54 protein-coding genes and 3 tRNA genes (2 of these 57 cut by a window edge) are annotated in these 57,671 nt (G+C 52.2%); 29 read left to right on the top strand and 28 right to left on the bottom strand.

Features of this window, described 5'->3' with window-relative positions; all coding sequences use genetic code 11:
- Positions 1-742: the 5' portion of a hypothetical protein gene (locus tag ACJJIR_RS03620; RefSeq protein WP_444907372.1), read on the bottom strand. 470 nt of this gene lie to the left of the window's left edge; the window shows 742 of its 1,212 coding nt (coding positions 1-742); the start codon lies at positions 740-742; its stop codon lies beyond the left edge, outside the window.
- An 810-nt stretch (positions 743-1,552) separates the two neighbouring features.
- Between ACJJIR_RS03620 and ACJJIR_RS03625 the strand changes: the two genes are divergently transcribed.
- The gene (locus ACJJIR_RS03625) at positions 1,553-2,713 is read left to right on the top strand and encodes an NnrS family protein (protein ID WP_444907373.1); all 1,161 of its coding nucleotides are present in this window, start codon (positions 1,553-1,555) and stop codon (positions 2,711-2,713) included.
- An 82-nt stretch (positions 2,714-2,795) separates the two neighbouring features.
- Here the strand turns inward: ACJJIR_RS03625 and ACJJIR_RS03630 are convergent, their stop codons facing one another.
- Together ACJJIR_RS03630 and ACJJIR_RS03635 are read right to left on the bottom strand one after the other, a co-directional pair.
- The gene (locus tag ACJJIR_RS03630) at positions 2,796-3,218 is read right to left on the bottom strand and encodes a GFA family protein (RefSeq protein ID WP_444896197.1); all 423 of its coding nucleotides are present in this window, start codon (positions 3,216-3,218) and stop codon (positions 2,796-2,798) included.
- 82 nt (positions 3,219-3,300) lie between these two features.
- Entirely contained in the window at positions 3,301-4,092 is a 792-nt protein-coding gene (locus tag ACJJIR_RS03635) for a PhzF family protein (RefSeq protein WP_444907374.1), read from the bottom strand.
- A 194-nt stretch (positions 4,093-4,286) separates the two neighbouring features.
- On the opposite strand from ACJJIR_RS03635, the gene ubiM reads away from it, so the two are divergent.
- The 14 genes from ubiM (at position 4,287) to ACJJIR_RS03705 (ending at position 17,582) form a co-directional block, all read left to right on the top strand.
- The gene (gene ubiM, locus ACJJIR_RS03640; RefSeq protein WP_444907375.1) at positions 4,287-5,453 is read left to right on the top strand and encodes a 5-demethoxyubiquinol-8 5-hydroxylase UbiM; all 1,167 of its coding nucleotides are present in this window, start codon (positions 4,287-4,289) and stop codon (positions 5,451-5,453) included.
- Positions 5,454-5,741: 288 nt separating this feature from the next.
- Positions 5,742-5,818: transfer RNA gene (locus ACJJIR_RS03645), tRNA-Met, on the top strand.
- A 41-nt stretch (positions 5,819-5,859) separates the two neighbouring features.
- Positions 5,860-5,936 (top strand) — tRNA-Met (locus ACJJIR_RS03650).
- A 37-nt stretch (positions 5,937-5,973) separates the two neighbouring features.
- Positions 5,974-6,050: transfer RNA gene (locus ACJJIR_RS03655), tRNA-Met, on the top strand.
- A 136-nt stretch (positions 6,051-6,186) separates the two neighbouring features.
- Positions 6,187-6,651, top strand: coding sequence for a ribosome maturation factor RimP (gene rimP, locus ACJJIR_RS03660; RefSeq protein ID WP_108734364.1), 465 nt, complete (start codon positions 6,187-6,189; stop codon positions 6,649-6,651).
- Between the two features lie 42 nt (positions 6,652-6,693).
- Complete coding sequence (gene nusA, locus ACJJIR_RS03665; protein WP_413663186.1) at positions 6,694-8,196, top strand: transcription termination factor NusA; 1,503 nt, start codon at positions 6,694-6,696, stop codon at positions 8,194-8,196.
- Between the two features lie 64 nt (positions 8,197-8,260).
- On the top strand, positions 8,261-11,164 hold the full coding sequence (infB, locus tag ACJJIR_RS03670) for a translation initiation factor IF-2 (RefSeq protein WP_444907376.1): 2,904 nt from the start codon (positions 8,261-8,263) through the stop codon (positions 11,162-11,164).
- An 89-nt stretch (positions 11,165-11,253) separates the two neighbouring features.
- Positions 11,254-11,652: a 30S ribosome-binding factor RbfA gene (gene rbfA / locus ACJJIR_RS03675; RefSeq protein WP_108734361.1), complete on the top strand. Its 399-nt coding sequence runs from the start codon at positions 11,254-11,256 to the stop codon at positions 11,650-11,652.
- A 3-nt stretch (positions 11,653-11,655) separates the two neighbouring features.
- Positions 11,656-12,597, top strand: coding sequence for a tRNA pseudouridine(55) synthase TruB (gene truB / locus ACJJIR_RS03680; protein ID WP_444907377.1), 942 nt, complete (start codon positions 11,656-11,658; stop codon positions 12,595-12,597).
- A 146-nt stretch (positions 12,598-12,743) separates the two neighbouring features.
- Positions 12,744-13,013 (top strand): 30S ribosomal protein S15, encoded by a 270-nt coding sequence (gene rpsO / locus ACJJIR_RS03685; RefSeq protein ID WP_252083174.1) that lies wholly within the window; start codon positions 12,744-12,746, stop codon positions 13,011-13,013.
- Between the two features lie 263 nt (positions 13,014-13,276).
- Entirely contained in the window at positions 13,277-15,400 is a 2,124-nt protein-coding gene (gene pnp / locus ACJJIR_RS03690; RefSeq protein ID WP_444907378.1) for a polyribonucleotide nucleotidyltransferase, read from the top strand.
- Positions 15,401-15,514: 114 nt separating this feature from the next.
- A complete protein-coding gene (locus ACJJIR_RS03695) occupies positions 15,515-16,165 on the top strand; it encodes a hypothetical protein (protein WP_413663183.1) in 651 nt (216 codons plus the stop codon).
- Positions 16,158-16,562 (top strand): GFA family protein, encoded by a 405-nt coding sequence (locus tag ACJJIR_RS03700; protein WP_444907379.1) that lies wholly within the window; start codon positions 16,158-16,160, stop codon positions 16,560-16,562. Before ACJJIR_RS03695 ends, ACJJIR_RS03700 begins: the two co-directional genes overlap by 8 nt.
- 51 nt (positions 16,563-16,613) lie before the next feature.
- On the top strand, positions 16,614-17,582 hold the full coding sequence (locus tag ACJJIR_RS03705; RefSeq protein ID WP_444896204.1) for a zinc transporter ZntB: 969 nt from the start codon (positions 16,614-16,616) through the stop codon (positions 17,580-17,582).
- Between the two features lie 55 nt (positions 17,583-17,637).
- Here ACJJIR_RS03705 and ACJJIR_RS03710 read toward each other — a convergent pair whose 3' ends face one another.
- From ACJJIR_RS03710 to pcnB, 7 genes are all read right to left on the bottom strand, one after another.
- Positions 17,638-19,200: a hypothetical protein gene (locus ACJJIR_RS03710; RefSeq protein WP_444907380.1), complete on the bottom strand. Its 1,563-nt coding sequence runs from the start codon at positions 19,198-19,200 to the stop codon at positions 17,638-17,640.
- 164 nt (positions 19,201-19,364) lie between these two features.
- Complete coding sequence (locus ACJJIR_RS03715; RefSeq protein WP_444907381.1) at positions 19,365-20,402, bottom strand: endonuclease/exonuclease/phosphatase family protein; 1,038 nt, start codon at positions 20,400-20,402, stop codon at positions 19,365-19,367.
- 398 nt (positions 20,403-20,800) lie between these two features.
- A complete protein-coding gene (locus ACJJIR_RS03720; protein WP_444907382.1) occupies positions 20,801-21,592 on the bottom strand; it encodes an acyl-CoA thioesterase in 792 nt (263 codons plus the stop codon).
- 78 nt (positions 21,593-21,670) lie between these two features.
- A complete protein-coding gene (panB, locus tag ACJJIR_RS03725) occupies positions 21,671-22,483 on the bottom strand; it encodes a 3-methyl-2-oxobutanoate hydroxymethyltransferase (protein ID WP_413663177.1) in 813 nt (270 codons plus the stop codon).
- A gap of 5 nt (positions 22,484-22,488) precedes the next feature.
- Positions 22,489-23,175 (bottom strand): deoxynucleoside kinase, encoded by a 687-nt coding sequence (locus ACJJIR_RS03730; RefSeq protein ID WP_444907383.1) that lies wholly within the window; start codon positions 23,173-23,175, stop codon positions 22,489-22,491.
- A 101-nt stretch (positions 23,176-23,276) separates the two neighbouring features.
- Positions 23,277-23,753: a 2-amino-4-hydroxy-6-hydroxymethyldihydropteridine diphosphokinase gene (gene folK, locus ACJJIR_RS03735; protein ID WP_282931421.1), complete on the bottom strand. Its 477-nt coding sequence runs from the start codon at positions 23,751-23,753 to the stop codon at positions 23,277-23,279.
- A gap of 2 nt (positions 23,754-23,755) precedes the next feature.
- On the bottom strand, positions 23,756-25,129 hold the full coding sequence (gene pcnB, locus ACJJIR_RS03740; RefSeq protein ID WP_444907384.1) for a polynucleotide adenylyltransferase PcnB: 1,374 nt from the start codon (positions 25,127-25,129) through the stop codon (positions 23,756-23,758).
- Positions 25,130-25,135: 6 nt separating this feature from the next.
- Here pcnB and ACJJIR_RS03745 point away from each other — a divergent pair, with 6 nt between their 5' ends.
- A complete protein-coding gene (locus ACJJIR_RS03745) occupies positions 25,136-25,759 on the top strand; it encodes a hypothetical protein (protein WP_444907385.1) in 624 nt (207 codons plus the stop codon).
- A 182-nt stretch (positions 25,760-25,941) separates the two neighbouring features.
- Here the strand turns inward: ACJJIR_RS03745 and ACJJIR_RS03750 are convergent, their stop codons facing one another.
- The 5 genes from ACJJIR_RS03750 to dksA form a co-directional block, all read right to left on the bottom strand.
- Positions 25,942-27,333 (bottom strand): sigma-54-dependent transcriptional regulator, encoded by a 1,392-nt coding sequence (locus ACJJIR_RS03750; protein WP_444907386.1) that lies wholly within the window; start codon positions 27,331-27,333, stop codon positions 25,942-25,944.
- A 129-nt stretch (positions 27,334-27,462) separates the two neighbouring features.
- On the bottom strand, positions 27,463-30,426 hold the full coding sequence (locus tag ACJJIR_RS03755) for an ATP-binding protein (RefSeq protein ID WP_444907387.1): 2,964 nt from the start codon (positions 30,424-30,426) through the stop codon (positions 27,463-27,465).
- A complete protein-coding gene (locus tag ACJJIR_RS03760; RefSeq protein ID WP_169337099.1) occupies positions 30,416-30,592 on the bottom strand; it encodes a hypothetical protein in 177 nt (58 codons plus the stop codon). Before ACJJIR_RS03760 ends, ACJJIR_RS03755 begins: the two co-directional genes overlap by 11 nt.
- 142 nt (positions 30,593-30,734) lie before the next feature.
- Complete coding sequence (gene gluQRS / locus ACJJIR_RS03765; RefSeq protein ID WP_444907388.1) at positions 30,735-31,658, bottom strand: tRNA glutamyl-Q(34) synthetase GluQRS; 924 nt, start codon at positions 31,656-31,658, stop codon at positions 30,735-30,737.
- Positions 31,659-31,687: 29 nt separating this feature from the next.
- Positions 31,688-32,125, bottom strand: coding sequence for an RNA polymerase-binding protein DksA (gene dksA, locus ACJJIR_RS03770; protein ID WP_108734345.1), 438 nt, complete (start codon positions 32,123-32,125; stop codon positions 31,688-31,690).
- A 258-nt stretch (positions 32,126-32,383) separates the two neighbouring features.
- Between dksA and sfsA the strand changes: the two genes are divergently transcribed.
- On the top strand, positions 32,384-33,085 hold the full coding sequence (sfsA, locus tag ACJJIR_RS03775) for a DNA/RNA nuclease SfsA (RefSeq protein WP_444907389.1): 702 nt from the start codon (positions 32,384-32,386) through the stop codon (positions 33,083-33,085).
- A gap of 18 nt (positions 33,086-33,103) precedes the next feature.
- On the opposite strand, the gene ACJJIR_RS03780 is transcribed toward sfsA, so the two are convergent.
- From ACJJIR_RS03780 to ACJJIR_RS03805, 6 genes are all read right to left on the bottom strand, one after another.
- A complete protein-coding gene (locus ACJJIR_RS03780) occupies positions 33,104-33,448 on the bottom strand; it encodes a Rieske (2Fe-2S) protein (protein ID WP_108734344.1) in 345 nt (114 codons plus the stop codon).
- Positions 33,449-33,496: 48 nt separating this feature from the next.
- A complete protein-coding gene (locus ACJJIR_RS03785) occupies positions 33,497-34,552 on the bottom strand; it encodes a S1C family serine protease (RefSeq protein WP_444907390.1) in 1,056 nt (351 codons plus the stop codon).
- Between the two features lie 285 nt (positions 34,553-34,837).
- Positions 34,838-35,227: a hypothetical protein gene (locus ACJJIR_RS03790; protein ID WP_444907391.1), complete on the bottom strand. Its 390-nt coding sequence runs from the start codon at positions 35,225-35,227 to the stop codon at positions 34,838-34,840.
- Between the two features lie 144 nt (positions 35,228-35,371).
- A complete protein-coding gene (locus ACJJIR_RS03795) occupies positions 35,372-35,734 on the bottom strand; it encodes a hypothetical protein (protein ID WP_444907392.1) in 363 nt (120 codons plus the stop codon).
- A gap of 108 nt (positions 35,735-35,842) precedes the next feature.
- Entirely contained in the window at positions 35,843-36,727 is an 885-nt protein-coding gene (gene htpX, locus ACJJIR_RS03800; protein ID WP_282931439.1) for a protease HtpX, read from the bottom strand.
- Positions 36,728-36,901: 174 nt separating this feature from the next.
- Positions 36,902-37,186 (bottom strand): TfoX/Sxy family protein, encoded by a 285-nt coding sequence (locus ACJJIR_RS03805; protein ID WP_108735343.1) that lies wholly within the window; start codon positions 37,184-37,186, stop codon positions 36,902-36,904.
- Positions 37,187-37,432: 246 nt separating this feature from the next.
- Here ACJJIR_RS03805 and ACJJIR_RS03810 point away from each other — a divergent pair, with 246 nt between their 5' ends.
- From ACJJIR_RS03810 to ACJJIR_RS03820, 3 genes are all read left to right on the top strand, one after another.
- Entirely contained in the window at positions 37,433-38,152 is a 720-nt protein-coding gene (locus ACJJIR_RS03810) for a M15 family metallopeptidase (protein ID WP_444907393.1), read from the top strand.
- A 156-nt stretch (positions 38,153-38,308) separates the two neighbouring features.
- Entirely contained in the window at positions 38,309-39,115 is an 807-nt protein-coding gene (cysE, locus tag ACJJIR_RS03815; RefSeq protein ID WP_282931441.1) for a serine O-acetyltransferase, read from the top strand.
- A gap of 18 nt (positions 39,116-39,133) precedes the next feature.
- On the top strand, positions 39,134-39,610 hold the full coding sequence (locus ACJJIR_RS03820; protein ID WP_444907394.1) for a hypothetical protein: 477 nt from the start codon (positions 39,134-39,136) through the stop codon (positions 39,608-39,610).
- Positions 39,611-39,693: 83 nt separating this feature from the next.
- On the opposite strand, the gene ppa is transcribed toward ACJJIR_RS03820, so the two are convergent.
- A complete protein-coding gene (gene ppa, locus ACJJIR_RS03825; RefSeq protein ID WP_282931443.1) occupies positions 39,694-40,230 on the bottom strand; it encodes an inorganic diphosphatase in 537 nt (178 codons plus the stop codon).
- A 162-nt stretch (positions 40,231-40,392) separates the two neighbouring features.
- Between ppa and ACJJIR_RS03830 the strand changes: the two genes are divergently transcribed.
- From ACJJIR_RS03830 to ACJJIR_RS03850, 5 genes are all read left to right on the top strand, one after another.
- Entirely contained in the window at positions 40,393-41,766 is a 1,374-nt protein-coding gene (locus tag ACJJIR_RS03830) for a glutamine synthetase family protein (RefSeq protein ID WP_444907395.1), read from the top strand.
- A gap of 18 nt (positions 41,767-41,784) precedes the next feature.
- On the top strand, positions 41,785-43,191 hold the full coding sequence (locus tag ACJJIR_RS03835) for an aldehyde dehydrogenase family protein (RefSeq protein WP_444907396.1): 1,407 nt from the start codon (positions 41,785-41,787) through the stop codon (positions 43,189-43,191).
- Positions 43,192-43,296: 105 nt separating this feature from the next.
- Entirely contained in the window at positions 43,297-44,481 is a 1,185-nt protein-coding gene (locus ACJJIR_RS03840; protein WP_444907397.1) for an iron-containing alcohol dehydrogenase, read from the top strand.
- Positions 44,482-44,543: 62 nt separating this feature from the next.
- Entirely contained in the window at positions 44,544-45,137 is a 594-nt protein-coding gene (gene msrA / locus ACJJIR_RS03845) for a peptide-methionine (S)-S-oxide reductase MsrA (protein ID WP_282931447.1), read from the top strand.
- A gap of 25 nt (positions 45,138-45,162) precedes the next feature.
- Entirely contained in the window at positions 45,163-46,206 is a 1,044-nt protein-coding gene (locus tag ACJJIR_RS03850; RefSeq protein WP_444907398.1) for an alpha/beta fold hydrolase, read from the top strand.
- 178 nt (positions 46,207-46,384) lie between these two features.
- Here the strand turns inward: ACJJIR_RS03850 and ACJJIR_RS03855 are convergent, their stop codons facing one another.
- The 3 genes from ACJJIR_RS03855 to pdxR form a co-directional block, all read right to left on the bottom strand.
- On the bottom strand, positions 46,385-47,311 hold the full coding sequence (locus tag ACJJIR_RS03855) for an ADP-ribosylglycohydrolase family protein (RefSeq protein WP_444907399.1): 927 nt from the start codon (positions 47,309-47,311) through the stop codon (positions 46,385-46,387).
- A gap of 207 nt (positions 47,312-47,518) precedes the next feature.
- A complete protein-coding gene (locus tag ACJJIR_RS03860; RefSeq protein WP_444907400.1) occupies positions 47,519-48,328 on the bottom strand; it encodes a right-handed parallel beta-helix repeat-containing protein in 810 nt (269 codons plus the stop codon).
- A gap of 260 nt (positions 48,329-48,588) precedes the next feature.
- The gene (gene pdxR / locus ACJJIR_RS03865; RefSeq protein WP_444907401.1) at positions 48,589-50,043 is read right to left on the bottom strand and encodes a MocR-like pyridoxine biosynthesis transcription factor PdxR; all 1,455 of its coding nucleotides are present in this window, start codon (positions 50,041-50,043) and stop codon (positions 48,589-48,591) included.
- A gap of 103 nt (positions 50,044-50,146) precedes the next feature.
- Between pdxR and ACJJIR_RS03870 the strand changes: the two genes are divergently transcribed.
- Positions 50,147-50,746, top strand: a complete 600-nt coding sequence (locus ACJJIR_RS03870) for a pyridoxamine 5'-phosphate oxidase family protein (RefSeq protein WP_444907402.1) — start codon at positions 50,147-50,149, stop codon at positions 50,744-50,746.
- 28 nt (positions 50,747-50,774) lie between these two features.
- Here the strand turns inward: ACJJIR_RS03870 and ACJJIR_RS03875 are convergent, their stop codons facing one another.
- On the bottom strand, positions 50,775-51,749 hold the full coding sequence (locus ACJJIR_RS03875) for a S41 family peptidase (protein ID WP_444907403.1): 975 nt from the start codon (positions 51,747-51,749) through the stop codon (positions 50,775-50,777).
- A 2-nt stretch (positions 51,750-51,751) separates the two neighbouring features.
- Positions 51,752-52,222, bottom strand: coding sequence for a MarR family winged helix-turn-helix transcriptional regulator (locus ACJJIR_RS03880; protein ID WP_444907404.1), 471 nt, complete (start codon positions 52,220-52,222; stop codon positions 51,752-51,754).
- Positions 52,223-52,486: 264 nt separating this feature from the next.
- Here ACJJIR_RS03880 and ACJJIR_RS03885 point away from each other — a divergent pair, with 264 nt between their 5' ends.
- From ACJJIR_RS03885 to ACJJIR_RS03895, 3 genes are all read left to right on the top strand, one after another.
- Complete coding sequence (locus ACJJIR_RS03885; RefSeq protein WP_444907405.1) at positions 52,487-55,339, top strand: ExeM/NucH family extracellular endonuclease; 2,853 nt, start codon at positions 52,487-52,489, stop codon at positions 55,337-55,339.
- A gap of 456 nt (positions 55,340-55,795) precedes the next feature.
- Positions 55,796-56,164, top strand: coding sequence for a hypothetical protein (locus ACJJIR_RS03890; protein ID WP_444907406.1), 369 nt, complete (start codon positions 55,796-55,798; stop codon positions 56,162-56,164).
- A gap of 30 nt (positions 56,165-56,194) precedes the next feature.
- Positions 56,195-56,557: a VOC family protein gene (locus tag ACJJIR_RS03895; protein ID WP_413663152.1), complete on the top strand. Its 363-nt coding sequence runs from the start codon at positions 56,195-56,197 to the stop codon at positions 56,555-56,557.
- Between the two features lie 66 nt (positions 56,558-56,623).
- Here the strand turns inward: ACJJIR_RS03895 and ACJJIR_RS03900 are convergent, their stop codons facing one another.
- Positions 56,624-57,671 carry the 3' portion of a 6-phosphofructokinase gene (locus tag ACJJIR_RS03900; RefSeq protein WP_282931458.1) on the bottom strand. Its footprint extends 215 nt past the window's final position, so only the last 1,048 of its 1,263 coding nucleotides appear in the window; its start codon lies beyond the right edge, outside the window — the gene reads right to left on this strand; its stop codon occupies positions 56,624-56,626.

The following is a 57,671-nucleotide window of genomic DNA, read 5'->3' on the forward strand; positions in this document are numbered from 1 at the left end:
GGTTGATTGTGGACCCGTTGTTTGTTCCACTTTGAGATGTAAAGGCCTGGTTGTTTTGAGCAAGATTAACAATTATAGAAGCGCGATTACTCTGTCCTTGCTGGATGGAACTGTTAAATCCCTGAATAGAGTTGCTTGTTTGGATGCTAGTAGCACTGGAATCTGTAAGTTGTACTATTGAGTTGGTATTAAAGGCGCCGTTAGTATTTGTTATCCGGGCAGTGTTGTTATTGCCAAATTGTTGAATTTGATTATTGGTTCCCAGAGACTGTATCAGGATAATTCTAGTATCAATATTCTGGCTTCCACTTTGGATAATACTGGCAGAGTTTGCTATGCCACTTTCTTTATCGATAATCTCAGCTCTATTAAAATTACCTAACTGGCTAATAGAGACATCACTAAGAGCAACATCATCTTGGATAGATTCCGAAAAATTTAGGGTTCCTATCTGCGAGATGTTAGCAGTTGTACCAGTGGAAAGATTTTGTATGCTCGTAATTTGATTTAGGGATTGTTCCTGACTGATGCTTATAGTGCTAAACAGTGTACTTGTCTGTGAGGTTTCGGCCTTGTTGAGAACATTAAGCTGGGAGACTGATGTCGTGCTACCCAGGCTGCTGGATTGGACTGACATTAGCTCGTTTGATACGCCTCTCTGCAACTGGATAATAGATCCTTCAGTATTGCCGTTGGATTGCTGAGCCACCACATTATTAAATTCACCATCTTGTGTTTGCATGATGAGATTGTTAATGATGGTTGGGTCGCTTTGGTCCCCTATAGCCCGATTGCCAATACCCTGTTGTGACAGGATATAAGTGTTGGTTGCGAGGGCCTGGCAGCAGAATAGTAAGGTTGATGCCGCGATAAGATAGCCTGGTATGAGCATAATTCCTCCACTGCACAGGCTGGCGTAAATCTTTAACTTAGGCTGTATCTTGCCGGCACTGGACACCGTGTAATGATTGCCATATAAAATTATGGTGAAAATATAATGGTTTGTATATGAGAGATAAGTACTGAATTACTAGGGAAATAGGTTCAAGCTTTATTCCTGGTTGAGTGTTTGTTTATTGGTGGCTCCGTGTATGTTTCTGTAAATGGAAGTGCTTCCCAATTTGAGTAAACTTGTGAGATACTTCAAGTCCACTTCACCTTTGCCCAGTTTTTCCTGAAAATAGAAATAACCCTATAAAACGTGTGGTTTTTTCAGGTTATCTACACAGAAAAAGATTCTTCACCCCAGTTAGAATAATTCACAGACTACTCATTTTTTTGTTAACTATTTTTGTTAATTGAGTGAGAATAGGGCTCTTTCCCAATCCCTGGAAATGGAATCTCGGGCGATATCCCGCACTGATGCGGATGACTGAAAAGTCGGCGCTTTTGCCTAGGTTGCGGCGCCGCCGGACAGATAAACCCCTGTGTCCTGCTTTTTTTAGGACGCCTTTGATTCTCCAAGCAAAGCAGGCCTGTCGGGGTGGTCTTGTACTGCGAATTATTTGTGTAGGGAGCCTGGTGTTCCCGTAGTTGGTAAGGAGAATGGATTTTGATACCTATCGTTGACCGCGCGCGCGCGGAGTCTATTGCACCTATTTGGCGTATGCCGTTTCGCCCTTTTTTCTGGGGAGCTGCTCTGTGGAGTATGGTTGCCCTGGTTATCTGGCAGGGGCAGTTATTCGGTTGGCAGATGCCGGCTTTTCGAATGGGGGTAGTCTGGCACTCCCATGAGATGCTGTTTGGGTTCGCGGCTACCGTTGTTGTGGGTTTTCTCGGCACGGCCATGCAAACCTGGACTGGTATCCCCTCGCCAAAGGGAACCCAACTTATTGCTTTGGTCGGCCTGTGGCTCTTGGCCCGTTTGGGTTACCTGTTGGCGGCGGTCCCTATTTGGATGCCGGTGATTGCTGAAGTCTCCTTTTTCCTGTTCTCAGCGTTTTTGCTCGGAGCCAGGGTGTTGCGAACCAAGCAGTGGCGAAATATGTTTGTATTGCCTGCGATGCTGATGTTTGCTGCATTGTCCGCTAGCCACTGGTTGCTGCCAGGGGCACAGAGCCGAATCGCCTTGCTGGCTTTGCTGTTGGTGACGGCGATTATTCTGATAATCGGCGGGCGGGTTATACCCTTCTTTACGGCGCGCCGCTTTCACTTGAGCCCAAGAGATAAGATACCGGCTGTAGAGTGGGGTACCCATATTGCTGCGGTGGGCTTGTTGCTATCGGTGGCTGTTGGTTTGCCGCAAATGGTTTGGGCCTTTTTTGCGGTCTCTCTGGGTATTTTGCAGGTGATCCGGGTGGTGCGCTGGCACCCTACAAAAATATGGGCAGAACCGATGGTTTGGTCTCTGCATGTGAGCTACTGGTTGGTTATTTTGGGGTGTTTTCTCGCGGCTCTGGCCTGGAGCCAAATTGCCCCTTCCTGGCAGAGTCCCGCCTTGCACGCATTTGCCGTTGGCGGTATCGGCGGATTGATCTTGTCTATGACCAGTCGCGTCAGTCTCGGCCACACAGGTCGGATATTGAAGGCGCCGCGCTTGATGCCCCTGGCTTTTATGGCCCTGGCGTTATCTGCTCTCGCACGTGTGTTTTGGGCACCCGCCCCGAGTGGTTTGCTCGCAGCAATTATTGCCTGGGTAGTCGGTTACACGCTTTTCTTACTGTATTACACCCCGGTGCTTTTCCAGCCGCGCGTTGACGGTCATCCCGGCTAATTCTCTCTATGTGATCTTCAGTTGCTGCGAGAAACCTTATCATCGCAGCAACTGTGGTCGAGTAAAGCCATCATTAACTGGTCTATTCAGAGTCCGCACTAGCTACCTGGGGTAGTTTGTCTACTTTAGGTACTGTTTCCAGTTCCCGGTCCCACTCGGCTTTACTGGCCATAAAGATATGGGCATTAGGCCTTACATCTATTGGGCGATCCAGACTGCCAGCGGGAACAGCGAGGAGGCCAATTTCAGGATCTTCTCGTGGCACTGCGGAACCGCATTGATTGCAAAAGCTTTTGCTGTGCCTCGTCCCTGCCAGCTTAAAGGTTTTGACTTGTTCTGCACCGGATAGCCATTCAAGTTTCGCTGATGCGAAGAATAGGTTTGCTGCATGGGCTGAACCGGTATCTTTGCGGCAGTAACTACAGTGGCAGAGAAAGAAGCCGCCAAAGTCACCTTCAATTTCGAAGTTAATAGTGCCACATAGGCACGATCCTTTTTGTTCCATTGCTCAATGCTCCTCTGTTTAGTTGTACTTATCGTAATTAGGGGAAACTGTGATTTATTTTGGAAATCCCGGCGTTGGGGTATCAAACCCGTATGGTCCCGCTCAAATAGGGTACTGCTTTGCCTGAGATAATGACCCTGTCCCCGGCGATGGTGCAATTCAGCAGGCCGCCGCGCTTGGAGGCTTGATAGGCGATCAGCTCTTTCTTATCCAGAATTTGTGACCAGTAAGGGGCGAGCCCTGTGTGAATAGAACCGGTCACCGGATCTTCGGCACCACCATTGGATGGCCAGAAATATCGGGAGATAAAATCGTACTTATCGGATTTTGCCGTGACGACCACATCGTAGGGGGCGAGCTTTCGCAGGCTGCTCGCATCCTGCTGTACATCCAATACTTCTCGCTCACTATTGTAGATGGCAAAGTAAGCTTGGTTGTTAAGTAACACCTGACTTGGTGTTATTGAAAGCCCCTCCAGCAATTCCTGCGGTATGCGATCTACGGGTTGTGGCTCCCTTCGTGGGAAGTCCATGGAAATAATTCCATTTTCCCCTCGGCTTATTGCCATTTTGCCCACAGCGGCCGCATGGAGCTGGAGTTGCTCGCATTGAGGGTTTTGAGAAAAAAGAACATGGGCTGACGCCAGGGTGGCATGACCACAAAAATCAATTTCCGTTAACGGTGAAAACCAGCGAATTCCATAATTGGTATCTGGGCGTTTTACCAGGAACGCGGTTTCGGAAAGGTTATTTTCTGCAGCGATGGATCGCATTAAATTTTCATCCAGCCAATCCTCAGTAACAACAACTCCGGCTGAATTTCCGTGAAAGACTTTGTCGGTAAAGGCGTTAATGAAATGAATTTTAAGTTCCATATTTGAACTCCATGGTGCTCCAGCTTTTCAGAAGCGCTGATGGCGGGCGTGATATTTTATACCCCTAAAGTTCACCAATTTATACCTCTGTAGAGCGGCTTGGGATTGGCTTTAACCTGATCTGGATCAGTTTATCCCGGATGTGAGTCACTAGAGTGACTTGTATTTGTTGCGTGCAAATCAGGGGTGTGAAAATGACGGAGTCCGATGTAGCTATCGTAGGTGCTGGACCGGCGGGACTTTCCTTGGCGGTGATGCTCGCCCGCAAAGGGTGTCAGGTGGCAATTATTGAGAGCCAGGATAAGTCGGCACTGTCCGCTCCCGTTGATGATGGCCGCGAGATTGCCCTGACACATAAATCCTACAAGCTGCTGCAAGAACTGGGGGCTTGGCAGAGATTATCCCCGGAAGAGATTAGTCCGCTAAATGCTGCCGAAGTAGTCGACGGCAATTCCCCTTCGACACTCCACTTTAGCCCAGGAGAAAGGGGGCCGCTGGGTTTTATTGTCTCCAACTCTGCAATCCGGCGAATCTTATATGAGGCAGTTTTGGAGACTGAGAATATAACGCTGCTCGATAACTCGACCGTTACCGGGATGACATTGAGTGGCGCTATGCGTCATCTTGAGTTGGCAGAGGGGGAGGGCGTGCGCGCTTCCCTGGTGGTTGCAGCCGACAGCCGTTTTTCTGAAGTGCGACGCATGGCGGGAATTGGCGCCGATATGCGCGACTTTGGCCGAGTGGCGATTGTCGGCCCTGTACGCACCGAATTACCCCACGATGGTATTGCCCGGGAGTGTTTCCGCTACGGCTCGACACTGGCGCTGTTGCCTTTGCCCAAGGCAAATATTTCATCGGCCGTGGTTACTGTTCCCGCCAGTCTCTCTGCCCAGATTATGGCGATGGGTAATGAAGAGTTTGCCGGGCACGTATCCCGCGAAAGCGCGTCCCAGCTCGGCGGTGTCGAAGCTTTTGGTGAGCGCCACTGTTATCCATTGGTTGCGGTCTATGCACATCACTTTTTCACTGAGCGCTTTGCCTTGGTGGGAGATGCTGCTGTGGGGATGCATCCAGTGACCGCACATGGATTTAATTTGGGCTTGGCCGGTGCGGATACTTTGGCTCGTCAACTGGATAGTGTTAGCCGTCTATATAACCCGGCCAAGCTGACTCGGGCCTTGGCCCGTTACCAGATGCTGCACCGGGTTGAATCCAAGCCGATTTACTCTGGAACTAATAGGGTGGTGGATTTGTTTACTGACGATCGCCTGCCGGCCAAGTTGCTGCGCAAAATGGTGTTGCGAGTCAGTGATCGCTTTCCCCCAATTCGAAAAGCAATAGTGCACCAGTTAACTCGCTAGCTTATCCAGAGGCTTGTTAAGAGAGTTTTGCTCTTCGTTCTTTTTATAAAAAGTACTTGTGCAAGAAAGAAGACGGTATATGAAGGTGGCCTGCTTGCGGGATTTTCTTCCTTTTCTATACTGATTTGCGAGATGGTAGAGACGGCTTTAACCCCCCGGTGAAAACAAATGCCAATTACGGCTTGACTCACCGGGTCAGCACCAATAGAATGCGCAGCCTCTTGAGTGGTTGGGCTGGTCCCGCCGCAGGGAAACAAAGATCAACCAGGCTTTGTTTCTTGGAGTTGTTGCGGGGTGGAGCAGCCTGGTAGCTCGTCGGGCTCATAACCCGAAGGTCGTAGGTTCAAATCCTGCCCCCGCTACCAATTTTACCTTCGGGTAAAATATTTGATTGCGCATTTGTTGTTGCGGGGTGGAGCAGCCTGGTAGCTCGTCGGGCTCATAACCCGAAGGTCGTAGGTTCAAATCCTGCCCCCGCTACCAACTTTCCTTAGGGAAACTTTGATTGCGCTTTCGTTGTTGCGGGGTGGAGCAGCCTGGTAGCTCGTCGGGCTCATAACCCGAAGGTCGTAGGTTCAAATCCTGCCCCCGCTACCAAATTTTGCATTCGTGCACACTGACTGCACGAATGTGCGGTCAAAGCCCCGTCAGGGGCTTTTTCGTATCTGCAAGAAAAGTTGCAGATATTTTTCGAAGTGGGCCGTAGGCCCATTTTTTGTATGTGGTGACGAGAATGGCGAGCAAACGCGAATTGCTGGAAGAGCTTCTGGCGCCGGTGGTGGCATCGCTGGGGTGTGAGTTGTGGGGTATTGAGTACCAAACCCACGGTCGCAATGCGCTGCTGCGCATTTATATCGACTCCGAAAACGGTATTTCCGTTGAGGATTGCGAGAAAGTGAGCCGCCAATCCAGTGCTGTACTGGATGTGGAAGATCCCATCAGTAGTAAGTACACACTTGAAGTCTCTTCCCCAGGGCTCGACCGCCCTCTTTATAAGCTGGCCCAGTACGAGCGCTTTATCGGCGCCCAGATTGAAGTTCGCCTGCGTATGCCTCTGGATGGGCAGCGTAAGTGGCGCGGACTGCTGGCCGGTGTAGAGGGTGATGAAGTGGTTCTGCGTGTAGATAGTGAAAACGAATACCTTTTGCCGATCGACAGTATCGAAAAAGCAAATATCATTCCCCAATTTACCAAATAACCTGTAGGAGCCTGAGCTCAGGCGATTTTGAGGCACAGTTGCATGAACAAAGAGATCTTGCTGGTAGCCGAGGCGGTATCCAACGAGAAGGGCGTTGACCAGGAGATTATTTTCCAGGCCATCGAAGCGGCATTGGCAACGGCCACGAAGAAGCGCTACGACGAAGATTCAACCATTGAGGTTATCATTGATCGTCGTTCAGGCGATTACGAGACTTTCCGCAGCTGGGAAGTGGTCGGTGATGAAGTCTTGGCTGAGTTGGGTACCCAGTTCACCCTGGAAGAAGCCCACGAAAAAGATGCTGACCTGAAAGCAGGTGACGTTTTCCGCGAGCAGGTGGAAAATGTAGAATTTGGACGCATCGCCGCACAGACCGCAAAGCAGGTCATCGTACAAAAGGTACGTGAAGCCGAGCGCGCCAAAGTTGTAGACGAGTACCGCGATCGCGTCGGCGAGATGGTTAGCGGCACTGTGAAGAAGGTGACCCGCGACTTTATCGCTGTAGACCTGGGTAATAATGCCGAAGCGCGCCTGCCCCGCGATCAGCTGGTTGGTCGCGAAATTTTCCGACTCGGTGATCGCGTGCGCGCAATCCTTTTGGAAATCCAACCGGAAGCCCGCGGCCCCCAGCTGATGCTGAGCCGCTCCTGCCCGGAAATGATTGTCGAATTGTTCCGCATTGAAGTGCCGGAAATTTCCGAGCAGGTAATCGAAATTAAAGGCGCGGCCCGCGATCCCGGGCTGCGTGCAAAAATCGCTGTAAATACCAACGACGGTCGCATCGACCCGGTGGGTGCTTGTGTGGGCATGCGCGGCGCGCGTGTTCAGGCGGTATCCAACGAGCTGTCTGGTGAGCGTGTAGATATCGTTCTGTGGGACGAAAACCCCGCTCAGTTCGTTATCAATGCGATGGCGCCAGCAGAAATTGAATCCATCGTGGTCGACGAAGACACCGGTTCTATGGACGTAGCCGTGGCAGAGGAAAACCTCGCAATGGCTATCGGCCGCAGCGGCCAGAATGTGCGCTTGGCCTCCGAGCTGACCCAGTGGCAGATCAATGTCATGAGCAGTGACGAGTGGCAGAGCAAGCAGGAAGCCGAGTCCAGCTCCATCATGCAGGTGTTTATGGATCGCCTGGATATCGATGAAGACGTTGCTGGTGTGCTGGTTGAAGAGGGCTTTGCCTCTCTTGAAGAAGTAGCTTATGTACCCATCGAAGAGATGCTCGCAATTGAGGGCTTCGATGAGGATATCGCTGAGGAGCTGCGCGCCCGCGCCAAGGACACCCTGTTGACCCAAGCGCTGGCATCTGAAGAGAAGCTGGATGCATCTGAGCCCCAGGAAGACCTTTTGAATATGGACGGTATGGAGCGCCAGCTGGCATTCCAACTGGCCAGCCGTGGTATTTCCACGATGGAAGACCTGGCAGAGCAGGCTGTCGATGACCTGCTGGATATCGAAGGTCTCGACCAGGAGCGCGCTGCAGCGCTGATTATGAAGGCGCGTGAGCCCTGGTTTGCCGATGACAGCGGCGAAGAAGCTTAAATGCAGCGAAAAATAACTTACGTATAAGTAACCCCCTCCGACCAAGTGACTTTTAGGAGAGAGAATGGCCGAAGTAACAGTTAGTGAACTCGCCAAATCGGTTGGTGCCACCGAAGACCGTCTGCTCAAGCAGATGAAAGAAGCGGGTTTGCCTCACACCTCTGTGGATGCAGTGGTGTCAGACGAGGAAAAGCAGGTCTTGCTCAGTTTCCTGAAAAGCAGTCACGGGGAGCAGGGCGCCGCGCCGCGCAAGATCACCTTGAAGCGCAAAACCACAAGCACGCTGAAGACTGGCTCTGGCACCGGCCGCAAGACTGTGAATGTGGAAGTGCGCAAGAAGCGCACTTATGTGAAGCGCCCTCAAGCTGAGCTTGAAACCGTAGCGGCAGGCGAAGAATCGAGCAGCCCCGAGCAGGAAGCGGCAGTCGATGCCCTGCAAAATGAGCAGGAAAGACTGGAGGCCGAAGCCGAACGCGCTCGCGTAGAAGCCGAGGCAGAAGCTGCACGCCTAGCGGCGGAAGAAGAGGCGCTAGCCAAAGCCGAAGCCGAGGCGAAAGCCAAGGCTGAAGCCGAAGCGAAAGCCAAGGCCGAAGCAGAAGCAAAAGCCAAGGCTGAAGCCGAAGCGAAAGCAAGCAATGAAGTAAAAGCCGATCAAGATGCGGCTAAATCAGAGGATAAGACCGCGGAAAACGTAGTGAAAAAGGCAGAGCCCGCCGCACCAATCCGCTCAAGCTACTCAGACGATATCGAGGCAATGCGAATTGCCGCGATGGAGCGTCGCAAGCAGCAGGCTGAGCAGGAAAAGCGTGAACTTGAAGAGAAGAAAGCTAAAGTAGAAGCTGACCGACGCGCAGCCCAGGAAAAGAAAGAGAAAGCTGCACAGGCTGCACAAGCTGCACAGACAGCCAAGGCTAAGCCAGCACCGGCAAAAGGTGCTGAGAAGACCTCTGAGGTCAAGCCAGCTCTGCGTCGCAAGCTGGAGGCAGCATCCACTGCTCCCGCTGAAGCTGATCGCTCTGAGGACGAGCCGCGTAAGCGTCGCGGTCGCCGCTCCAAGTCCGGCCCGAAAAAATCCAGCAAAACCGCTCTGTACGAACAGGCGCTGGAAGTATTTGAGGAAGACGAAGCATCCAAGCGCAGCACGCGCTCCCTGTCTCGTCCGACCTTGAAGGTTAAACCTACGCACGGCTTTAAAAGGCCCACGGAGAAACAGGTGTACGAAGTACAGTTGGGCGAAACCATCACTGTTGGCGAGCTGGCCAAACAGATGAATGTGAAAGCCGGTGACCTGATCAAGCGCCTGATGAAAATGGGCGAGATGGTTACTATCAACCAGAGCCTGGACCGTGAAACTGCACAGCTGATCATCGAAGAGATGGGCCACAAGGTGGTATTCCGCTCTGAGAGCGAGCTGGAGGAAGCGCTGGTTGCCGAGACCCAGGCCAGTGAAGGCACTGAGGTGTCCCGCGCACCAGTAGTTACCGTTATGGGTCACGTTGACCACGGTAAAACCTCCCTTCTGGACTACATCCGTAAGACCAAGGTGGCTTCCGGTGAGGCCGGTGGTATTACCCAGCACATCGGTGCTTACCGAGTAAAAACCAGCCAGGGCGAGATCGCTTTCCTGGATACCCCCGGACACGCCGCCTTTACTGCGATGCGCGCCCGTGGCGCCCAGGCGACTGACGTGGTTATCCTGGTGGTGGCTGCTGACGACGGTGTGATGCCGCAGACTGAAGAAGCTGTGAACCACGCCCGCGCTGCCGGTGTACCGCTGGTTGTTGCAATCAACAAGTGCGACAAAGAAGCTGCCGATCCCGATCGTGTTAAAAACGAGCTGGCTGCGAAAGATGTAATCCCTGAAGACTGGGGCGGTGATACCCAGTTTATCAATGTGTCTGCACACACTGGTGAAGGCATCGACGACCTGCTGGAAGCGATTTCCCTGCAAGCAGAGATGCTGGAGCTGAAGGCCAAGGTCAAGGTACCGGCAACAGGTGTTGTGATCGAATCCCGCCTGGAAAAAGGTCGCGGTGTTGTGGCCACCCTGCTGGTACAGAACGGCGAGCTGAAGCGCGGCGATATCGTACTGGCAGGTCAGAGCTACGGCCGTGTTCGTGCCATGACCAACGAGCTGGGCAAGCAGGTTAAAGAAGCTGGCCCTTCAACTCCGGTTGAGCTGCTGGGTCTGGACACCACACCCAACGCCGGTGACGAGTTCATGGTGGTTGCGGATGAGCGCAGAGCTCGTGAAGTAGCTGAACAGCGCGGTGATAAAGAGCGTCGCGAGCGCATGCAGCGCCAGCAGGCAGCCAAGCTGGAAAACATGTTTGCGAACATGGAAGCCGGCGAGCGCAAAGTACTGCCGGTTGTTATCAAGGCGGACGTTCGCGGCTCCCTGGAAGCTATCCTGGGCGCATTGGCGGATATCGGCAACGAAGAAGTTTCTGTCAACGTTGTGTCCAGCGGTGTAGGTGGTATCGCCGAGAACGATATCAACCTGGCCCTGACCTCCGGCGCTATCGTACTGGGCTTCAACACCCGTGCTGATGTGGCTGCCCGAAAGGTTGCTGAGACAGAAGGCGTAGAGATTCGTTACTACAGCGTTATCTACAACCTGCTGGATGAAGTAAAACAGGCTCTGTCCGGTATGCTTGATCCGGAAATACGCGAAGAGATCGTGGGTATTGCCCAGGTTCGCGATGTGTTCCGCTCACCGAAGTTTGGCGCCATTGCCGGTTGTATGGTTACTGAAGGTACCGTCTACCGCAACAAGCCGATCCGCGTACTGCGCGACAACGTTGTGATCTACCAGGGCGAACTGGAATCCCTGCGTCGCTTCAAAGACGATGTGCAAGATGTGCGCAACGGCATGGAGTGTGGTATCGGGGTTAAGGACTACAACGACGTTAAGTCCGGTGACCAGATCGAAGTTTACGATATCGTTAAGGTTGCTCGCGAACTCTAAGGAGTTCCGCAGCGGATCGAGGATAAACCCGCGCGGCCTAGCCGTGCGGGTTTTCCTGTCTTTAAACCGCCATTCTCAGTAGGTAAACAATGGCAAGAGAATTTCATCGCGCAGACCGCGTCGCTGACGCCATGCGCCGCGAGCTGGCCCAGCTGATCCAACACGAGATTCGCGATCCTCGCCTGGGTATGATCAACGTCAATGATGTTGAAGTCAGCCGCGACCTAACCGTTGCTAAAGTTTTTGTCACCCTGGTGGGTGAGGATGATCGCAGCAAAATTAATACCTCTATCGAAGTGCTGAATAAAGCCGCCGGCTTTTTGCGCACGCAGCTTGCGCGCGCAATCCAGATTCGCACTATTCCCCGTTTGCACTTCCGCTACGATGAGACCTCGGTGCGCGGCCAGGCGCTGTCTGCCCTGATCGACAAGGCGGTTAAAGAAGATCGCAAACACCAAGACGACGATAGCGACTCCAACGAAGATTAATCCATGGGCCGCAGACCAAAATGGGGCCGGCCGGTTCACGGCGTGCTGTTATTGAACAAGCCCGCCGGGATTACCGCCAACGACGCCCTGCAAAAAGCCAAACGACTCTTTTTCGCCAATCGCGCCGGTCACACCGGAGCGCTGGACCCCCTGGCAACCGGCGTATTGCCGATCTGTTTCGGCGAAGCGACCAAGTTTTCCCAGTACCTGCTCGATGCGGACAAGCGCTATCGAAGTACTTTTGTTTTCGGCATGACCACTGCTAGTGGCGATGCCGATGGCGATGTACTGGAAACTAAAGATGCTTCCGGTTTGACCGAAGAAGCTGTGCTGAAAGCGATGGAAGCCTTTCGCGGTCCCATCAAGCAAGTGCCGTCCATGTACTCGGCCCTCAAGCACAAGGGGCAGCCGCTGTATAAGTTGGCGCGCCAGGGCTTGGAAGTGGAGCGCGAGGCGCGGGAAGTAGAGATTTTTGAATTTGAACTGCTGAGCTTTACACCGGGCGCCCAGCCCCGTGCAGAAGTTGAGGTTCACTGCTCCAAGGGCACTTATATTCGCAGTATTGCCGAAGACCTGGGCCAGGCCCTGGGTGTCGGTGCCTATGTGGAAGAGTTGCACCGCAGCGCAGCCGGTCCCTACGTCGAGGCCGATTCAGTGACTCTGGATGCCCTCACCGCGGAGCGCGGTGAGGGCATGGCGGAGGAGTTGGATCACCACCTGTTATCGGTGGATTCTCCTGCCTCCTCGCTGCCCAAACTCACCCTTCCGGACGAGTCTGGTTACTATGTGCGTCAGGGGCAGCCGGTAATGGATTTGCAGGTCTACCGTATCGGTGAAGAAGGTGATATGGTGCGCCTCTTCCTGGAAAATGGCGATTTTCTGGGCGTAGGAGAAATTACTGACGACGGGTGCGTAGCGCCTCGGCGTCTGGTAAGTAGTACTTAAGCAGAAAACGCTATATTGGTGAGAGCCGATAGCGGTTGATGTGAGAGTATTGCAGTGGACTAAGTCCACAACAGTGAGTAGCTGGTCTGTAAATATGCACGGGCCAGCCGAATCTTTTAAAGCATATTACGACGAGGTTAATCGTTATGGCACTGTCTGCAGTAGAAAAAGCAGCAATCCTGAAAGAGCACGGCCAATCTGAAGGCGACACCGGTTCTCCGGAAGTCCAGGTAGCCCTGCTGACTGCCAACATCAACAAACTGCAGGGTCACTTCTCTGCGCACAAGCAGGATCACCACTCTCGCCGTGGTCTGATCCGCATGGTAAACCAGCGTCGCAAGCTGCTGGACTACCTGAAGCGCAAGGATCTGAACCGTTACGCACAGCTGATCGCTAAGCTCGGCCTGCGTCGCTAAGACCCTGGAATGCCCGCCTCTGGCGGGCATTCTTCTTTAATGCTTGCTGAAAAGTGGCGCTGTTGTCACTTTTCGGCAGTTTCGCAACACAACCCCAGGGGCAAATATCCCGGCGGATGTGCTGCGTTTGCACCGGCCACCCGGGTCGGTAGCGGTACATCCCCGTATCGCTCTGGATTGAAGGTTTGGAACTTCTATCCAGGCAACCACTGTAGGGGTTACTGGAATGGGCCAGTAACCGTAAGGAAATAGGAAAAAAACTAGTGAATCCAGTAAGCAAAACTTTCCAATACGGACAACACCAAGTCACCATCGAGACCGGTCGTATCGCGCGCCAGGCTACCGGTGCTGCCCTGGTTAGCATGGGAGAGACTGTCGTCCTGTGTACTGTTGTCGGCGCTAAAGAAGCTAAGCCAGATCAGGGCTTCTTCCCGTTGTCCGTGCACTATCAAGAAAAAGCCTACGCGGCTGGCAAAATTCCCGGTGGTTTCTTCAAGCGTGAAGGCCGCCCGTCTGAAAAAGAAACCCTGACTTCCCGTCTGATCGATCGCCCGATCCGCCCGCTGTTCCCGAACGGCTTTATGAACGAAGTTCAGGTGATGTGTACGGTTCTTTCCGCTGAGAAGGACATGGACCCGGATATCGCTGCCATGATCGGCACTTCCGCAGCGCTGTCTGTTTCCGGTATTCCTTTCGCAGGCCCAATCGGTGCTGCGCGCGTGGGTTACACCCAGCAAGACGGCTACCTGCTGAACCCGGGCTACGAAGCTCTGAAGACCTCCGAGCTGGACATGGTCGTTGCCGGTACCAAAGACGCCGTACTGATGGTGGAGTCCGAAGCCCAGGAGCTGCCGGAAGACATCATGCTGGGTGCGGTACTCTACGCACACCAGGAAATGCAGGCCATTATCAAGGTTTGTGAAGAGTTGAAAGCGGAAGCGGGCAAGCCCCAGTGGGACTGGCAGGCTCCGGTGGAAAACACCGAGCTGAAAGCTGCCCTGGACGCTCAGTTTGGCGAGAAGGTTGCCGAAGCCTACCGCATCACCAACAAGCAAGAGCGCAGCACCCGCCTGACGGAACTGCGCAGCGAAGCCGCTGAAGCCCTGGCTACTGAAGAAATTAGCGCCGATCTGGTAAAAAGCTACTTCGGCAAGCTGGAGAAGAAGCTGGTGCGTGGCGCTGTAGTGCGTGGCGAGCCCCGTATCGACGGTCGCGACAGCAAAACTGTACGTTCGATCGCTGTGGAAGTTGGCGCTCTGCCCAAGTCCCACGGCTCTGCGCTGTTCACCCGTGGTGAGACCCAGGCTCTGGTAGTGGCTACCCTCGGTTCCACTGGCGATGCACAGATCATCGACGCCCTGGAAGGTGAGCGCAAAGACTACTTTATGCTGCACTACAACTTCCCTCCCTACTCTGTAGGTGAAGCGGGTCGTGTAGGTGCTACCGGTCGTCGCGAAATCGGTCACGGCCGCCTCGCTCGTCGCGGTATCGCTGCAGTTCTGCCGAGCCCGGACAGCTTCCCCTACACCGTGCGTGTAGTTTCCGAGATCACTGAATCCAACGGTTCCAGCTCCATGGCTTCCGTATGTGGTTCCAGCCTGGCGCTGATGGATGCGGGTGTTCCGCTGAAGGCACCGGTAGCCGGTATCGCTATGGGTCTGGTGAAGGAAGAAGAAGGCTACGCGGTTCTGACCGATATCCTCGGTGACGAGGACCACCTCGGCGATATGGACTTCAAAGTAGCGGGTACCGCCTCTGGTGTGACCGCGCTGCAGATGGACATCAAGATCGAAGGTATTACCGAAGAGATCATGGAAACCGCTCTGGAGCAGGCTCTGCACGCGCGTCTGCATATCCTCGCGGAAATGAACAAGGTGATCGACTCTTCCCGTACCACCGTGAATGAGAACGCACCGCGCTACGCGACCCTGAAGATCCATCCGGACAAGATCCGCGACGTGATCGGTAAGGGCGGTGCGACTATCCGTTCCATCACTGAAGAGACTGGCGCCTCCATCGATATCGAAGATGACGGCACTATCAAAGTCTTCGGTGAAGACGGTGAGAGCCTGGAAGCGGCGGTAACCCGCATCGAGGAGATCACTGCGGAAGCTGAGATTGGCGCTATCTACGAAGGTACCGTGGTACGTATCGTAGACTTCGGTGCGTTCGTTAACTTCCTGCCGGGCAAAGACGGTCTGGTGCATATCTCCCAGATCGCTGAAGAGCGCGTAAATGCCGTAACTGATTACCTGAGTGAAGGTGAGAAGATTAAGGTTAAGGTGCTCGACGTTGACCAGCGTGGACGTATCAAGCTTTCTATCAAGGAAGCCAAGGCCGATGCAGCTGCCGCTGAAGAAGCCAAGCAAGCTTCCGACGAAGCTTAAGTCTACGGACTGAAAAAACCCGGCATTTAAGCCGGGTTTTTTTGTATCTGCCGAAGCGGAATTGTCGCTTATTACCGGTTTTCTATTAGAATTCTGGAAAAAAAGGGCAAAACATTGGACAACTTCTGGCTGATCGACATTCTCCTCACCCTCGCCGCACTGCTGATTGCCAATCAGTACTGGCGTCTTACCAATGCTCGCTTTCAATCAGCTGCACTCTTGGTGATGGCGGGTCTTCTATTTATCGCTGTCTCCGCGATTGTCGGTGCCTATCGCTACGGTATTGATCCCGGGGCAACCCAATTACACCGGGCTTTACTGCAACTATCCGGGTTTAGTTCGCTGTTGCTAATTGGAATAGGGTTGGTTTGGGCACGTTTCGAGATAGGTATTGGACAGAGTACCCGGGGACCCGCTTATGTAGTGCTGGTGCTGGTATTGGCCTCGTCTATTGGCGTCTCGGAAAGTGGCAGGTTATCGCCGCAGGAAGTGACAGAGGTATTTTCCGCCCTGGGGCTTCTATTGTGGTTGTGGGTTGCAATGATGGAATTGATGTCACCGCGACGACTATCGCCACCGGGTCCTTTGTTACTGGGGGCAGGGGCAGTAGTCATTGCAATGGATGGATTGTTTGTGGGTACCGGCGCTCCGCGAGTGCTGGGCTTGGCGCGTACAAACTGGTTCCACCTGCTGCTGGGCCTTTCGCTGTTTTCACTGTTGGCTGCCCGCCCGTTATTTGAAAAGGACAATAATTCAAATGAGTAAAGTTACTACTGAACTTCGCGGAGGTTGCCACTGTGGCGCTATTCGCTATCGGGCGCGGCACGAGCGCGACTCAGAGGAGAAACTGGTAGCCCATGCGTGCAATTGCTCGATGTGTGAGAAAGTGGGTTTTCTGCATGTCATTATTCCCGCTGAAAACTTTAAGCTGGAGTCTGGAGAAAAAGACCTGGATTGTTATACGTTTAATACGGGGGTGGCCAAGCACCTGTTTTGTCGCCATTGCGGCGTTAAGTCTTTTTATGTGCCGCGCTCCAACCCGGATGGCTATAGTCTTAATGCGCGCTGTTTTGATGAGAGGCCCGGAGACTTGGAGGTCGAACCTTTCGATGGTCAAAACTGGGAGCAGAACGCCGTAGAGCTGGCCCATCTCAGTAAATAAGTCGCGAAAAGAAAGTGATGCTCCAATCAATATCAGGTGATATGAGAGCCTATGGAAACTGGTCTGGTCTACGCTGTCTTACTCGATCGCAAAGGCTCGGGCCGAGAGCTTTCCTGGGCAGAGGTGAAATCCTGGCAACCTGATCAGGGAATTCTCTGGTTGCATTTTGACTACGACAGCACCAACACCGTCGAGTGGCTGCAACAGGATAGTGGACTCACAGCTACGGCGATAGAGACCCTGTCTGCGAAGACAACGCGCCCCTGTGTAATGACTGTGGATCAGGGGCTGATGTTGGCTATGTACGGCATCGAGCGAAAATCCAAGCCGCGCGCAAAGGATATGATCGCCATTCGCATTTGGGCCGAGGAAAACCGTATTATCAGTACCGGCCGACGGAAGTTGCTTTCAGAGGATGACTTGCTTTCTCGCTTGCGCAGTGGCTTTGGTCCCCGTGGAACTGCGGCTCTTTTGATGTCCCTGGCAGATCTGTTGGTCTTGCGTATGTGTGATCGGGCCGAAGACTTCGAAGAAAAAATCGATGACCTGGAAAACCTGTTATTAGATAAGGGGGGGGCGGAGCTTTCTTCCCTACTGGTTCGGTTGCGCAAGAGAACTATCGTACTGCGACGCTACTTATGCCTGCAGCGGGAGGTACTCGGGCGTTTACAGCAGGAATCCCTATCCTGGTTTGATGAGCACAGCCACGCCCTCTTGGGAGAGGTAAATGATCGGTTACAGCGCCATATCGACGATATCGATGCGGTAAGGGAGCGCGCGGCAATCGCTCAGGAGGAATTGTTGAGTCGCACTTCGGATCAGTTGAATAGTCGTATGTATGTACTATCAGTGGTGGCAGCAGTTTTTCTGCCGCTGAGCTTTCTCACTGGATTGTTTGGGATTAATGTCGGCGGTATTCCCTGGGGACAGTCGTCCTTGGGCTTTATTGCTTTTTGCATCTTGCTGGTGGTGGCATTGGCTGGGCAGATCGCTTTGTTTTACTGGAAAAAGTGGTTGTAGTTATCTTTTGAAGTATCCTAGCTAAATAGGTTATTTCAGTTATCTGGGCTGCCAATCAGCCACGAAACCCTATAGACCTTACGATTCGATCAGCATTCGCCATAATGGTAAAGGTGATGGTTGAGCCTGCAATATTGGGAAAGTTGGCAGAATCCACAATATGGACATTTTTAAAGTGTGCCGGCCTTCCTAAGAGGTCTGAGCGGAATATCTCATGTTTTCCTCCCATCGGGAAACTGCCACCAAGGTGGAAGCTTTTGCCTGGTGGTAGTACGGTGAGAAAGAAGGGGGGGACCATACCAAGCCTTATCAGTGAACGCCTTATTAAAGACTGTGTTCTTTGGGCGATTTCTCGGGCTCTCGTATTTTCAATTCCTCTTATTTCTATTGAAGAGCTATCTGCTTGTTTGTCGGTTAAAGTTAGTTCCAATGAATCAGAATCCTCAGAGGACATAAAACCCTGAATTACGTATAAGCGATCCAAGGCGACTTGCTTTGGGAAAAGGGGGGGAAGTAGAGATGTTAATTGTTCTTCAATAATTTGGCTTCGACCATAAAGTTGGAGGTGTATTTGTTCAGGACTTATGTTTGGATTGTCAACTTCTAGAAAGATTTCTGCGAGGGTAAACTCAATCTCATAACGATACCCTTTGTAGAGAAAGAGGGGGAAGAAAAAATACTGGCTGTTTTTGATTTTGATTGGAGTATTTAATAGATTGAGGGATCTTGCCAGTATTGTAGTGGTGGCAAACTGGCCGGTTGCGAGAAAAACTTTCTGTGCGGTAATTTTTTTTATTTTGCTATTGGTTATATCAACTGCAATCACGTTTACGCCTTGACTTGTTTCATGAATCTCCAGGACAAGAAGACCTTTATGTATGGTGAGTTTGTCTTTTTGTAGTTTTTCAAACAAGTATTTAGGGTTGAAAATAGATTGGTATGGGCATCCGTCAAAGCAGTGGCCGCAATATCTACATCCATGCTCCCCCTTGCTTGCATCTACCGCTAAGCGGGCTCGACCAAATTCAATGCCATTCCTCTGGAGATTACTTTCAATAGCCTTCAATTTTTTCAATAAGAAATCTGTCGGCGCATTTCTTTTGATGGCAGTAAAGTTGTTAGGGAATAGTGGATACTTGTTATTGAGATTGTCTATCTCCGCACTTATAGGCATATAGCGGAGTACATTTTTGTAGGATGGCGTTAGTTCATTTAAGGAGATAGGCCAATTTGCTAGCTGACTTTCACTGTAGGGCATGATAGCTGCACCCCATACGTTCCCAAGCCCACCAAAGCCATGGGAAAATTCTGTATTACAGTTTTTTGTCGTAATGCTGAGAGGTTTTGGTACTCTGTATGGAAAGTCAGACCCAAATAGATATCTTCTTTCCAGGCCTTTTCGGGAGGCTACTGGAGCTGGAAACAGTTTATCTTTGTCCTCCTGAGTCCATGCATCAATGTTTTTTTTGGATAAGATATTAACTTGGTATTTGATATCGTCTTCAAGGTCATATGAAACATCAACGACTTCAACTTCTTGCCCAATATCTTGCAATGCCTTGACTGTAGCGATACTCGCAGGACCACTCCCGACAACTAGGTTCTTAATCCTGTCCACTGAAAGCCCTTCCCGCCAAGCATGCGGTTTATGCGTGGGTTAAAGTTCTCCTCAATAAGCAAAATTGTAGCTGGATTGGGTTTTCAGTCCGGTGTCGTTCACTTTGTCGGTAAATTGGTTAAGCCCCTACCGATCCCCTGCGGAAGAGGCTGTGTGCCGCTCGTTTAGTGTTTAACCCATGAGAAGTCTACAAATACTGGGTCGTGGTCGCTCAGCCCGGTGTACTCCGCGGAGCCAATGTAGTAATTGGTTACGTCCAGCGTGTAATTGGGGTTGTTATTAATAACGACGACATGATCGGTATCGTCCTGAAGTTCATCAGCACAGGCTTCCAAGCTGGTGTCGCTGCCAGATAGCATATATTGGCAGGCATGCTTGCCGCCGGTTTTGGCAAAAAATGCTTTCCAAGTTTGGTAGTTTGTACCGCGCCAGCCGTCGTCATTTTCATCAAACGCCATATTGAAATCACCAGCCAAAATGACTGTGGCATTACTTGAGTGGGCGACGATCATATCGGCAATCTGGTCGAGTTGCTTGGCTTTGGCATTTAGATCATCGTCTTGGTGTCCTGCATCCATATGGGTGTTGTACACATGAACATGGAAGTTTTTGGTCACTTCAACTTTTGCTACGGTAAAGCCTTTTTCGGTATCACAGTCATTACCTGCGCACTTATCAAAAGTTTCCTCCTCATAAGTGGCGAAGGTGTAGTCGTCGTCATCGCGATTATCTCGGTCAAACGGAAACTTGGAAAAGGTCAGCAGGCCATTGCCAAAGCTGGTACCAGTGCCTTTCCAGTGTTTGGAGCGATAGGGGACTGTGTCGTTATCGAGCTTGTCGTCGTCGTCCAGATAATTGGCTTTGGTTTTGCTCCAAGCCTCCTGCATCAACCAGAGGTCTTTGGGGTTATTATCAAAAGTGTTAATAATTTGTTTGAAGTCAGACTTGCTGTTGCCGCCTATACACTCCAAAAATCCATCCATGTTGTAGACGATCATGTCAAAGCTGCCTGAATTGGCATCGGCAAATTCAGTGTCACCGTATTCATAGCCGTCCAGGTCTTTTGAGCCGGTATCGTCGACATCATCAATAAATTCAAACCAGTTACAAGAAGTAATTGCATCCCAAACGTCTTCAAAATCTACTGCTGCGGCGGAATGGCTGAATAGAAGTGTGAGTGAAAAAAATATTCTTTTTATCATTATTACTCTCCAACTTTGTTGTTACCGACGGTTTTGTAGTGGGGTCGAAAATTGGGGCGTTTCTCTGGCGGCCCCTTTGTTTTCGATGGGGGGGATGATGGATAGCGTAGATTACAAATTGGAGTAAAGGAGGTTTTTTTTATTTTATTTTTCTGTAAGGGCGGCGCGATTTATTTTTTTCATAAGAAAATAATAAAAATCACGAAAGTTGTATATTTTTATGCAGGTAATAATTGATTCGTTAGGCGGGTTAAGCAGGATCGGGAAGTATTATTTAGAGCTATCTGAAGGCTGCAGAAAAGTTACAAAATTCTTTAGGACCGTTTAAATGGTTCCATCCGTGGAGCCAAGGCACTCAATGAGTGGCGGTAAAGGGATAGTTGATCGACGAGTGCTGGTTAACCAAAGATAGTGACCATTTGGCGGGAGAGGGCGGTTAAACGTCCATCGGCATCCCACAAGCGGGCCTGTATTACTGCGTAGCCATCCTCAGCCTGTTCCACTTCGGCCTCGTATTGCCACCAGTCAGAAGCGGTGCGCTCTGGGAGTGGCTCCATAAACTCCACTGTCCATGTTAATGAGCTGGCGGGAGCCGGCTCTTTCATCATCGGGAGTGTTGCCGGTGGCCAGGCATCGATCAGTGCGAGTAAGTGGCTGATACCGGTACGGCCTTTACTGCCATCCTTAAATCGTACCCAGCCACCTAAAACTCTCTCTTTCGCGCCGCTGAAAGGGAGGCTCCCACATGCGATACGGTAATCGAACTTCTGTGTGAACTCCGGTACTACACCTTCGATATAGGGCAGGGGCAGGCATTTATCCGGGGTGGGGTACTCCGGTGCTGAGGGACCTTTGGCGAGAACGGATGACTCCCTGCCGCGGCCAAAACTGGCGAGGCCCGCCAGCATAACGGCATCATCCTGATCGAGGTGCCCCTGTACCTGAGTGACAGAGCGGCCTGCGCGAAGGACATCCGCGCGGGTGTTAATCGCCCCTGGGGCAACCGGGCCTACGAATGAGGTGGTAAAAGAGCGCAAGCTGCTGTCAGAAGGCAGCTCTGAAGCCATCTGCTCATACAACATTGCGGCTACAAGGCCGCCAAATGTAGCCCGCCCCTGGGTCCAGCCTTCGGGCACAGAAGTGGCGCCATTGGTCGAGAGCCAATCCTGGATTAGTTGGTCGAAAGTCATAGTGTTACCGCTTGAGAGCGGCAGGTGGGACCTGCCGCAGAAAAATACCGGGTGAGAAGCACCCGGATGAGGGGAGTATTATTTAAATATGTGTTCCTCGCCGGGGAAAACGCCTTGCTTGACGTCCTCGGCGTATTTGCGCAGGGCCCCGGGAATATCCTCGGCCTCTACCAGGAAGTTTTTGGAAAACTTGGGGGGCTGTTGGGTGAGGCCCAGGATGTCATTGATTACCAGTACCTGGGCATCGCAGTCGCGGCCCGCGCCTATGCCGATGGTGGGCATGGATACGGCTTCGGTAATACGCTTTGCCAGGTCGGCGGGTACACATTCCAACACCAGCAGATCAGCTCCGGCTTCGTCGAGTTGTAGAGCGTCTTCGAGGATTTGCTTGGCGTGTTCTTCGTCGCGCCCCTGAACGCGATAGCCTCCCAGTTTGTGTACTGATTGAGGGGTGAGGCCCAGGTGGGCGCAAACGGGAATACCGCGATCAGTAAGAATCTTCACGGTGTCGGCGAGCCAGGCGCCTCCCTCAATCTTCACCATATGTGCACCGGCCTGCATGATCCGGGTTGCATTCTGGAGTGCCTGCTCTGGGGTGGCGTAGGTCATAAACGGCATATCCCCCATAATCAGGGACTTCTTATTGCCGCGCGCGACCGCCTCGACGTGGTAAATCATTTGCTCCATCGTCACTGGCACGGTGCTGTCGTAACCCAGCACGGTCATGCCCAGGGAATCTCCGACGAGCAGTGTCTCAACCCCGGACTTTTGTGCCATCGCAGCCATAGGGGCATCGTAGAGAGCAACGGTAATAAACTTCTCACCATTCGCTTTCATTTTTCGCAGGGTTTGAACGGTTACGAGCTTTTCTAATTCAGAGGGTGCATACATAACGATTAACTTCCTGGGTTGTAATAGTGCCGGCCACTGGTGATCGTGAACAGATATTCGACCAGCTGTTGGTAGTCCTCTGGGCTATCGACAATGTCGATCTCCTCGGTATTGACGATGAGTAGAGGCGCCTCATCGTAAAAATGGAAAAAGCGGGTGTAGGCGTTGTTGAGGGTGGCGAGGTACTCATTGCTTATCGCCTGCTCAGCCGGGATTCCCCGATTGCGGATTCGGACTTGCAGCACATCGAGGGGGGCTTGCAAATAGATCACCAGGTCCGGCTTGGGTGCTTCCAGGGTGAGATGTTTGTACACCTGTTGGTACAGGTGCAGCTCATCCTTATCCAGGGTGACTTCAGCAAACAGCTGGTCCTTTTCGATCAAAAAGTCCGACACCCGCACCGGCTCAAAGATATCGTCCTGCCGGAGTGCCTGGATTTGCTGTGATCGCTGGAGGAGAAAGTGCAGCTGGGTGGGCAGTGCGGCATTTTGGGGGTCCCGGTAGAAACGCTCCAAAAAGGGGTTCTCCTCGGGTAATTCCAACAGCGTGTCGTAATTGAATGTGGAGGCCAGCTTCTTTGCCAGTGTGGTTTTTCCCACACCAATATTGCCTTCCACCGCGATAAATTTAGGCGGTGTTTTATTAGACAGGTTGAGTTCAGCTGTGCTGGTCTCGGGTTTTTCGATAACCACTTGAGCGACTCCTCTTTGTCTGGGGTCTTCCCTGATGAGTTGCAAACGCAAAAGTACTATTGAGAGGGCCGCCCGTCGAGTAGTTGGGGAGCCTCAGTCGATCAAACCTTTTCCAGGCGGTTTTCCGGGCAGCCCTGTAAGAGTGCTGGAAGAGCTCCCAATCCGGGCAGTTCCATCGCGGGAGCCAGCTCAGAAAGGGGTAGCAGTACGAAGTTGCGCTCGGCCATGCGCGGGTGTGGGACCTGTAGGCGGGGCTCATCGATTTGAGATTCCCCAAACAACAGGATATCCAGGTCCAGGGTGCGGGCGCCCCAGCGGATGGAGCGCTCGCGCCCGTGGGACAGCTCGATAGATTGGAGCTGGTCCAGTAGTGCAAGCGGGGACAGTGCTGTTTTCAATGCTGCGACGGCATTGATGTAATCGGGTTGATCGCCGGGGCCGACCGGGGCGCTTCGGTAAAAGCTCGAACACCCCAATAATTCTGTACTGGGGATTCGTTCCATGGCCGATAGGGCGCTGCGCAGTTGTTTGCCGGGCTCTGCCAGGTTACTGCCCAGGCCGATGTATACCGTTTCCATTACTATTCTGCTCTCGGCTTGCGACGGCGGCCGCGAGAGTTGCGGTTGCGGCGCCCACCGCTGCCTGTGCGCTGTAGCTTGCGCACCATTTGCTGGCGCTGCTCATCGTCAGCCTGTTGGAAGTCGGTCCACCATTTGCCCAGGCCCGCTTCAATCTCGCCACTTTCTTCCCGCAGCAACAGGAAGTCGTAGGCGGCGCGGAAACGGGGGTGTTCCTGTAAGCGCTGGGCCCGACTGCCACCGCGCTGGGGCAGGCGCTGTTGCAGGTCCCAGATTTCCCGCATGGGGATTGAGAAGCGCTTGGGAATAGCGGTGTGGGCCAGCTGTGAACTGGTAACTTTTTGTGCTGCTTGGGCCAGCGCTGGCGCTGGCGGGGTGCCCTTGGCAATCAGCTTTTGTTGCTCGGTGCTCACCGCAGGCCAGAGTAGGGCGGCGTAGAGGAACGCTGGGGTAACACGCATATCGGCGCGGATACGCTGGTCCGTATTGCGCAGGGCTTGCTGGGATAGTTTCAGGGCCGCGTTGTTGGCCTCAATTTGTGCGGCGTTATCCGGGAACAGGTGTTGCCAGAGCTGGTACTGGCGCAGCAGCTCAAAGGTGCGCTCTCCGTGGCCACTCATCAGCAGCTTGAGAATCTCATCGAACAGGCGAGCCGGGGCAATATTGCGTAACAGTGGCGCCAGCTCGTGCAGGGGGGCTTCCGTCTTGCCTTCAATAGTGAAATCCAACTTGGCGGCGAAGCGCACTGCGCGCAGCATGCGCACCGGGTCTTCTTTGTAGCGGACCTCTGGGGAGCCGATCATTCGAATCAGGCGCTTTTCAATATCCTCGACACCGCCGGTGTAGTCGTGGATTTCAAACCCTTTGGTGGTGTAGTAGAGCGCGTTGACCGTGAAATCCCGGCGCATGGCATCACTTTCCAGGTCGCCATAGACATTGTCACGCAGCAGCATACCGTGTTCGGACTGCTTGGCCTCGTGGGTCTCGCCATCGCTGTGGTGACCGCGGAAGGTAGTCACTTCGATAACTTCACGGCCTATACGGGCGTGCAGGATGCGAAAGCGGCGACCGACAATGCGGGCGCCGCGAAAAAGCACCTTGGCTTGCTCTGGAGTGGCGTCGGTGGCCACATCAAAGTCCTTGGGGTGACCGCCGAGCATCAGGTCGCGCACGCCTCCACCTACGATATACGCCTGGTATCCGGCATCCTGAAGGCGCTTCATAACTGTTAAGGCCGCGCGGCTAATTTCCCGGCGCGAGATGCTGTGGTCGTTGCGGGCGATAACCCTGGGGCCTTTACTGGCCGGCTTGCGCCAGCGTTTGATACTACTAATCAGGTTGTTGAGCATACGGCTGTCTATGTTGACTGCTGCCATTTAGGGATGGCCGGGAAAGCCCCGCTGTGCTTGGCCACGCATTGGTTGGCGGCCTGTATAAGTGGTGGTCCCTCTGGGGAGATTCACGATGGCACTGCTGGAGCCTCTATACCTGGGCTGCCCCAGGAGCGAGTCCGGAAAGGAGCCTCAGTGGCTGTTTATCCTCAGAGATCGGAGCTCGCGGGCGCGATTCTAACACACGCAAAGGAATGCGCCCGCAATATGCGGGTGCCTGTAAGTTCGGGGGAAAAGAAATATGGGAATTATTATTACCAGTATGAAGGCAGCGGCTTCCTTGCGCTCTCAATTTGCTTTCAAGCAAACACCCTCTCCCAGGTACAGTTCAGTCAGTTTGCAACGCGCTTGTTGTTATTCTTATTCTTCTTGAGTTTTATTGTTATTGTTTATTGTTGTTCTTGCGGTTTTGGCCACTCATTGCTTTTATTGTCGGCCGCCCCATTATTTTTATTATGTTTCGCCCCACTTATTGTTAGTTGTTATAGGGCTTTTAACAGTCATTTATTTTTATTGTTGGCTGTTTTCAATTTTTGTACTAAGAGTAAAGCACTTAGTATGCCAACTTTTAAAAATCCTTATAAATCAATAAGTTACGATCTTTACGAAATTTGACGGAACTTTTCTGAGAGCCATTGCGTTACGGAAGGTGCGAGAGTTGTTACTTCTGGGTGGGTGTGGGTAACACTCTGGTTGGTAACCCTTGTGGGGGTGGGGTAACAAAGTGATCGAAGGAGTTTGACAGGTGAGGGCGGATTGGGAGCAGGGGGCGAAGCCCCCTGAGGATAGCGTTAATTTTAAGCTTCTGCGGCGGCGCTGCGGCGGCTCTTCTTGCGGGGAATGCCCAGCTTTTGGCGTCGTTCCCACAGGCATTTGCGGCTGACGCCGAGCTTCTTGGCCAGGTCTGTCTCACTCATTGTGTCCTGGTGCTCAATAACGAAGCGGGCGAAGTAGTCTTCCAGGGACAGGTCCTCACGGGGGTCGGTGTGCAGACTGCGGGGGCGCGGGATGCCATCGGCCTCTTCGATCGGCACCAGGTCCAGATCGATATCCAGGGTTTTGTGGTCGATCTCGCGGCTGTTCTTATCCGTCAGGATCACAGCGCGCTGGATGGCGTTCTCAAGTTCGCGCACGTTACCGGGCCAAGTGTAGGTGGTAACAGCCTGGATGGCTTCCGGTGACAAGCGCAATAAAGGGCGCTCGATCTTGGTGCAGAACTTTTCCAGCAGGTGCTCTGCCAGTGCTAGGACGTCTCTGCCTCGCTCGCGCAAGGGGGCAAGCGTCATTTGCACCACATTGATGCGGTAATAGAGGTCTTCCCGGAATTTACGCTCCGCTGACAGCTGGCGCAGGTTGCGGTGGGTGGCTGTTACCAGGCGCACATCCACTTTGCGGGATTCGATCGAGCCAATTGGCCGTACTTCGCCTTCTTGCAATACACGCAGCAGGCGGGCCTGTGCCTCCAGGGGCAGCTCACCGATCTCGTCGAGGAACAGGGTTCCTCCATCGGCTGCCGCTACCAGTCCCTCCCGGGAGCTCTGGGCACCGGTAAATGCACCTTTCTCGTAGCCGAACAGCTCAGATTCAATCAGAGTGTCGGGAATCGCGGCACAGTTGACGGAGATCAGGGGTTTGTTGGCCCGGCGGCTCTCCTCGTGAATAGCCCGGGCAACCAGTTCCTTACCGGTACCGGTTTCACCGTGCACCAGGACGGTGGCATCTGTGGGGGCAACTTTATGGATGCGACCATAGAGCTCCCTCATCACTGGGCTGCTGCCAATCATGCCGGCGATAGTGCCGGTATTCTCTTTCTCGTTGACGGGCTGGGCGCGATTCTGCTCTGCTTTGCCTATGACCCGGCGGACGGTTGCGAGCATTTCGTCGTGGTCAAAGGGCTTGGCGATATAGTCTGCGGCGCCCATACGCATGGAGTCCACCGCAGAGCGGAGGCTGGCGTAACTGGTCATGATCAGTACCGGAATATCACCGGCGTGCTTGAGAAGGTCGGTGCCCGGTGCGCCGGGCAGGCGCAAATCGGAAATAACCAGGTCAACTTCATTGAGGCGGTACTTGGTGAGCGCCTCCTTTACCGAACCCGCTTCACTGATTTTGTAGCGGTGCCGCTCTAAAAGCTTGCGCAGCGCCGTTCGGATAATGGCTTCATCTTCGACGATGAGGATGTGGCTCATATGTTACGCCTGGTTACAAAATGCTCAGTAAGCGCCTAGTTTTACCCGGGCGCCGTTTCGATGCAACTCAAAAACGGTTAATCGGGTCATTTTTGCACAAATAATGATCGATATGGTTGTCCAGCCACCTCAGTCTCCCAGGGGGAGTTGCACAATAAAGCGGGCGCCAGTCCCGGTTTCTGGGTTGGCCGGACTGACCAATTCCAGCTGGCCGCCGTGCTCCTCGACAATGCTGTAAACCATTGCCAGCCCCAGTCCCGTGCCTTCCCCGGGCTCTTTCGTTGTGAAGAAGGGCTCCAGAATCCGTTCCCGATGCTGAGCTGAAATTCCCGGCCCGCTGTCGGTGACAGAGACACAGGCGCTGCCGCTCTTGCGATAGCCCTCAATTACAATCTGGCCGCCATCGGGGCTAGCATCGCGGGCATTGCTTAGCAGGTTGATAAACACCTGGATCAGGCGCTGGTTATCTCCCGGAGCGATCAGATCCTCGGGTACCTGATTCTCAAACTGGACCTGGGTTTTATCCCGTTGCAGGGACAGCAGGTTGACCGCTTCCTGCACACAGGCGTAGAGATCTACTGGAGCCCGCTCGCTGCCTTCCTGATTGCCACTGTGGGAGAAGTTGACCAGTGAGTGGACGATACGGCTGATGCGCTGGGTTTGGCTCAGGATTTGATCGGCTGTTTCAAGGACTTCCGGATTGTCACAGTCGTATTGGAGGTTTTGCGCCAGGCAGGCGATTCCTGTGACCGGGTTACCCACTTCGTGGGCTACGCCGGCGGCCAGGCGACCCACAGAGGCCAGGCGCTCGCTGTGGATAAGTTCCTGTTCCAAGACCTGTGTTTCAGTAATGTCCTCCAGTAACAACATTTGTGCATCGCCGCGCTCGTCGCGGGAGCGTTCGCTGCGGCTGCGTTTTTGCCGTGCCTTGTGCAGGTTGAGCCAGTGGCTATTGCCGTCGAGGCTCACCTGTTGCTTAAAGCGGCTGGCATCAGTGGATAGGGCGAACTCCCCCAGCAGGCTGCGCCAGGGTTCCGCCAAGTATTCCAGTTTCGAGCCGATTACCTCGCTGGCACTGATACCGGTGAGGTCCTGCATGGCGTAGTTCCACAGCAGGACTTCTCCGTCGCGCCCCAGGGAGCAAGCGGCCATCGGCAGCTCTTCCAGCATTTGGCGGTGATACAGGCGCAGGTTATTGAGTTCTGCGGCCAAGCCGGTGAGCTGGTGCTTATAACGGCCCAATCGGGTCTCGATCAGGTGAATGTCTTTGTTTGCCGGCTGATCGCTGTTCTGGAACGGGAAGTGTCGATCGATAATTTGCACCGCCAGAACACGCCCCAGCAGGCCGGAGAGATTGGACTCCAGCTTGTTGCGCAGTTGACGCAGGGCGTAGGGGCGGCGCTCGTTGTCCGGCAGATTGAGGGCGGCGAGAGCGCGTTTAACTTCTTTATTCGCAGTAGCGGCCCCGAGGCTTTCAGCCAAGCGCAGGCGAAAATCTGCGGCGGATTCCACATCCAGTCCCAGGCGCAGAGCCTGGGCGATAGTGTCGTCGCTACATAGGTCAGCGGCGTACTGCTCCAGGCTACTGGTGCGGGTGAACAGAGATAGGCCGACAAATAACAGGACATTGACCCCCAGTGACAGGGTGGTGATCTGTGTCCAGATAGACATTCCCAGGGGAATTTGGAGGGAAGTGCCGGGCAAGGTGATGCCGGTAATCCCAAAAATTGACGGAATTAACAGGCCGCCCCCCCAAAGTAACATGCCTGCCAGCAGGCCACCGACAAATCCGCGTCGATTGCCTCGCGGCCAGTGGATTACAGCAAAAATCCCAGGCAGGAACTGGAGTGATCCGATAAATGCCAGCAGGGCCAGATCCGACAGGGAGAGTCGGTTGTTGAGTAACAGGTAAAAGGCAAAGCCGGCAATAAATAGAGCGGCGATCAGAGCGCGGCGCAACCACACCAGCTGCCGGTACATATTGTCCTCAGAGTGCCAGCGGGTGCCGGGTAGCAGCCAGTGGTTCATCACCATGGTGGCGAGGGCCAGGGTGATCATAATCAGTGCGCCAGTGGCTGCCGACAGGCCGCCGATAAAGGCCAGGGTGGTGAGCAGGGCCGAGCCACTGGCGCGGGGAACCGCCAGGGAGAAGTACTGCACCGGGCCGGCCACATCCAGGGCAAAGCCCGCCCACATGATGGGGAAGATGGGCAGGGCCATCAGCAGCAGGAATAGGGGGAAGCCCCAGCTGGCGGTGCGCATTGCCTGTCCGGTGGGGCGCTCGGCAATACTCAGGTAAAAAATATGTGGCATAGCCACGGCAGTGGCGATAAACACCAGTAGCAGGGTATGGGATGAGCCCTGCTTGATGGGGGTGTAGAGCAGCTGGTGCATATCGGGGTTCTCCAGCAGCCACTCATCCAGGCCGGAAAACCCACCGAAGACGCCGTAAATGGCATAGCCGCCCACTGCGGTGAGTGCCACCAGTTTTACCAGGGACTCCAGGGCCATGGCGCTGGCCAGGCCCTCGCCACGCTCGCGGGTAGCGCCGTACATACTGGTGAATACCGCCAGCAGCACGCAGTAGAAAAATGCGATTAAATTTTTGCTCGATACACCGCTGTCCGGCAGTGCCAGGGCAGCCACACTATCCCGCGACAGCAGAGCCAGGGTCTCGGATACCGCCTGTATTTGCAGGGCGATCAGGGGGAGCAGTGCCAACAGCATAAACAGGGTGGCGAGAGTTCCCGCCTGGCGGCTGTGATAGCGGAACACCAGAAGATCTGCGGGGGAGTAAAGCTGGTAGCGCTGTGCCAGGCGCGCCAGTGGTTCCAGGGCTACTGGCGCAAACAGGAACATGGCGCCGGTGCCCAGATAGTAGGCGAGCACTCCGTAACCATACTGCCAGGCCAGGTCGACGATACCGTAGAAGGTCCAGGCCGATAATGATACGCCCAGGGAGAGCACATAAACCAGCGGATGGCGCACCCAGCGGGAAGGCAGCCAGCCCTTGGAGGTGGCGAAGGCGACAAAAAACAGGGTGGCGATATAGGCCACTCCCACCAGGGCAATGTGGGCAATATCAAAGCTCATTCGATTTGCGCCTCCACTGGATAAAAATCGCCAGTAGGATCAGCACGAACCAGAGGATAAAAGGCCGGTACCAGGCGCCGACGGGATTGATCATCCAGGTAAAGATGGTGGGGGAGAATACATAACCCACCAGTACCAGCAGAATTAATAGTGTGCGGTTACTCATAGATCGCCTTGAAAACCCGCTAGAGAAATTTGTTGCCCGCGCACTGTACCGGTGAGAAGTCATCCCTGTGTAATCGTCAACGCGGGTTATCAGCCGGACCCCTAAGGGCGGCTGGCGCGGAAATGGTAAGTGCAGCTTGGAATCAGTGCAATTGGCGGTTGCGCATATCTACCTGGTGGCGGCGCCAGCGTGCGGTAGCCCACTTGAGAATATGCTCGGGGGATTCTGTTAGGGCAGTGTTTGGCAGTTTGAAGCCGAGGAACTGTAAGGCCTTACACAGGTTATCGGAAGCCATGTTGTCGTCGATAGCCGGCGCGTGATTTTGTTTGCTGAGTTTTTGCCTGTCGTCAGGGCCCATCACCAACGGCAGATGGCCGAATTGGGGTGGAGTGGCGCCGAGGATTTTAAACAGGCGCTGTTGTGCACCAGTGGTATCCAGTAGATCTGAGCCGCGCACCACCTGGTTGATCTGTTGATCGATATCGTCGACCACGACTGCCAGTTGGTAGGCATAGAGGCCGTCGCGGCGCTTGAGAATGGTGTCTTCGCGGATGAGCTGCCGCTGCTCTCCGTGCCAAATATCCACAAAGCCTTCCTCGCCGCCTGTGCATTGCAATCGCAGCGCTGAGGGTTCGCTCACATCGTATTTAAGGCGACAGAAGTCGTTCGCATGTCCACCATTTTTCTTAATCTGGCTGCGTGAGCAGTCGCAGGAGTAGATCAGTTGCCGTTGGCGCAGTGTGGACAGGGTTTCCTCGTAGAGTGCGTAGCGTTTGCTCTGCCATTCGACGGGGCCGTGCCAGTGCAGTCCGTGGGCTTCCAGGGATTTCAGAATGCGGGTTGCCGCGCCGGGCTCTTCCCGGGGAGGGTCGAGGTCTTCCATGCGCAGGAGCCAGTGTCCGCCATGGGCAAGGGCGTCGAGGTAGCTGCCGACGGCGCACACCAGTGAGCCGAAGTGGAGCGGTCCACTCGGGGAGGGTGCGAAGCGACCAATATAGGGAGTTGTGCTGTTCAAAATGAATAGGGGCGATACATTGATCGCCCCCTCCGAGCAGGGCGATCGCAAGCGAACGCCGTGCCGCTATCGGTTGTGGATCAGCCGGAGATCTGCCGTTCCTTGATTTCCGCGAGGGTTTTGCAGTCCACGCACAGAGTGGCGGTTGGACGGGCTTCCAGGCGGCGAATGCCGATATCAACACCACAGGCTTCGCAGAAACCGTAGTCATCCTGGTCGATAAGCTCCAGGGTGGCATCGATCTTCTTGATCAGCTTGCGCTCGCGATCGCGGGTGCGCAATTCCAGGCTAAATTCTTCTTCCTGGCTGGCGCGGTCTGCGGGATCGGGGAAGTTTGCGGCCTCGTCTTTCATGTGGGAAACGGTGCGGTCCACTTCCGCCATCAGCTCGGCCTTCCAGGCCAACAGCAAGTTGCGGAAATGCTCCTGCTGCTTCTCATTCATGTACTCTTCGCCCTGCGTCTCCTTGTAGGGCTCAAAGCCGTGCAGAGATTCGGTGCTCGCAGCAGTTTTGGGCATAGTCGTTGCCTCTCTTTCTATACGGGCCCCCCTTTATGGGGGCGATACCACCAAATTCAATCTAGCCTAGACCGGAATCTTTCTAAGTGATGCTTTTTTCACCTATCAAATTCGCTGCGGTGTCAGGCTAATCCTGTTCTCGGTACCGATACCCCTGGCGACCGAGAGCGAGGAAGCTATCAAATCTGCGCGATTCGCGCCACAAATAGTTGTCTGCTATTTTGTGGCGCCTGAAATTACAGCCAAGTGGTCCAGCCCGTGAAATTTACCCCTCAGTTGCAAAAGGCAACACTTTTGCGCCGATACAAGCGCTTTCTCGCCGATGTGGAATCTGCCAGTGGCGAAGTGTTTACCATCCACTGCCCAAATACGGGGTCTATGAAGAATTGTTGGGTGGAGGGGGGAGACTGCTGGTACTCCGATTCTGGCAACCCCAAGCGCAAGTATCGCCACACTCTGGAAATCTGTACGACCCCGGATGGAGCCCTGGCGGGGGTGAACACAGGCCGCGCCAATGCTCTGGTTGAAGAGGCCATTCTGTCTGGCGTAGTCAGCGAGTTACAGGGCTATGAATCCCTGCGCAGGGAAGTGCGCTACGGCGAGGAAAACAGCCGTATCGATCTGTTGTTGTCCGGCGCTGATGGGGACTGCTACGTGGAAGTGAAAAATGTGACCCTGGCAGATGGGGCACGGGGTTACTTCCCCGATGCGGTAAGTACCCGGGGCGCCAAGCACCTGCGCGAACTGCAAAAGCTGGCTGAGAGCGGAGTGCGGGCGGTACTTTTTTACTGCGTTCAACACAGCGGTATCGAGACGGTGCAGGCGGCGCGGGAAATTGATCCCGCTTATGCTGAGGCCCTGGATTCCGCTGTCGATGCTGGTGTGCAAGTGCTCGCATACCGTGCGAAGCTCGGTGCTGAAGGCGTTGAGCTGGTGGAGGCCCTGCCTTTTCACCCGTAAGGGAAAGGCAGGGAGCTGTCAGTCAGCCAGTAATGCGTAGAGACCGTCCTGTGCATATTCCACCGGTACTGGGGTCAGGGCATCACCAGTACAGGGCCCGGCGATACACTCCCCAGATTCAATCAGGAATAGCGCGCCGTGGGAGGCGCACTGAATAAGTGCGCCATCGGGATCGAGGAATTGGTCTTCCTGCCAGTCCAGATTGATGCCCCGGTGAGGGCAGGTGTTTTTGTAGGCGTAGACCTCGCCATCTTTCATCACAGCAAACACATTGTCAGTGCCGGCGGCAGTGTCTCCGAGGGAGAACCCTTTGGATTGACCCTCGCTTAATTCGTCATAGCGACACAGGAAGTACTTCTGCATAGATTATCGGCTCCCGGCCTAATTCTTGTTCAGGGCGCAAGCGCCTGCTTATTCGGGTGCCGCGAGTCTAATGGACGTGTAGCGAATTGTCCCGTCACGCAGTATGCCGATAGTGATTTCGTCACCGGCACTGTGCTTTTCCAGGGCATTGAGCAGATCGTCGTAGCTGCGAATCGGCTGTTGTTCTATTTCTACAATCACATCGCCCAATTCCCAACCTCCACCCCGGGTGCGGTGGATACCGCGCAAGCCAGCTTTCTCTGCGGGAAGCCCGGGAGCGGTACGCAATACAGCGACCCCTTCAAAGCCGTAGCGGCTACTCCACTGGTCCGGGGCGGATTCGATACCAATAATCGGGCGCACCAGGCGGCCGTGATTGATCAGTTCCGGCACAATTTTTTTGACCGTATCCACTGGAATCGCAAAGCCAATACCGACACTGGCGCCACTGGGGCTGTAAATTGCGGTGTTGACCCCGATTAAACGCGCTTGGGAATCCAGCAATGGGCCGCCGGAGTTACCTGGATTAATAGCCGCATCTGTTTGGATAACATTGCGAATGGTGCGGTTGTTGGCGGCTTCAATTTCCCGCCCCAGGGCGCTGACCACACCGGTGGTGAGAGTGGTATCCAGGCCGAACGGGTTGCCGATAGCCAGTACTTTACGGCCTACCGCGAGATTGCTGGAGGTGCCCACAACCAGCGGTTTTAGCAACTCCCTGGGAGCGTTAATTTTCAGAACTGCCAGATCTTTTTCCGGCGCAGATCCCACCAGTTCGGCCGGCCACTCGCTGCGATCCTGCAAAGTAATAGTGATTTGCCGCGCACCCTCAATGACGTGGAAGTTGGTGACAATATGGCCCTGAGTGTCCCAGATAAATCCGCTGCCGGCGCCTTTGGGCACTGAGTGGAGGCGCAGGGTCCTGCGATCCCGTACCAGGGTTTCATTGGTGACATAGACCACTGACGGACTGGCAAAATTGAACACCTGCATGGTGTTGCGTTCGTCGTCGGTGGCAAAGGATTCCGCCTGCGCAGATATTGCTGGCGTAAGCAGCAAAAAGACTGAGATTAAGCTGGCGCGTAGAGTTTTAAGTAGAGTCATTAATACAATCCTCCCTTTGAACTACCGGATTGGAAGAGACGTCTGTAACTGTCGTCTTCCTTTTTGTTTGTTGCTGTTTTAAAAGTGTATCTTGTTTGCAATCGTTATGCGGTATTGGCTGTTTATTGGGGGCTGCTGGCGAAATTTAAAGCTGGGGGCTATGGATCGGAACTCACTTTGGCTGAGTGTCGCCGACTGCTGCTGGAGCAATGAAATTTCTGCGGTGGGATTAATGATGACATATGCGCTAGTTTTGTCGAACAGTACAAAACCTGTTTCGGCCTGTCAGGTTGCCTCGCCATGGGCCTGGAGATTAAAAAACAGCACCAGGTTCCGGGCTGTTGTTACCTTGCCGTAATAGGGATTGCTTTGATAGTCCTCAAGGGTTCGCCCGGTTCTTTGTGCGATCTCCTTACTTAAGTCCAGATCGAGATCATCTCCATCCAGTTTTAGGGTGTTAAAGAAATCATCTGATGCTTGAATTGGGACCAATTGTTTGGTGGGAAGTGCCGCTTGTAGTTGTTCATACACCGTTCGAATAATCCATGTGTCTACAGTTTTGCGGTCAAACTCCCGGGCAAATTCACAAATGGATAATCCTTTGCGGTTGTCACATAGTCGTTGGAAATGCCTGTCAATTTTGGGCTGCTCAATAGTGCCCCAAGTTATTGCCAATAATGCTAAACCGGCTAAAGATAAAAAGAATATTGGTTGGTAAATGAGAAGAGCGAACGCTGCTGCTAGAAAAAAAACAGCGCAGTTTTGCTTGCCTTTTCTGTTTTGTATTTAGGCATAAACCTTGATGCTTTTCTCATATTTTTATTGTTGCTCCAGTTTTGGTAGTTGTAGCTTCTGTTGCATTTGAGCAAAGGTTTTTTCTGTGTAGGGGCCAAAAACAAACTCGGAAGAATCTGCGAATTTGTGGTCTTGAAGTCGATCTATGTAATAGTAAGCACAGGCACCCTCAGGGCAAGCGTAGACTGAGACGAACATCTCGTTTGCACTGATATGATGTGGCTTATCGATACGGCGGATGTAGGCATCGTCACCCAAATTAAAACCAAGGGCTTTTTCGCCATCTATCCAATAAATCTCGTAAGGGCCGTCACTCCATGAAGGAGAACACCCAATTAAAAATATGGCGACGAGTAGTGGGCTGTACTTCAGGACACTTCTTTGCATAAATGCTTTTACTTTGCATCTGCCCACATAGAAAGTGACTACGTTTAAGTGGCAGCTCTGTGAGAATTTGAACCTACAGCTTTGATCACTTATCTATCCAATTAGATACTAATTACGGAAATTTTGCAGGGCGAGGATACGATCATCCAGTGGTGGGTGCGTAGCCATAAGTGCTCCCATACTGCCGAATATACCGAAGGCTTTCATATTGCCGGGCAGGGGTTCCTCGTGGCCGCGATCGGACTCCACCTTGAGCCGTTGCAGCGCGGCAATCATGGATTGGGGGCTGGCCAGTGTGGCGCCGGCATGGTCGGCCCGATATTCACGGCGGCGACTGAACCAGGCGACAATCATCATGGCGAAGAAGCCGAATATGATGTCCATAACAATGGATGTGACAAAATAGCCGATGCCCAATCCCTCTTCGTTGCGCAAGATAACCCGGTCTACGAAGAACCCAACCAAGCGGGCAAGGAACATCACAAAGGTATTTACCACGCCCTGGATCAGTGCCAGCGTCACCATATCGCCATTGGCCACGTGACCAATTTCATGGCCAATAACGGCGCGGGCTTCCTCTCGGCTGAAGCGCTGCAACAGACCGGCACTGACAGAGACCAGGGCGCTGTTGCGATTCCAGCCGGTGGCGAAGGCATTCGCCTGGGGCATTGGAAATATCCCCACATCTGGCATACCGATGCCCGCCTTGCGGGAGAGTTCCCGTACGGTTTCTACCAGCCACTGTTCATCGGCGCTGCGGGGCTGCTCGATAATTTGTGTGCGGGTACTGACCCGTGCGATGGTCTTCGATAAGAGCAGGGAAATAAAAGATCCGCCAAAACCAAAAATCGCGCACATCAGCAACAAGGCGCCGAGGTTGAGATCGACACCGTTTGCCTGAAGAATTCCCCCAATTCCAAAAATATTGAAAATAATGCCAACCAATACAAGGACAGCAAGGTTGGTCAGCAGGAATAGCCCAATGCGCAACATCGGATCTCTCCTTTGAGTGAGTGTCTTTACGGAATTATTCCGCGGCTCCACCGGTAAGTTTAGATAGGGTTGGCGCAACTTGCCTTACTGTAGATCGGCACAGCTTGGCCTGCTGTGCCGAGTCCGTCGAGTGCGCGTGTCTGCGACTCTTTCCGTGGTGCTTGAGGGGAATTACTAGTCAGAGTTTTGGGTGGCAAGGAGGCGGTCGACCTCGCTGGTGAGGTGTTGTTTCAGCTCCGGCTCCAGGTCGTTCCAGTGCACATCCATCAGCGCGCCCTGAAGAGCGTAGAGCATTACTTTGGAGGCGTTAATCCCCCGATTGCGAATGCTGATAAAGGCCTCGACAGGCCCAACCCTGCGCAGGTCATCGTGGGAGCGAATGCCAATAGAGTGGAGAATATTGACCGAGGCCAGGCCCAGGTTTTTTAGTTTTAATAGTTCTGATTGACTCGGGTGCATTCGGTTTTCCCTACCAGTTTGAGCGTCCGTTGTCGCAGCCAACCCCTCGACTGCGGCTTTGAACTTAACATAAATTAACAGGTGGCTAACAAACATTACCGCCAGATTATTGTGCGGCGCGCCTGCTTTTGGTGCCCCTGCTTTGGTGCCATAGTTAAGGGCGATTGTCTGCGCTCTGTTAAAGTAGGCATAGCCTGTTGAATAATTTAGCCTGCCCTTTGGAGTTCGCCTAATAATGAGATGCAAATGTTATCGACACCGCTGAAGCGTATGTTATTTGGACTCGGCGATGAGCATGTCATTGTCGACCCAGCTTCTGACCAGCTTTTACATCCCGAAGCACTGATCGCCTTCCAGCGCTTGAGTCGGGATGCCCGTGAAGAGGGGTTTGCCCCTAAAATCGTTTCCGGTTTTCGCGCCTTTGATCGACAACTGTTGATTTGGAATGCCAAAGCGCAGGGTCACCGCCCGGTTCTCGATAGTCACGGTACTCCCCTGGATATTGAACAGTTAAGCGAGCGGGAGCTGATCTTCGCTATCCTGCGCTGGTCCGCATTGCCGGGAGCATCCCGTCACCACTGGGGTACCGATTTCGATATTATCGATGCGGCGGCAGTCCCCGCTGACTATGCAGTCCAGCTAACCCCCCAGGAGGTGGCGGACGACGGAGTTTTTGGCGCCTTCCACCGCTGGCTGGATAACCAAATCAGCACGGGTAATAGTTATGGGCTGTTCCGGCCCTATGCAGAGGATCGCGGCGGAGTCGCACCGGAACGCTGGCACCTGAGCTATGCCCCCAGGGCCCGAGAGCTTCAGGAACTTCTCAGCGTGGAGCGCCTGTCCGAGTTGCTGCAGGAGTCAGAACTATCCCTGGGCACTGCGGTTTGCGAGCACCTTCAGGACATCTATACGCGCTATATCTGGGTTCCGGATCACTGCTACCCCCCATTTAATGGGCAACTATAGCGGCCTGTTGAGATAGGTTGGTTACAGTTTATTACCACCTCAATGGGGGGTGGCAAGAAAGCTACTTTGCGATGGAGGCTTCCTCTTGAAAGGGGCTAGTGATCCTGCCAAGCTGCGCCGCAGAGAATGCCCTGGGGAATATAAGGGAGATGAATTATGGGTGAGGAAGCGGCCGTTCAAGGGCAGCGGGATATCTGGCAGGCGATGCGGGCTGAAGCCTCAGAGGCGGCTGCTGGCGAACCTATCCTGGCAAGTTATTTCCACAATACCATTTTGCGCCACAAGTCTCTGGGTGATGCTATGGCGGATCACCTGGCTTCGGTGTTGGAGCACAATGCCCTCACGGCAACCGCACTTCAGGAAGTGATTGCCACGGCTCTGGCTAATGATCCGAGTATTTCCCACTGTATGAGCGAGGATATTTGCGCTTGGTATGACCGGGACCCGGCTTGCGACCAGTACCTGACGCCTTTCCTGTATTTTAAGGGTTTTCACGCCCTGCAATCCCACCGGATAGCGCACTGGTTGTGGAATCAAGGCCGCCATACCTTGGCGCTCTATTTCCAGAGCCAGGTATCGGAACAGTTCTCGGTGGATATCCACCCAGCAGCGCGATTTGGCTGCGGGATTATGATCGATCACGCCACTGGATTAGTGGTGGGGGAGACCTGTGTGGTTGAGGACAATGTCTCGATTCTCCACTCGGTGACATTGGGCGGCAGTGGCAGCGGCAGCGGCGATCGCCATCCGAAAATTGGCCCCGGAGTGATGATTGGCGCCGGTGCTAAAGTACTGGGTCCGGTTAAGGTGGGAGAGGACGTCAAAATTGCCGCCGGTAGCCTGGTCTTGCACGATGTGCCCGCTCATACAACCGTCGCCGGTGTTCCCGCCCGCCAGGTAGGAGGGCGTGTTGAAGGGGCCCCGGCTTATACCATGGACCAGACTCTGGATTCGGAAGAGTAACTCAGGGAAATATTATTGATGTCGCAATCCACCTACAGCTTGGTTTTTCGCGGTGATTTGGTGGCGGGTTTTACCGCTGGTGATGTAAAAGCCAGTATGGTGCGCCTGTTTAAAAGTAATCCCCAGGCGATAGAGAAACTATTCAGTGGGCGCCCGCTGGTACTGAAGAAAGGGTTATCTCTGCCCCAGGCACAGCAGTTTCGTGCAAACCTGGCCAAAATAGGCGCACAGGTCAGTATTAAGGATGAGAGCAGCGGAGCAGCTGTTGCCGAGCAAACCAAGCCGAAGGCGGAAACTGCGGCTAGCCCGCAATGGACCTTGGCACCCATGGAGGGAAACCTCGTAAAGGAGCACGAACGCAAGTCGGTGGAACCGGTCAGCGTTGAGGTAGAGCATCTCAGTTTGCGTGCAGCGGAAGGCCAGCTTCTGGATGAGAGTGAGCGCAAGGGGGAGGAGCCGTCTCCTGTCCCTGTTCCCAATTGGGAAGTTAACTGACAGGGTCTCTCCTAACAGGCAATAAAAAAACCGGCACTAGGCCGGTTTTTTTATTGCTCAGAGTCTTCTGAAAGAAGTGAGGCTTAGCCTTCTTCTTTCAGGTAGCGCTCGCGGGAAGCCATAACTTCTTTGCGTGCAGCTTCGGCGTCAGCCCAGCCTTCTACTTTAACCCACTTGCCCGCTTCCAGGGCTTTGTAGTTTTCGAAGTAGTGCTCGATCTGCTTGATCAGCAGCTCGGGCAGGTCGCTGATTTCTTCAACGTGATCGTACAGCTTGGTCAGCTTGGTGTGCGGTACGGCCAGCAGTTTGGCATCAACACCGGATTCGTCGGTCATGTTCAGAACGCCAACAACACGAGAGCGGATTACAGAACCAACCATTACCGGGTAAGGCGCGACAACCAGCACGTCCAGGGGGTCACCGTCTTCAGACAGAGTCTGGGGCACATAGCCGTAGTTTGCTGGGTAGAACATGGGAGTGGCAACGAAACGATCCACAAATACTGCGTCAGAGTCCTTGTCCACTTCGTATTTGATCGGGTCGTGGTTGGCAGGGATCTCGATGATTACGTTGATATCGTTGGGCAGTTCTTTACCTGCCGGGATCTTTTCGAAGCTCATTGCTGGTCCTGAATGAATAGATAACTGAAAATCTGGAGCGCGGATTATATATGCTGAGGGGCTCGGCTGAAAGTCACGCCTGCGCCGGGTTTATGGCGTCGAAGCTCGTCTGGCGGGTCTATCCTGTAACTCGGAGATAACAACAACGGGGCAGGACCAGTCATGGTAAAGGCACGGGAGGTAAAAACCGCTCAGGAGGCCCGCGCAATTGTCGAAGAACGAGGCCTCAGTCATGTCAAAGTGGGCTTATTCGATACCGATGGTGTAATGCGCGGCAAATATATGAGCCGCGCCAAATTCCTCTCATCCCTGGAAAAGGGCTTCTCGTTTTGTGATGTGGTCCTGGGCTGGGATGTTAAGGATCAGCTCTACGACAACACTCGTTATACCGGTTGGCATACCGGATATCCAGACGCCCCGGTACGTATACTCCCCGATAGCTGCCGTGATGTGCCTTTTGAAGGCGATATGTTGTTGTTTCTCGCGGAGTTTGATGGTCGAGCCCAGGCGCTGTGCCCCCGCGCAGTTCTGCGCAGGGTGATTGAACGCTGTCGCTCATTGGGATTTGATCCCTGTGCCGCCCTGGAGTACGAATTTTTCCTGTTTGACGAAACGCCCGATTCAGTGCGGAACAAGGGTTTCCGCAATTTAAAGCCTTTTACTCCCGATGTGTTTGGCTATTCCATACTGCGAAATTCTGTCCACGGAGAGCTGTATCGGGAAATCCTGGAGCTGAGCGAGCGCATGGATTTCCCCTTGGAGGGATTACACACAGAAACTGGCCCGGGAGTTTTAGAGGCGGCTATTGCAGTGGATGGTGCTGAGGCCGCTGGAGACAAAGCTGCCCTGTTTAAAACCTTTATAAAAGTGCTGGCACAGCGGATGGGTTTGATGGCTACTTTTATGTCCCGCTGGTCCAGTGAGTACCCGGGGCAAAGCGGGCATATTCATTTGTCACTGCGCAATAGTGGCAGCGGTGATTCCGCCTTTCTCGATTCGAGCCAGCCAGATGGTATCAGCCAGATAATGCGTCAGTTCATAGCTGGGCAGCAAAGGCTGATGCCGCAATTCCTTGCCCTGATGGCACCGACCGTTAACAGTTATCGCCGCCTGGTACCAGGTTTTTGGGCGCCGACGGGAGCCAATTGGGGGGTGGAAAACCGCACAACGGCACTGCGTGCTATCCCCGGCGGCGACACTTCCCAGCGCGTCGAATACCGCTTGGGGGCCGCCGATGCCAACCCCTATTTAGCACTGGCAGCAGCTTTGGGCTCGGGTCTTTACGGTGTTATGCAGCAGTGGCAGCCCAGTGAGCCTGTTGCCGGTAATGCTTACTCGCTGGAGTTGGAAAACGAACAAGTGCTGCCGGGCACACTGTGGGAATCCACGCAGCAATTTAAGGCGTCAGAAGCAGCACAGGAATTATTTGGCAGCGACTTTGTTGAACACTTTTCTGCCAGTCGCGAGTGGGAGGAGCGGGAATATCGCCGCCATGTGAGTGACTGGGAGTTGGAGCGGTACTTCGAAATTATTTAATTGGGAGTATCGACGCCGATGAAGACTACAAAAATCATGCACCATCTTCAGTGTATTTCTCCTATTGATAACAGTGTTTATGTAGAGCGCGCTCTGGCGGGAGAGGTGGAAATCCGTGTAGTGCTGGATAGGGCCAGTAAAGCACAAAAAGCATGGAGGCGAACTCCCCTCAATGAGCGCATCGCTATTATCGAGCGGGCTGTGGAAATATTTGCCGTTAAGAAAGAGCGTTTGGGGCGGGAGCTGTGTTGGATGATGGGGCGCCCAATCCGTTATGCAGGAGGGGAAATTAGCGGGTTTATGGATCGTGCGCAGACCATGGCACAGCTTGCTACTGAAGCCCTCGCTGACATTCAGTTACCTGAGAAGCCGGGTTTTACCCGGTTTATCCGCCGCGAGCCCTTAGGGGTCTCCCTGGTAATTGCCCCGTGGAATTACCCTTACCTGACGGCGGTTAATGCAGTGGTACCGGCACTGCTATCGGGCAATGCAGTTATTTTAAAACACTCGGCACAGACACCGCTTTGTGCTGAGCGAATGGTGGAGATTTTTCGCGAGGCGGGACTGCCCTACGGTGTTTTTCAGTTTCTTCATTTAAATCATGCTTATACCCAGCGATTAGCTTGTGCGGGGGAAATCCAGCATGTTGCCTTCACCGGCTCGGTTGGCGCTGGCGCGAATCTAGAACGCACAGTTGCCGGTCGATTTATTCAAGTGGGACTTGAACTGGGGGGAAAAGATCCAGCCTATGTTCGCGCCGACGCCGATATTAGCCAAGCTGTGGCAGCGGTAGTCGACGGCGCCTATTTTAATTCCGGGCAGTCCTGTTGCGGTATTGAGCGGGCCTATGTGCATGAAGATATTTTTTCTGAGTTTATTTCCCAAACGGTCGACTTACTGCGTGACTATCGACTGGGGCGCCCGGATCAAGTGGAGACCACTTTGGGGCCTTTGGTGCGTGCGGAAGCTGCAGACCGGGTTCGTGCGCAGGTGGATGAAGCGATAGCGGAGGGCGCGAAGGTCCACTTGGATGTGAGTGAATTCCCAATGGACAAGCGGGGTACCCAATATATGGCACCGCAACTGTTAACCCGGGTGCGACACCACATGCGAGTGATGCGCGAGGAGACTTTTGGGCCGGTGCTGGGGGTGCAGAAAGTGCACGATGATGGCGAAGCTCTAGAATTTATGAATAACAGCCCATTTGGTCTTACTGCGGCTATTTTTACCCGCGATGAAGATGTTGCAATGGAGATGGGAGGGTATTTAGAGGCCGGCACTGTTTTTTTAAATCGTTGTGATTACCTGGATCCGGAATTGGCCTGGACGGGTGTCAAGCAATCTGGTCGTGGATGTACGCTTTCTAAAATTGGATTTGAGAATTTAACCCGCCCCAAGTCATTTCATTTTAAACATGATGGTTAGCGGGAACGATTGCCGGATGCAGAAAGTGAAATTGTCTGCCTGTTTTCCGAAAGGTCACAGCCTATTTTGAATATGCAAAAGTGACAGAACGTCAGAGAGGAAATTGTGGATAAATACCATGTCAATTGGAATTATCCCACGACCGTTTGGGTTGGCCCCGGTCGCATTACTGAATTGGCTGAAGCTTGCCTGGAGCTGAATATTCACAAGCCTCTGTTAGTTACTGATCCTACAGTCGCCGCATTGCCACTGGTCGATAGTGCGATTAACCCATGCCAACAGGTGGGTCTGGAAGTTAGCGTTTTTTCCAAAATCAAAGGTAATCCCAATGAGATAAATATCGCCGATGGGGTGGCCAGGCTGCGTGAACAGAAGTGCGATGGGGTCATTGCCTTGGGCGGGGGCTCGGCCCTGGATGCGGGCAAAGCCATTGCCCTTATGGCGGGACAGCAGCACAGTATTTGGGATTTTGAGGATATTGGCGACAACTACAGGCGTGTGGACCCAGAGGGTATTTTACCGCTGATTGCCATTCCCACGACGGCTGGCACAGGTTCTGAAGTTGGCCGGGTTGCGGTAATTACCGATGAGAAAGCACAGGTTAAGAGGCTGATTTTCCATCCGCGCATGATGCCGGACATTGTTATTCTCGATGCTCAATTGACAATGGGGTTGCCCCCAGACCTCACCGCAGCGACGGGAATGGATGCGCTGTCACACAATCTCGAGTCTTTTTACTCCCCTCAATACCATCCTATGGCCGAGGGAATCGCCCTGGAGGGGATGCGCCTGATCAAGGAGTATTTGCCTCGAGCTTATGCTATAGGCGCAGAACTCGAGGCGCGTCAGCAAATGTTGGTAGCTTCCTGTATGGGGGCTACAGCTTTCCAGCGGGGCTTGGGCGCTATCCACGCCCTGGCACATCCATTGGGGGCCCTGTATGACAAGCACCATGGTTTGTTAAATGCGATATTGATGCCCTACGTTCTGATCGCCAACCGTCCAGCCATCCAGGTGCCTATGGGGCATCTGGCACTTTATCTACAACTGGCCGGTAATGAGATGTTTGATAGCGGATTTGACGCGGTACTCAACTGGTTGCTCGGATTGCGCAAACAGCTGGGGGTTCCCCACAGCCTGTCGGAGATTGGAATTGATGACACTGATGCCGACAGAGTTGGGAAAATGGCATCGGTGGAGCCTTCCGCTAGTACTAACCCGATGCGTTTTAACGGGATAGAGTATCGGGATATTTTCTTGCGCGCCTGTGAAGGTACCGTCACCCTGTAATAAATTCCTGCGAATAGACGACAGAAGAGAATGTGTTCCATCGACAATCGGTAAAGGACTGAATGATGCGCAGTATTATTGCTCTCTTGTTCCTCTCATTGGCCAGTATTTCCCTGGCTCAGGATTCATCGAATATTCGCACGGCTATTTTTGCAGGAGGGTGTTTCTGGTGCATGGAGCCGCCATTTGACAAGGTCGATGGCGTCCTGGAAACCACCTCAGGATACAGCGGTGGCCATGTCAAAAACCCGACCTATGAACAGGTATCTTCCGGTGGTACGGGGCATGCGGAAGTTGTTCAGGTAAAGTACGATGCGAATAAAGTCAGCTATTCCGACTTACTGAATATTTTTTGGCACAACGTTGACCCTTTTGATTCCGGTGGTCAATTTTGCGATCGCGGTGACCAGTACCGAGCCGAGATTTTTTACGGCAGTCAAGAAGAAAAGGTGTTAGCAGAGGAGAGCAAGAAAAAGGTAGAAGCGGAGTTGGGTAAAAAGGTGGTGACACAAATAAAACCCGCTGCAACCTTTTATCCCGCAGAGGCCTACCATCAGGACTATTACCAACGTAATCCTCTGCGTTACAAGTATTATCGCTACCGCTGTGGGCGTGATAAGCGCTTAGAGGAGGTCTGGGGGAAAGCGCCAAGTTAACGGATTGCCTCTCCGCAGGGTGAATATGGCACCGAGTCCCACTTTGTTTGACGGGGAAGTCCTGGAAACAATCAATGATTTTCCAGTGCTTTACCGTTATATTCCGGCGGTTAGTACCAATCCGCTAATGGTATTTATTCCAGGCACAGCACATCTAGCGCGTATTTTCTACGGCTATCCTGGTGGTCGCTCAGATGATTTTATAAGTCACTGGGTCAATCGAGCGGGTTTTCCCTTCCTTGCTATTTCTTACCCTATGGAAAATGCGGTTTTTTGCAGTACTCACCCGGAGTTTACAATTCAAGATTGGGGAGATCAGGCTGCAGAAATTATTGCCAAGATTTTGTCTGAATATAACCTTCCAAATTCGGTAGTGGTGTGCGGCTGGAGTATGGGAGGGAAAATCTCTGGGGCTCTAGCGAGGGCGGCGAAAGCCTTGAATTTTTCGATTGAATGCTTTGTGGCTATGGCCGCAGAACCCGCGTTGCCGGGCTTTCTTCCCGAAGCTAATACCAAGGCCATCGAAATGACAGTTGATGGGATGGCCAGTCGAAAGGGCATATATCCTGCCTTTTTGGCCGCGCTTGATGAGCAGAACACCTTAAACCAACACACAATTATCCCCAAAGATATCTATCTGGAGGCGTTCCTTGGAGCAATTCCCATCGCGCTTATTGGCACTGGATTAATGTATGATGGGCAAGGGTTTAAGGAAGATCTTTCCAGGGCATTGAAAACGGCAAACACCTTTGACTTCTTGGACTATCCAATTCCCGTTGTTATTCAGAGTGATTCAATGGGGGATTTGGAAAATGTGCTGTGCAATATTGATGATTGGGCATTTATTCGCAATCGAGTTCTTGCCAGTAAACTTTTAGGGGGTGCATCTCCAGAGCAGATTCCAAGGGAAAGGTGGGAGCTAGTACAGCTTATAATCCGCTCGTCTTCCGCTTATTTTTCACAGACCGTTACAGGTAACCATTTCTTCTTTGTTGGCGCTATTGGGGCGCGCACTACTGTTAAAAGTATCGAAAAGCTTTTGGCCAGGGTGAGAAGTATCCAGTCCTAATAAAGCACTTTTTAATAGCCTCATGGTGCTCTGGTTAAGTTGTCAGAGATTTTTAAATTAACATTTTGGTTATTTTACGATCCGCTCTACTTGTTTAAGGCTTACTACTGGGGTGGAAGAAAAGAATCACCATAGGGTCCAAGCACGGTGTATTCTTCCCTTCTCCCTTTTTAGTAGGCTATGCGGGTTGTAAGGCTTGTTCATGCTGATATTGGGTGAAATAGAGTTTCTCAGAAAGCTCGGTAATAAAATCGATGTTTTCGACCTTGTCGGCCATACTTTCCATTCGGTCTTCTCCATTTAATGCCCCCCAGATGCTAGCAGCCATGGCACCCAAGGTATCTGTGTCACCACCTAGAGAAAAAATATTAGCTAATACAGACGTTAAAGGAGAGTTTCGATACTTAAGTCCAAAGTAAATGGCGGTGATACAGGACTCTGGCGCGGTAATGCCATTACCCAGCCATTGCTTGATTTGCTGCGGATGTGGGATCTTCTGGTTAAACAGTAGAGTCGCACACTTTTCCAGTTTGCAGCGATATATTTCGGACTTACAGCTTACTTCCAGTTTGTTCAAAATCTCTCTGTTTGAGCGATCTTGCAGGGATTCACAGATGGCGATAGCGATCAAGTATGCTCCCTCGACAGCAACTGGATGGGCGTGGGTGATTTCAGACACCGATTGTACATATTGCTTGAGGCGGTAGTCATTTTGGGGATGGCAGAGGGCAATAATAGGTGCCCTCATGGCGGCCCCATTGCCGATAGAACCGTGCTTAAATTTTTTTCGGTTTAAATCTTGCCAGCGTTTACCATCCCTGACGCCTTTGAGTAGTTTCGCTGCACTGGGACCATACCCTCTGCTCCAGCGATAACTTTGGGAAAATTTTTTGGCTATGTGGTCCTGATCAAGGTAATTATGTTCAAGAAAGGAGGTCGCAATATCAATAGACATTTGCGTGTCATCGGTGTAGCGCTTTTTGCCCTGTTCGGTTTTCCCAATAATTTTCCAGAGTTGTCTTTCTAGAACACCACCCTCGTATGGGGCGCCAAATGAATCGCCGATGGCCATTCCTTTAAAGCAACCTCTGTATTTACTGAGCATTATCATTTTTTAATTTCTATACCTTATTCTCAGGGGAAGTCGCTACTAGCTATAAGGACCACTATTAATTGCTGTTATAAGTAATAATTTTATTCTAGAAAAACATCTATTGGTAGTTAATGGCTCGCGAGTGGAAGGGTTTTGTTTTAGGTGAGAGCGAGCCGATATTTAAAACTAATCGGCTCGCCACTAAAGTCGCTATATCATTTAATTAATACAGGCATCGTTAGCACTGCCAAAAGTGTTTCTAATCCATACATTGCCAGTGCAAGCAGGGTGGTTGTGGTCAGCAAGATCTGCACCGGTATTATTTTCTGCTTTATTACCTATAATTAGATATCCAACTTGACCCAGTCCCAACATCATAATGCCGTTAACGCCGTTATTATCTGATAGATTATTGGCAACAATGCCGCCATCTCCACTATCAATTACAATCCCACTCGACATATTGAGAATCGTTTCATTGAATCTGATGAGAGTATTGTCACCAACGATTTTTATTCCTTGGAGACCGTTACTTGATGCATAAGAGTATCTCACACGATTACCGTCACCCATAACGCGTATGCCCATACCCCCATTGCCGCTAGCATCGGAGGCTTCCACGGTATTACCTGAACTCCAAAGTGCGATTCCTGCAATAGAGTTTGATGAAGCAGTGATATCAAAGATTTGATGGCTGCCATCGCCTTCGGCAGATACGCCATTGTTACAGTTTGTGATAGTGCTTCCACCAACAGTATCCTCAAGGACTCTATCACTGTCTTTCAATTGAATGCCAATTCCGCTGCCATCGCAACTGAGATGGTAACCCGCCATATCGAGTGATCCGCCAGCATCTATCACGAGTGCGGGATGGCTTGCGCAGCCAAGAATATCACCGGTGAGTACTTCTGCTGTTGTAATGGTATCTCCACAGCTGACAGCTGAAGCGGCGGCGGAGAGCGATAGTGCTGCAATACCGGATACAGCGAGCAATGATGCTTTTATAGAATTCATATTTCTATTTTTCATATCAAATTTCCCTAATTATCTGAGTAATTAAAAAAGAGAGTGAACACCCAAAGCCATGGAGATTGTGACCTAGGTTTGGGAAAGAGCCATAGGAAATTTTTCCTAATTTATTGGGTTTTATTTGATATTTTGGTGATAATAGACTGTTTTTATTCTATTAAAATATTTACTTTTTTATTTTAGGTGGAGGTGCTTAATGCTGGTGCGAAAAATGAAGAAACCTGCATTATAAAAATAAGCGTTGTTTGGGTGTGTAATGGCTACTTTTTAAGATTTTTTGCGAAAATCTTTACGCAATCTGCCCTCTGTTCGAATGTTGTATTGGCAAACCCGAGCACCAATCCTGGATCTTCAGTTTTATTGGAATAGAAGAGCGATAGTGGTGTGCTGCCAAATCCGTATTCGCGTAGTTTTTTTGAAAGGGTGATGTCGTCGTGTCCCGGCGTAGATATTACCAAGTGCATACCGGCGCTACTGGCAATTAGTCCGGCTGGAGGTGGTATTTCTTCTCGAATAAGCTGACAGAAATGTTCCCATTTCTTCATATAGTTAGCACGCATTTTGCGAAGATGTCGCACAAAATGCCCCTCATCGAGAAAGTCTGCCACGACAGCTTGTGTGACTAAGGGGGAGTGGCCAGATAACATTTCTTTTGCTTGGGTAAAGGCCTCTACGGTGGAACTAGGCACCACTAAATAGCCTAATCGTAGGCTGGGTAGTAAGGTCTTACTAAAGCCCCCCATGTAGAGCACAGGTGTATTTTCTCCCATGCCCTGAAGTGCTGCGATGGGTTTGTGTTGGAATGAAAATTCACTGTCGTAATCATCTTCAATTATCCAGCAGCTCGCCTGTGTCGCCCAATCCAGCAGTTTGATTCGTTCACCAGCAGGCATAACACCACCCATTGGGTACTGATGTGTTGGCGTGGTAAAAAGTAACTTGGCTTCGGTTGCACTACTGACCAGCTTATCCACATCCAAGTGCTTATCTTTCAGGTTCGCTGGTACGAGCTTTGCTCCAACAGATTGGAAAGCTGCTCGAGCACGGCGATATCCCGGATTTTCTATATAAACCTTGTCTCCCTGGTTAATCGCGACTAGTGCACATAAATTCAGGGCCTCCTGAGTCCCATTGGTAATAATAATTTGTTCAGCGTTACAGCGAACTCCCCGGGAGTTGCGCAAGTATTCCGTAAGTGCCATACGCAAAGGTAAATAACCTTGGCTTTGCCCGTAACCTGCGAGAGCTAACCTGGATTGGTGACGGCGGTATAATTTGTTCCAAATAGTGAATGGAAATGTGTTTAGATCCGGTAGGCCGGGGGTGAAGGGAAGAGATTGATCTTCACTTTTCTTACCCCAAGATAAAGTCTGTGCAAAATCACCATAGTGAGAAAGTGATGGTAAGTACCTATTCCTCTGTGCTTGCCAACCTTGCCTGTGTGTTTTCTTTGTGTAGGCCGGCAATTCGGGAGATACAAATACGCCTTTCCCTGGATGGCTGGTAAGGAAGCCCTCCGCTTTCAGCTGGTCCAGAACTAATGTCACTGTATTACGGCTGATAGAGAGGGATTCTGCCAATCGGCGCGAGGAGGGGAGCTTGGTACCAGCAGCCAGCCGGCCGTTGCAGATCCAATCTACCAATTGTCGATACAACTGTTCCTGTAGTGGCTGGCCTGATTCGAGAGTTAGGTCTGTAAGCTCGGCGGCACTCAAAACTGGCACCATAAAATAGTTAAAACTGGCGCTTATCAGCGTACCAGCAAGATCCTACATTGGCGATATCTATTTCATACCAGAGTGAATTAAAGGAGGTTTTATGAATTTACATTCGCCAATCTCTGATGAATTGCCAACCTCAGCGAAAAGTCGTGTACGTCGTGCCCCCAAGCGTGCCAGTTATCGGCGAGAGGATGTTTATAAGCTTGTCGACGAGCTAAAAATGGGCCATGTCGGTTTTATTGAAGACGGCGAAGTCATCATTATTCCCTTAACCATTTGGCGCCTGGGAGAGTTTTTGTATTTTCACCTGGCTAACAAGAGTCGGCTACAAAAACTATTGGAGGCAGGAGAACAGGTCTGTATTTCATTTGCCCGTTATGATGAGTGGGTACTGGCCAAGTCAGCCTTTCATCACAGTGCTAATTATCGTTCTGCGGTATTGTTTTGCCGAGGTGAGAGGGTCAAAGAGCAGCGGGAATTTGATGCGGTTTTTAAAGCGATTATTGACGATATAGAACCGGGGCGCTGGGATCAGGTGCGCCTCCCCAGCCTACAGGAGCGCAAGGGAACAGCTTTGATGCGCCTGACCATAGAGGAGGGGGCTTTCAAAAGCCGAACTGGCGCGCCATCCGATAATAAAGAGGATTCGGCTCTGCCTGTGTGGAGCGGGGTCAAGCCTGTGTGCCCGTTTCGCTAGTGCTCAATTTAGCAAAGTAAAGGGAGCCTTATAGGGCCTCTGCCACTACTTTTAATGCGATTTGAATGATCTCCTGCTGGCTGGCTTCAATATCGGGGATAACACCCTGTCCTTCCCAGTTGGGGCGGCTGCCGGCAATCGTAGAAACCGGGCGTTTATCTGGGATACCGATTTCAAAGCCATAGGGGAGGGTTTGGGATGACTCCATCATATGTGCCCCACCGGCGCTGGCATTACCGACAATCGTGGCTCGGCCCAGCTGTTGTAGTGCGAAGGCGGTACTCTCAGATGCAGAGAAGGATCTCCCATCAATCAGAATGACCATTGGTCTGTCACTCCCATAGCTGGGCCAGGGTTGAGGTGAAATACGTTTCGGTATTTCTCTCCCCTTGCGGCTTTCAATAACAAAGGGAAAGGGAGAATGGGGATCAATAAATGACTGCAGAACAGCATTGGCGGTTTCTTCGTCTCCGCCGCCATTACTGCGTAAATCGAGTATTAGGCCCTCGCTGTGGCGAAGCAGGGTGAAAGCCGCAGCGAGGGTTTGGCGGGCATTTTTATAGGTGTGGAAAGAAGAGAGAGAAAGGTAGCCAATGTTACCGGGAAGAATCTCAATTTTCTTAACGCCGTAGTTATTGCTGGGCGCTTCAGCCTGCCACTGTTCAATCCAATTGTGGGCTTCTTTTTGGTTATCTATATGCTCTATATAGAAATGCTTATCACCGGAAAGGGTGCGAATTTCTTTGGTAAGTGCGCTGGCTAATTGTTGGTAGTCACTACAAAGATGATTAAAGTGTTTGGATTCTGCCAGGCTATTGAGTTGAGCGGATAGCGCCTGTCCTTTTTCCTCCAATATATAGTGCTTCTGAATAGCTACTGCAGCAGCTTTAATAACCGGGCCTGTCTCAAACTGGCAGGAACTCATTGCGCCGGAACTTGCCGCGAGAGACATGGAAAAAAAACTGATTAATACCGCTAAACTCATCTTGAGTTGGCGTTTCATATTTATGTAGCCTCTATTGATAGATTTTCTTGTATCCGCTCTAAATAAGGACGTTTCTCTAAAGCTTGAATTGCTTGATTGAGCAGCTCTGATAGTTCTGTCGGTAATTCGCTATTGAGGGACTGCTCAGCTTCCAGAGTTGCTATCCACTGCTGTTTTAACTTGGGTATCAACGCACTGCCTTTGCGGGTCAAGCGTATTTTGCGCTGGCGAGCATCCTCTCCAGAAGAGGTCTGTACCAGCCCTTGTTTAATCATGTCTTTTACAGTTTGACTCACTGCGGGCTGGGAAATATGGGTGCTCGCTACCACCTCACTAATGGTGATATCTCTCTTGTGGATAAGTGCACGCATTATCGGGGTGTAGCGGGGTTTGTAATTCTCCAGGCCACAGGCCCTATAGCTCTCTGCTACATCGCCATCCAGTAATTCCAGAAGGTGACGAAGCTGAGTCCCCAGTTGGCTGTATTTCATAAAAGCTGTTCCATAAGCACTTATATAAGTGACTATATAATTTTTGGCGAACTTTTCAAGCTTCTTTGCCGCTATTCATCACCCCGCACAAATTCTTTGGCGCTTTTTTTGCATTGTGTGGCGAGTTTGGCGGGTTTTGTGTGAAATGGATTTTTGAACAAAGAGCTGAAATTTAAATTTCATATTTCATTCATCGAACTTTAGGAATTAACCGCCAATCTTTGCGCCGCGTAATCTGTGTCAGGTACGAGTGAAGAGAACATTATGAAAGAGATTGGCTTGGCTGCCCTTGCAGCCTTGGGGTTACCATTTTGGGCTGAAGAGGTCCAAGCCAGCGACCTCATTATTTCTGAATATATCGAGGGCAGTAGCAATAATAAGGCCCTTGAAATTTACAATGGCACGGGTGCAGCGGTTGACCTCAGTAGCTACAGCATTGAACTTTACTTCAATGGCTCCTCTGCGGCGGCTTCAACCATCGCCCTAAGTGGCAGCTTGGCAGACGGCGATGTTTACGTATTCGCCCACGCCAGTGCTGATTCCTCAATCCTGTCAGTAGCCGATCAGATTTATACCAGCGGCCTGTTTAACGGGGATGATGCGGTTGCCCTGAGTGGCCCCAATGGATATGTGGATGTTATCGGCCAGATCGGTGTTGATCCCGGTAGCCAATGGGGCGATAGCAGTCTGGGTACCCAGAACCAAACCTTAACTCGCAACTGGAGTGTGAGTGAAGGTCGTGTTGATGGCAGCACGGATTTTGACCCTGCTGCGCAGTGGTCCAGCTTGGGCCAGGACGACTTTTCCAACCTCGGTTGGCACAGCGAAGACGGCACTGGTGGCGGAGATGACGGCGGTGATGACGATGTTGTTCTCGGCGATTGCGGAGATATATCTACGTTAATCAGCCAGGTTCAGGGTGATGAGTTTGAAAGCGCTCTGGAGAATGAGCGCCACGAAATTGAAGCGGTTGTTGTTGGTGATTTCCAAGATACCAGCACTGGCCTTTCCGGCTTCTTCCTGCAAGAGGAAGACAGTGACCAGGATGGCCAGATAAATACCTCTGAGGGGCTGTTTGTACACGACAAAGGCTTCGGTGTAGATGTGCAAGTCGGGGACTTGGTTCGCGTCGGTGGTGTGGTTACTGAATACTATGACTTTACCGAATTAGATGAGGTTGATGGCGTTACGGTTTGTGGTAGCGGCTTCAGTGTGACTGCCGAGGAAGTCACACTGCCGTTTAGTTCTGCCGAAGAGCAGGAGCAATACGAGGGGATGTTGGTTGAGTTCCCGCAAGCCCTGATGGTGAATGACCACTATAACCTGGGGCGCTATGGTGAAGTCACCCTGGCCAATGGCCGTCTCTATATTCCCACCCACAACAATGAGCCTGGGGTTGCAGCCGTAGCACAGGAAAGTGCAAACGATCTTAACAGGATTGTGCTGGACGATGGTTCCAGTGTGCAGAACCCGGAAGCTGTGCCTTATCCCGTCTCCGGCCTCAGTGCCAGTAATACCTTACGCAATGGCGATACGGTAGAGGGGTTGCGCGGAGTAATGGGGTATAGCTACAGCGCCTACCGAGTACATCCCGTGGAGGCGCCAGAATTTGTTGCTGCCAACCTGCGTGAAAGCGCTCCACAATTACCGGGTAAGGGCAGTTTAAAGATCGCCAGCTTTAATGTTCTGAATTATTTTAATGGCGATGGTTATGGCGGCGGTTTCCCTACCTCCCGTGGGGCTGATACTGAAGAAGAATTCCTGCGCCAGAGAAATAAAATTATCTCCGCTATTTTAGGCCTGGATGCCGATGTAGTTGGCTTAATGGAAATTGAGAACGATGGCTACGGTTCGGAAAGTGCTATTCAGGATTTAATTAATGGTCTTAACGCGGCTACTGGCAGTGAAAACTATCAATTTATTAATCCAGACCTGGCTCAACTGGGCACCGATGAAATTACTGTGGGGCTGATTTATCGCAGCGATCGGGTAATGCCTGTAGGCGCTGCTGCGACAACTGATAGCTATCCCTTTGATGACGGTAACCGCCAACCACTGCTACAAGCTTTTGCCGAACTATCAAGTGGTGAAGAGCTGGCCGTGGTGGTCAATCACTTTAAATCAAAGGGAAGTTGTCCTGGCGATGGCAGTTTGAACGATGATCTGGGTGATGGACAGGGCTGCTGGAACTCACTGCGCACCGAAGCCGCAGATGCCCTGGTTTCATGGATTGATTCTGACCCGACAGGTAGCGGCACCGACCGTGTTCTGGTGCTCGGTGACCTCAATAGCTATGCCCGCGAAAACCCAATTAGCACTCTAAAGGACGCTGGCTACGCTGATTTGTTGGAGTTTTTCGGTGAAGGAGAAGCCTACTCCTATGTCTACAGCGGTGAGTCCGGCTACTTGGATCACGCTCTCGCCAGTGAATCACTGGCTCCTCTGGTAACAGGTGCGGCCGATTGGCATATCAATGCCGATGAGCCTCGGGTGCTGGATTACAACATCGAGAATAAAACCGATGAGCAGGTGGAGAGTTTCTACTCGACTGAAGCATTCCGCGCTTCAGATCACGATCCGCTTGTGGTTGAACTGGATCTGGGGGCAGATAACCAGGAGCCGGTTGCTGGGTTTGAGTGGGGTGTTGAAGGCTTCGAAGTGAACTACTTCGACAGCAGCGTCGATACCGATGGCACTATCGTTAGCTGGGCCTGGGATTTTGGTGATGGCACTACCAGTAGTGAGCAAAACCCCAGTCATAGCTACGATGCAGCAGGTACCTACTCTGTAATTCTGCAGGTTGAAGACGATCGGGGAGCGATTTCCACAGTTGAGCAGCTTGTACAGGTTGATGAAGTTGTTGAGCTTCAGGCTGACTTTAAAGTGCACAGTTTCCTGCGCTGGGTGTGGGTTGAAGACCGCAGTAGTTACGATGGTGACGGTAGTTTGGGCTATGAGTGGGACTTTGGCGATGGCGCCAGCCGCTCCGGCCCCATGGCACTGCATCGCTATGCCACCGGTGGTAGTTATGAAATTACCCTGACTGTGAAAGACGATTTCGGTAATGAAGATAAAGCCTACCGTGAAATTGAGATTCGCAAGCCGTTTTGGCACTGAGATGGATATCAACAACAATAAATAATTAACTCCACATATTGAACGGTCGGATATTAAGGCAAGAGATATTCGGCCGTTTTCTTTCCTCCCCGCGTTAATTGCGTATTTTTCTTCTTTACCTTCGTGGGTATATGCCCGAGTGTTTCACTTCCTCGTTTTCATATTGGTAGCCCGGCAAGGCTCCATTGCGAGTCATTAAAATCTTTTTTATATGGACCATTGGAGGGGAAAGTGTTTGTGCGTGCCCGATCCCTGAATTGGAAAAAGACTTGAGCAAAGTGCCTAAGATGTCTTTCTGGAGTATTGAGGTATCATTGGGGACTATCGGAGACGTATCAAAATAGATAAATATTTAATGCAAGGAGTGTCGTTTTCAGTCAGCGTGTGTTTTATTGCTTCAGGTAAATCAGTTACTAGTGATCGGCGAAGCTATTAAACCACTGGGGGAGACATAGTTTGCAGGCATTTAAGACATTGGAAGGTTTAAGCCTGGAATGGACCGGCACACACTATTCAAAACAAGGTGATTTCCCCGACCTTTCTACCCACACGGTAACCTATGAAACCGCGACACATTGTTATGTTACGGCGTCGGGAGAGTTAGTTGGGGAGGCTTCATATACCTATGAAGCCATGGACGATAGGATGGCGGCGTTGATTTATCGGCCTGATATATATCAGGGGCGAAAAGGTGTGATCCTTTATGCGATGCTCGATTTTGTACAGATGATGGATCGCGCCATTATTCTCTATCAGGATCGGCCACTAGCGCTGGCAAATGGCAGTTTTCGGGTGGTGAATACCCCTGTGCGACCTACAGTCTGAAAATTGAAAAATAAGGAAAATGGTGAGCTTATGAGAGAGTGCGAGAAAATTAATTATATTGAGTTGCCCTCCAGGGATTTGGGTAAGACAAAAGCATTCTTTACCGAGGCTTTTAATTGGACTTTTACCGATTACGGTCCGGAGTACACCGCTTTTTCAAATGCTGGATTGGATGGTGGCTTTTTCAAGGCAGAGTTGCAGAGCACTACTGAAAATGGATCTGCATTAGTGGTGTTATACAGCCGCGACCTGGAGGGTACCCTGGAGAAGGTCACGCGATGCGGAGCCGAAATAGCCAAGCCAATTTTCCCGTTTCCCGGTGGCAGGCGCTTCCATTTTAGGGAACCTTGCGGCAATGAATTTGCGGTTTGGTCTGATGTGGAGTCTGCGTAGAGGCGTTTACAGAAAAAAGCCCCCGATTTTACTCGGAGGCTTTTGGGAGACTGGCAACCGTTTCTATTAAGCTTCGAAATCAGTACCCAGCTTCTTTTCCACCAGCTGCTTTTTCAGGGTGGCGTACTGGGGAATGCCATTTTTGTAGGGAGGGTAATCCTCGCCTTGAATTAATGGCAGCAGGTACTTGCGTCCCTCTTCAGTAATTCCAAAGCCATCTTCGCTGATATATTCGCGCGGCATAAATTTTTCTACGTTGGCGACTTCAGACAGTGGCGCCTCTGCGATGGACCAGCTGTACTCTTCACCTTCTGCGCGAATAATGGCTGGCATAATGGCATTTTTGCCTGCTACAGCCATTTCCACTGCGGCGCGACCTACGGCGTAGGCTTGCTCAACGTCGGTAGCAGAAGCGATATGGCGGGCGGCGCGCTGGAGGTAATCTGCCAGGGCCCAGTGGTACTTCAGGCCGAGTTCGCTTTTGACCATGTTGGCCAGGGTCGGTGCAACACCGCCCAACTGCTTGTGGCCAAAGGCGTCGGTGGTGCCGGCATCGGCGAGGAAGGTGCCGTCGCCGTACTGGGCGCCTTCGGAGGCGACGATAACGCAGTAGCCTTTCTCGTCTACGGTCTTTTGTACCTTGGCGAGGAACTTCTCTTTATCGAAAGCGATTTCCGGGAACAGGATAATGTGGGGTGCATCGCCTTCCTGTTCTTGGGCCAGAGCGCCGGCAGCGGCAATCCAGCCCGCGTGACGGCCCATCACCTCGAGAATAAATACCTTGGTGGAAGTAGCGCACATGGAGGCCACGTCCATGGCCGCTTCCTTGGTGGAAACGGCAACATATTTGGCAACGGAGCCAAAGCCCGGGCAGTTGTCGGTCAGGGGCAGGTCGTTATCCACAGTTTTGGGAATATGGATGGCCTGGATTGGATAACCCATGGTCTCGGACAGTTGGGATACTTTCAGGCAGGTGTCTGCGGAGTCTCCACCACCGTTGTAAAAGAAGTAGCCAATATTGTGCGCTTTGAAGACTTCGATCAGGCGCTCGTATTCTGCGCGGTTCTCTTCCAGGCTCTTCAGTTTATAGCGGCAGGAACCAAAGGCACCGGAA

The sequence above is a fragment of the Microbulbifer maximicatervae (SeqCode) genome, assembly GCF_052467385.1.

Coding starts and splice junctions, on each gene's coding strand:
- ACJJIR_RS03630 (WP_444896197.1), bottom strand. CDS start 3,218: ATGGAACAAAAAGGATCGTGCCTATGTGGCACTATTAACTTCGAAATT.
- ACJJIR_RS03635 (WP_444907374.1), bottom strand. CDS start 4,092: ATGGAACTTAAAATTCATTTCATTAACGCCTTTACCGACAAAGTCTTT.
- ubiM (WP_444907375.1), top strand. CDS start 4,287: ATGACGGAGTCCGATGTAGCTATCGTAGGTGCTGGACCGGCGGGACTT.
- rimP (WP_108734364.1), top strand. CDS start 6,187: ATGGCGAGCAAACGCGAATTGCTGGAAGAGCTTCTGGCGCCGGTGGTG.
- nusA (WP_413663186.1), top strand. CDS start 6,694: ATGAACAAAGAGATCTTGCTGGTAGCCGAGGCGGTATCCAACGAGAAG.
- infB (WP_444907376.1), top strand. CDS start 8,261: ATGGCCGAAGTAACAGTTAGTGAACTCGCCAAATCGGTTGGTGCCACC.
- rbfA (WP_108734361.1), top strand. CDS start 11,254: ATGGCAAGAGAATTTCATCGCGCAGACCGCGTCGCTGACGCCATGCGC.
- truB (WP_444907377.1), top strand. CDS start 11,656: ATGGGCCGCAGACCAAAATGGGGCCGGCCGGTTCACGGCGTGCTGTTA.
- rpsO (WP_252083174.1), top strand. CDS start 12,744: ATGGCACTGTCTGCAGTAGAAAAAGCAGCAATCCTGAAAGAGCACGGC.
- ACJJIR_RS03700 (WP_444907379.1), top strand. CDS start 16,158: ATGAGTAAAGTTACTACTGAACTTCGCGGAGGTTGCCACTGTGGCGCT.
- ACJJIR_RS03705 (WP_444896204.1), top strand. CDS start 16,614: ATGGAAACTGGTCTGGTCTACGCTGTCTTACTCGATCGCAAAGGCTCG.
- ACJJIR_RS03715 (WP_444907381.1), bottom strand. CDS start 20,402: ATGATAAAAAGAATATTTTTTTCACTCACACTTCTATTCAGCCATTCC.
- ACJJIR_RS03720 (WP_444907382.1), bottom strand. CDS start 21,592: ATGACTTTCGACCAACTAATCCAGGATTGGCTCTCGACCAATGGCGCC.
- panB (WP_413663177.1), bottom strand. CDS start 22,483: ATGTATGCACCCTCTGAATTAGAAAAGCTCGTAACCGTTCAAACCCTG.
- folK (WP_282931421.1), bottom strand. CDS start 23,753: ATGGAAACGGTATACATCGGCCTGGGCAGTAACCTGGCAGAGCCCGGC.
- pcnB (WP_444907384.1), bottom strand. CDS start 25,129: ATGGCAGCAGTCAACATAGACAGCCGTATGCTCAACAACCTGATTAGT.
- ACJJIR_RS03745 (WP_444907385.1), top strand. CDS start 25,136: ATGGCCGGGAAAGCCCCGCTGTGCTTGGCCACGCATTGGTTGGCGGCC.
- ACJJIR_RS03750 (WP_444907386.1), bottom strand. CDS start 27,333: ATGAGCCACATCCTCATCGTCGAAGATGAAGCCATTATCCGAACGGCG.
- ACJJIR_RS03755 (WP_444907387.1), bottom strand. CDS start 30,426: ATGAGCTTTGATATTGCCCACATTGCCCTGGTGGGAGTGGCCTATATC.
- ACJJIR_RS03760 (WP_169337099.1), bottom strand. CDS start 30,592: ATGAGTAACCGCACACTATTAATTCTGCTGGTACTGGTGGGTTATGTA.
- dksA (WP_108734345.1), bottom strand. CDS start 32,125: ATGCCCAAAACTGCTGCGAGCACCGAATCTCTGCACGGCTTTGAGCCC.
- ACJJIR_RS03780 (WP_108734344.1), bottom strand. CDS start 33,448: ATGCAGAAGTACTTCCTGTGTCGCTATGACGAATTAAGCGAGGGTCAA.
- ACJJIR_RS03785 (WP_444907390.1), bottom strand. CDS start 34,552: ATGACTCTACTTAAAACTCTACGCGCCAGCTTAATCTCAGTCTTTTTG.
- ACJJIR_RS03795 (WP_444907392.1), bottom strand. CDS start 35,734: ATGCAAAGAAGTGTCCTGAAGTACAGCCCACTACTCGTCGCCATATTT.
- htpX (WP_282931439.1), bottom strand. CDS start 36,727: ATGTTGCGCATTGGGCTATTCCTGCTGACCAACCTTGCTGTCCTTGTA.
- ACJJIR_RS03805 (WP_108735343.1), bottom strand. CDS start 37,186: ATGCACCCGAGTCAATCAGAACTATTAAAACTAAAAAACCTGGGCCTG.
- ACJJIR_RS03810 (WP_444907393.1), top strand. CDS start 37,433: ATGTTATCGACACCGCTGAAGCGTATGTTATTTGGACTCGGCGATGAG.
- cysE (WP_282931441.1), top strand. CDS start 38,309: ATGGGTGAGGAAGCGGCCGTTCAAGGGCAGCGGGATATCTGGCAGGCG.
- ACJJIR_RS03820 (WP_444907394.1), top strand. CDS start 39,134: ATGTCGCAATCCACCTACAGCTTGGTTTTTCGCGGTGATTTGGTGGCG.
- ppa (WP_282931443.1), bottom strand. CDS start 40,230: ATGAGCTTCGAAAAGATCCCGGCAGGTAAAGAACTGCCCAACGATATC.
- ACJJIR_RS03830 (WP_444907395.1), top strand. CDS start 40,393: ATGGTAAAGGCACGGGAGGTAAAAACCGCTCAGGAGGCCCGCGCAATT.
- ACJJIR_RS03835 (WP_444907396.1), top strand. CDS start 41,785: ATGAAGACTACAAAAATCATGCACCATCTTCAGTGTATTTCTCCTATT.
- msrA (WP_282931447.1), top strand. CDS start 44,544: ATGATGCGCAGTATTATTGCTCTCTTGTTCCTCTCATTGGCCAGTATT.
- ACJJIR_RS03850 (WP_444907398.1), top strand. CDS start 45,163: ATGGCACCGAGTCCCACTTTGTTTGACGGGGAAGTCCTGGAAACAATC.
- ACJJIR_RS03855 (WP_444907399.1), bottom strand. CDS start 47,311: ATGCTCAGTAAATACAGAGGTTGCTTTAAAGGAATGGCCATCGGCGAT.
- ACJJIR_RS03860 (WP_444907400.1), bottom strand. CDS start 48,328: ATGAAAAATAGAAATATGAATTCTATAAAAGCATCATTGCTCGCTGTA.
- ACJJIR_RS03870 (WP_444907402.1), top strand. CDS start 50,147: ATGAATTTACATTCGCCAATCTCTGATGAATTGCCAACCTCAGCGAAA.
- ACJJIR_RS03875 (WP_444907403.1), bottom strand. CDS start 51,749: ATGAAACGCCAACTCAAGATGAGTTTAGCGGTATTAATCAGTTTTTTT.
- ACJJIR_RS03880 (WP_444907404.1), bottom strand. CDS start 52,222: ATGAAATACAGCCAACTGGGGACTCAGCTTCGTCACCTTCTGGAATTA.
- ACJJIR_RS03885 (WP_444907405.1), top strand. CDS start 52,487: ATGAAAGAGATTGGCTTGGCTGCCCTTGCAGCCTTGGGGTTACCATTT.
- ACJJIR_RS03895 (WP_413663152.1), top strand. CDS start 56,195: ATGAGAGAGTGCGAGAAAATTAATTATATTGAGTTGCCCTCCAGGGAT.